At 46.2% G+C, this 57,671-nt stretch carries 43 protein-coding genes and 1 rRNA gene (1 of these 44 running past the window's edge); 38 read left to right on the top strand and 6 right to left on the bottom strand.

Going from position 1 to position 57,671, the window contains the following annotated elements:
* On the bottom strand, positions 1-514 hold the 5' portion of the coding sequence (locus AC58QM_RS13040; RefSeq protein WP_497285289.1) for an immune inhibitor A domain-containing protein. 1,838 nt of this gene lie to the left of the window's left edge; only the first 514 of its 2,352 coding nucleotides appear in the window; the start codon lies at positions 512-514; its stop codon lies off the left edge, out of view.
* A gap of 399 nt (positions 515-913) precedes the next feature.
* Here AC58QM_RS13040 and AC58QM_RS13035 point away from each other — a divergent pair, with 399 nt between their 5' ends.
* Together AC58QM_RS13035 and AC58QM_RS13030 are read left to right on the top strand one after the other, a co-directional pair.
* Entirely contained in the window at positions 914-1,399 is a 486-nt protein-coding gene (locus tag AC58QM_RS13035; protein WP_497284561.1) for a GNAT family N-acetyltransferase, read from the top strand.
* A gap of 12 nt (positions 1,400-1,411) precedes the next feature.
* Entirely contained in the window at positions 1,412-1,897 is a 486-nt protein-coding gene (locus AC58QM_RS13030) for a dihydrofolate reductase (RefSeq protein WP_497284559.1), read from the top strand.
* A gap of 98 nt (positions 1,898-1,995) precedes the next feature.
* On the opposite strand, the gene AC58QM_RS13025 is transcribed toward AC58QM_RS13030, so the two are convergent.
* Both AC58QM_RS13025 and AC58QM_RS13020 read right to left on the bottom strand, forming a co-directional pair.
* The gene (locus AC58QM_RS13025; protein WP_497284557.1) at positions 1,996-2,301 is read right to left on the bottom strand and encodes a magnetosome magnetite crystal formation protein family; all 306 of its coding nucleotides are present in this window, start codon (positions 2,299-2,301) and stop codon (positions 1,996-1,998) included.
* Positions 2,302-2,490: 189 nt separating this feature from the next.
* On the bottom strand, positions 2,491-3,465 hold the full coding sequence (locus AC58QM_RS13020; protein WP_497284555.1) for an aldo/keto reductase family protein: 975 nt from the start codon (positions 3,463-3,465) through the stop codon (positions 2,491-2,493).
* Between the two features lie 703 nt (positions 3,466-4,168).
* Between AC58QM_RS13020 and AC58QM_RS13015 the strand changes: the two genes are divergently transcribed.
* The 10 genes from AC58QM_RS13015 (at position 4,169) to AC58QM_RS12970 (ending at position 16,014) form a co-directional block, all read left to right on the top strand.
* Positions 4,169-5,131, top strand: a complete 963-nt coding sequence (locus tag AC58QM_RS13015) for an ABC transporter permease (protein WP_497284553.1) — start codon at positions 4,169-4,171, stop codon at positions 5,129-5,131.
* A gap of 28 nt (positions 5,132-5,159) precedes the next feature.
* Complete coding sequence (locus tag AC58QM_RS13010; protein WP_497284551.1) at positions 5,160-6,038, top strand: carbohydrate ABC transporter permease; 879 nt, start codon at positions 5,160-5,162, stop codon at positions 6,036-6,038.
* Positions 6,039-6,146: 108 nt separating this feature from the next.
* The gene (locus AC58QM_RS13005; protein WP_497284550.1) at positions 6,147-7,736 is read left to right on the top strand and encodes an extracellular solute-binding protein; all 1,590 of its coding nucleotides are present in this window, start codon (positions 6,147-6,149) and stop codon (positions 7,734-7,736) included.
* An 81-nt stretch (positions 7,737-7,817) separates the two neighbouring features.
* Complete coding sequence (locus AC58QM_RS13000; RefSeq protein WP_497284548.1) at positions 7,818-8,831, top strand: response regulator transcription factor; 1,014 nt, start codon at positions 7,818-7,820, stop codon at positions 8,829-8,831.
* Positions 8,828-10,636 (top strand): sensor histidine kinase, encoded by a 1,809-nt coding sequence (locus tag AC58QM_RS12995; protein WP_497284547.1) that lies wholly within the window; start codon positions 8,828-8,830, stop codon positions 10,634-10,636. The genes AC58QM_RS13000 and AC58QM_RS12995 overlap by 4 nt, the downstream gene beginning before the upstream one ends.
* Positions 10,637-10,856: 220 nt before the next feature.
* The gene (locus tag AC58QM_RS12990; protein ID WP_497285288.1) at positions 10,857-11,132 is read left to right on the top strand and encodes a DNRLRE domain-containing protein; all 276 of its coding nucleotides are present in this window, start codon (positions 10,857-10,859) and stop codon (positions 11,130-11,132) included.
* A 32-nt stretch (positions 11,133-11,164) separates the two neighbouring features.
* Complete coding sequence (locus AC58QM_RS12985) at positions 11,165-12,202, top strand: SGNH/GDSL hydrolase family protein (protein WP_497284545.1); 1,038 nt, start codon at positions 11,165-11,167, stop codon at positions 12,200-12,202.
* A 40-nt stretch (positions 12,203-12,242) separates the two neighbouring features.
* Positions 12,243-13,013 (top strand): SDR family NAD(P)-dependent oxidoreductase, encoded by a 771-nt coding sequence (locus AC58QM_RS12980; protein WP_497284543.1) that lies wholly within the window; start codon positions 12,243-12,245, stop codon positions 13,011-13,013.
* Complete coding sequence (locus tag AC58QM_RS12975) at positions 13,010-15,061, top strand: heparinase II/III domain-containing protein (RefSeq protein ID WP_497284542.1); 2,052 nt, start codon at positions 13,010-13,012, stop codon at positions 15,059-15,061. The genes AC58QM_RS12980 and AC58QM_RS12975 overlap by 4 nt, the downstream gene beginning before the upstream one ends.
* Positions 15,062-15,135: 74 nt before the next feature.
* A complete protein-coding gene (locus AC58QM_RS12970; protein ID WP_497284540.1) occupies positions 15,136-16,014 on the top strand; it encodes a TolB family protein in 879 nt (292 codons plus the stop codon).
* Positions 16,015-16,026: 12 nt separating this feature from the next.
* Here AC58QM_RS12970 and AC58QM_RS12965 read toward each other — a convergent pair whose 3' ends face one another.
* Positions 16,027-16,797, bottom strand: coding sequence for a helix-turn-helix domain-containing protein (locus AC58QM_RS12965; protein WP_497284538.1), 771 nt, complete (start codon positions 16,795-16,797; stop codon positions 16,027-16,029).
* Positions 16,798-16,936: 139 nt separating this feature from the next.
* Between AC58QM_RS12965 and AC58QM_RS12960 the strand changes: the two genes are divergently transcribed.
* Together AC58QM_RS12960 and AC58QM_RS12955 are read left to right on the top strand one after the other, a co-directional pair.
* The gene (locus AC58QM_RS12960; RefSeq protein WP_497284536.1) at positions 16,937-17,707 is read left to right on the top strand and encodes a phytanoyl-CoA dioxygenase family protein; all 771 of its coding nucleotides are present in this window, start codon (positions 16,937-16,939) and stop codon (positions 17,705-17,707) included.
* 481 nt (positions 17,708-18,188) lie between these two features.
* Positions 18,189-18,863 carry a DUF559 domain-containing protein gene (locus tag AC58QM_RS12955; RefSeq protein WP_497284534.1) on the top strand — a complete coding sequence of 225 codons (675 nt, stop codon included), beginning with the start codon at positions 18,189-18,191 and terminating at the stop codon, positions 18,861-18,863.
* Between the two features lie 464 nt (positions 18,864-19,327).
* Here the strand turns inward: AC58QM_RS12955 and AC58QM_RS12950 are convergent, their stop codons facing one another.
* Together AC58QM_RS12950 and AC58QM_RS12945 are read right to left on the bottom strand one after the other, a co-directional pair.
* Positions 19,328-19,939, bottom strand: a complete 612-nt coding sequence (locus AC58QM_RS12950) for an SGNH/GDSL hydrolase family protein (protein ID WP_497284532.1) — start codon at positions 19,937-19,939, stop codon at positions 19,328-19,330.
* Positions 19,940-19,959: 20 nt separating this feature from the next.
* Positions 19,960-21,372: an FAD-dependent oxidoreductase gene (locus AC58QM_RS12945; RefSeq protein WP_497284530.1), complete on the bottom strand. Its 1,413-nt coding sequence runs from the start codon at positions 21,370-21,372 to the stop codon at positions 19,960-19,962.
* A gap of 169 nt (positions 21,373-21,541) precedes the next feature.
* Here AC58QM_RS12945 and AC58QM_RS12940 point away from each other — a divergent pair, with 169 nt between their 5' ends.
* The 24 genes from AC58QM_RS12940 to AC58QM_RS12825 all read left to right on the top strand — a co-directional run.
* Positions 21,542-22,612, top strand: coding sequence for a LacI family DNA-binding transcriptional regulator (locus tag AC58QM_RS12940; RefSeq protein ID WP_497284528.1), 1,071 nt, complete (start codon positions 21,542-21,544; stop codon positions 22,610-22,612).
* A 71-nt stretch (positions 22,613-22,683) separates the two neighbouring features.
* Positions 22,684-24,300, top strand: coding sequence for a response regulator (locus AC58QM_RS12935; RefSeq protein ID WP_497284526.1), 1,617 nt, complete (start codon positions 22,684-22,686; stop codon positions 24,298-24,300).
* A gap of 17 nt (positions 24,301-24,317) precedes the next feature.
* Positions 24,318-26,201 carry a cache domain-containing sensor histidine kinase gene (locus AC58QM_RS12930; RefSeq protein ID WP_497284524.1) on the top strand — a complete coding sequence of 628 codons (1,884 nt, stop codon included), beginning with the start codon at positions 24,318-24,320 and terminating at the stop codon, positions 26,199-26,201.
* Between the two features lie 215 nt (positions 26,202-26,416).
* Entirely contained in the window at positions 26,417-27,907 is a 1,491-nt protein-coding gene (locus AC58QM_RS12925) for a carbohydrate-binding protein (RefSeq protein WP_497284522.1), read from the top strand.
* A 96-nt stretch (positions 27,908-28,003) separates the two neighbouring features.
* Complete coding sequence (locus AC58QM_RS12920) at positions 28,004-28,870, top strand: helix-turn-helix domain-containing protein (RefSeq protein WP_497284520.1); 867 nt, start codon at positions 28,004-28,006, stop codon at positions 28,868-28,870.
* A gap of 111 nt (positions 28,871-28,981) precedes the next feature.
* A complete protein-coding gene (locus AC58QM_RS12915) occupies positions 28,982-30,241 on the top strand; it encodes a hypothetical protein (RefSeq protein WP_497284518.1) in 1,260 nt (419 codons plus the stop codon).
* Between the two features lie 51 nt (positions 30,242-30,292).
* Positions 30,293-31,573, top strand: coding sequence for an FAD-dependent oxidoreductase (locus AC58QM_RS12910; protein ID WP_497284516.1), 1,281 nt, complete (start codon positions 30,293-30,295; stop codon positions 31,571-31,573).
* 162 nt (positions 31,574-31,735) lie between these two features.
* Positions 31,736-32,701, top strand: coding sequence for an ABC transporter permease (locus AC58QM_RS12905; RefSeq protein ID WP_310502628.1), 966 nt, complete (start codon positions 31,736-31,738; stop codon positions 32,699-32,701).
* Positions 32,702-32,711: 10 nt separating this feature from the next.
* A complete protein-coding gene (locus tag AC58QM_RS12900) occupies positions 32,712-33,587 on the top strand; it encodes a carbohydrate ABC transporter permease (RefSeq protein ID WP_310502627.1) in 876 nt (291 codons plus the stop codon).
* Between the two features lie 78 nt (positions 33,588-33,665).
* A complete protein-coding gene (locus tag AC58QM_RS12895; protein WP_497284513.1) occupies positions 33,666-35,222 on the top strand; it encodes an extracellular solute-binding protein in 1,557 nt (518 codons plus the stop codon).
* A gap of 142 nt (positions 35,223-35,364) precedes the next feature.
* Positions 35,365-37,149: a cache domain-containing sensor histidine kinase gene (locus tag AC58QM_RS12890; protein WP_497284511.1), complete on the top strand. Its 1,785-nt coding sequence runs from the start codon at positions 35,365-35,367 to the stop codon at positions 37,147-37,149.
* Positions 37,146-38,642 (top strand): response regulator transcription factor, encoded by a 1,497-nt coding sequence (locus tag AC58QM_RS12885; RefSeq protein ID WP_497284509.1) that lies wholly within the window; start codon positions 37,146-37,148, stop codon positions 38,640-38,642. Before AC58QM_RS12890 ends, AC58QM_RS12885 begins: the two co-directional genes overlap by 4 nt.
* 153 nt (positions 38,643-38,795) lie before the next feature.
* Positions 38,796-39,755: an ABC transporter permease gene (locus tag AC58QM_RS12880; RefSeq protein WP_497284507.1), complete on the top strand. Its 960-nt coding sequence runs from the start codon at positions 38,796-38,798 to the stop codon at positions 39,753-39,755.
* Positions 39,756-39,776: 21 nt separating this feature from the next.
* Entirely contained in the window at positions 39,777-40,646 is an 870-nt protein-coding gene (locus AC58QM_RS12875) for a carbohydrate ABC transporter permease (RefSeq protein WP_497284505.1), read from the top strand.
* Between the two features lie 64 nt (positions 40,647-40,710).
* A complete protein-coding gene (locus AC58QM_RS12870; protein WP_497284503.1) occupies positions 40,711-42,429 on the top strand; it encodes a type 2 periplasmic-binding domain-containing protein in 1,719 nt (572 codons plus the stop codon).
* Positions 42,430-42,482: 53 nt separating this feature from the next.
* On the top strand, positions 42,483-44,747 hold the full coding sequence (locus tag AC58QM_RS12865) for a hypothetical protein (protein ID WP_497284501.1): 2,265 nt from the start codon (positions 42,483-42,485) through the stop codon (positions 44,745-44,747).
* Between the two features lie 590 nt (positions 44,748-45,337).
* Positions 45,338-47,623 (top strand): helix-turn-helix domain-containing protein, encoded by a 2,286-nt coding sequence (locus AC58QM_RS12860; RefSeq protein ID WP_497284499.1) that lies wholly within the window; start codon positions 45,338-45,340, stop codon positions 47,621-47,623.
* Between the two features lie 267 nt (positions 47,624-47,890).
* Complete coding sequence (locus AC58QM_RS12855) at positions 47,891-48,859, top strand: ABC transporter permease (RefSeq protein ID WP_310502619.1); 969 nt, start codon at positions 47,891-47,893, stop codon at positions 48,857-48,859.
* 14 nt (positions 48,860-48,873) lie between these two features.
* Complete coding sequence (locus AC58QM_RS12850) at positions 48,874-49,761, top strand: carbohydrate ABC transporter permease (protein ID WP_497284497.1); 888 nt, start codon at positions 48,874-48,876, stop codon at positions 49,759-49,761.
* Between the two features lie 57 nt (positions 49,762-49,818).
* A complete protein-coding gene (locus tag AC58QM_RS12845; RefSeq protein WP_497284495.1) occupies positions 49,819-51,459 on the top strand; it encodes a type 2 periplasmic-binding domain-containing protein in 1,641 nt (546 codons plus the stop codon).
* A 105-nt stretch (positions 51,460-51,564) separates the two neighbouring features.
* Positions 51,565-53,454 (top strand): heparinase II/III domain-containing protein, encoded by a 1,890-nt coding sequence (locus AC58QM_RS12840; protein WP_497284493.1) that lies wholly within the window; start codon positions 51,565-51,567, stop codon positions 53,452-53,454.
* A gap of 31 nt (positions 53,455-53,485) precedes the next feature.
* Complete coding sequence (locus AC58QM_RS12835) at positions 53,486-54,157, top strand: hypothetical protein (protein WP_497284491.1); 672 nt, start codon at positions 53,486-53,488, stop codon at positions 54,155-54,157.
* Positions 54,158-54,224: 67 nt separating this feature from the next.
* Complete coding sequence (locus tag AC58QM_RS12830) at positions 54,225-56,276, top strand: CBM96 family carbohydrate-binding protein (RefSeq protein WP_497284489.1); 2,052 nt, start codon at positions 54,225-54,227, stop codon at positions 56,274-56,276.
* A gap of 389 nt (positions 56,277-56,665) precedes the next feature.
* Positions 56,666-57,671 (top strand): 16S ribosomal RNA (locus tag AC58QM_RS12825); the annotation flags it as partial.

The raw sequence follows: 57,671 nt of genomic DNA, 5'->3' as shown, positions 1-57,671 counted from the left end.
ACATGAAACCAGGTTCTTGTTTGACATTGTTATGTTTGAAATCGGAGAATTCGGTCAAAAGAACGAGAACTTTATCCTCGCGCACGGGACCGTTGTAGTCATCTTCTTTGGCTGTTGGAATGGGGATGCCATTGGGGAGACCATTCTTCAAATCTAGATGGCCTTTGTTCAGCTGTGTCGTCAGCTTGTTCTTTTGCTTAGTAATGAACTCCTTCGATCTGCGGTCGATCTCATTATTGTGCCTATCTGCCTTGGATTGAACGGGTTTATTGTTCTTTGTTGTAACATAGGATTTGACTGCTTTGGCGATCTGTTCTGGCGTAGCGCTTTTACTTAATAGACCTCGATCCATTAAGCCCTTTGCCAATCGGTCATCATCAACGATATTGAAATCGACTGGCGGTGCTTCAAGTGCCTCTGTGTTGTCAGATCCTGCTGCAAAGGCAGATGTTGTGAAAGTTGCTGTTGAAAATAGTCCTGCGGTTAAACTCGTTGCTAGTAAAACTCTAGTCATCTTCGAGGTGTAATTTTTCAATAGGAAACCTCCTGCAAAATAGAGTATGAAACCAACCTATGTATTTAACCAATGGTTATTTTAATTAAATACTAGATTCAGCAACTCTAGTAAGTGCTTATGGTCCTGCTTAAATATACCCATATATTTCCTTGTTCGACATGGGGTATCTTATTTTGTCGTTTAATAGCGTCGTTGATGATAAAAAAGGAAACGCGAGCTTCCTCTCGAAATTGTATGGCTATGGGCAAGAAGAGGGACGGGGCCGGGGCGCAGCGAGGAAAGGGCACTTTAACGCCCTTTTTGGGCGTTAAAGCTAGTGCTCCTGCGACCGCTCTTTCCTCAAACCGGATGCATTCGCTTTTCATTTTCCACTTTTCCATACTAGGAGGGGTTCCAATGTTCACATGTAGATCAGCAACTATCGCGGATTTCGAGACAATTATCACCTTTCCGCGCAATGCGGAAGAGCTGTATTTCATGTCACCGTTATTTCAATTCCCTCTCACGTCTGAGCAACTCATAGCGTCTACCAAAAATCGGCTGAAACAAACGGTCGTGGTAGATGAGCATGGACAGGTGCTCGGATATGCCAATATTTATGGTTATGAAGAGGGAAATCGCTGCTGGCTCGGCAATGTGATTGTATCTCCAGAGGCCAGAGGTAAGGGAGCGGCGGAATCGTTGATTCGAACGATGATGGCTCAAGCGAAAGAGGAGCTCCAAGTGAAAGAGCTGCATCTTGTTTGTCACAATGTGAACACAAGAGGATTGATTTTTTATACCAAATTAGGATTTAAGCCCTATCAGATTGAGAAGAAAAAGAATCATTTAGATCAAACCATAGCAGGCATTATGATGAAAATAGTATTTTCAGAGGGATAAGGGTGTGATTGTGTGACGATTTCTTTTATCGTGGCCATGGACAAGAATCGCGTGATTGGAAAAAATAATGATTTACCGTGGAGACTGCCCAAAGAGTGGCAGTACGTGAAGAAAACGACGATGGGGCATGCTATTATTTTGGGGAGAAAGAATTTCGAATCTATCGGCAAGGCTCTTCCTGGTAGAAGAAATATTATCTTAACTCGAGATACAAGTTTTTCAGCGCAGGGGTGTGAGGTCGCTCATTCCGTTGCAGAGGTATTAGCGATGTGCCAAGGTGAAGAGGAGATCTTCATTTTTGGAGGCGAAGAGATTTATCGTTTATTTTTACCCTATGCAGACAAGCTTTACATGACCAAAATCGATCATGAATTTGAAGGGGATACCTACTTTCCAGAGGTTGACTATGGGGAGTGGGAGGAGGTTTCGGTGGAGCAAGGAATCACAGATGAAGCTAATCCTTATACGTATTATTTCTATGTGTATGCAAGGAAATAGAGTGTCTTGTGAATGATAAGTAAGCCGTCCAGCAGGTCTTATGACGTTGCCGAGACGGCTTTTTATTTTGATAAACGAAGAAGTGTTGGGCGCTCTTTTTAACGAGCTAACACCTTGATGCCCATCACAATATTCCAAACAAAGACGACCAAATAGGCAATCCCGGTTAAGATCAACGGAATAATGAACTGTGACATGTGACCGCCATTAACGATACTGTTTAAACCCAATAGCCAGGTAAGAATGAAGCCTGCAATGGGTAAGCAATGGGAGAGGAACGCCCATTTTGCATGATGTTTAACCTCACGATCCGTAACAACGAAATAAATAACAATAGGCAAAAGAAATGGAGCAAAAAATACGCTGAAATAGCTTAAAGCGGATAATATTTGCCGGTTATCCATAAAAGCCTCCCATTTTCTGATTTGTTAGATATGAAGTAATACGCCTCTTTTTGGTTATTTATTACAAGACTTCTACTGGGAAATAACACCTATTCTATCATAAAAAGCCGTTCCTATGGTCTTTTGACCTTAGGAACGGCATCTTTTGGGCTCTGTGGACAACCTTGTCAAGCCGTGATTCTCTAAGTATTATCGTGCAGGAGAGAAGTCCGCTACTTTCTTCAAAATAGTCTCAATCTGCTCCAATGCCTCTGCTCCGAGCGTAACGTCCACAGCCTTCACGTTTTCCTCAATCTGCTCCGGCTTGGTCGCGCCAATCAGCGCGGTGCTTACGCCGGGTTGACGAAGTACCCATGCGATCGCGAGCTGAGCGATAGAGATATCCAATCCTTGGGCAACTTGCTCAAGTTCATGAACGGTCTGCAGTACACGGTCATTGAGATAGCTGTTGATGATCCAATTCACGGAATCGTTCGCAGCACGACTATCGGTGGGAAGTGGCTGTCCCAGCTTATATTTGCCAGTCAGAATGCCCTGCGCAAGCGGCGAAAAGACGACCTGACCGAGCCCCTTAAGCTCGGATACGGGAAGTACCTCGCGCTCGATATAGCGCTCGAACATATTATAGATCGGCTGATTCGAAATCAGCGGACGTAGACGGAGACGCTCAGCGATGCCGGCAGCTTCGGTAATTTGAGCGCCGTTCCACTCGCTGACAGCGGGGTAAATGATTTTGCCCTGCGTGACCAAATCGTCTAGCGCGCGAAGCGTTTCCTCCAGCGGCGTGTTAACGTCATACCGATGGCAGAAATAGATGTCGATGTAGTCGACACCAAGTCTTTTCAAGCTGGCATCGCATTGCTCGAAGATGTGCTTGCGGGATAAACCGCGATCATTCGGGCCATCGCCCATCGGGAAATAGACCTTCGTCGAGAGCACATAGCTCGAGCGATCGTACCCTTTCAGCGCGGCTCCCATCGCTTTTTCGCCTTCGCCACGATTATAAGCATTCGCGGTATCGAAGAAATTAATGCCGCTTTCAAAAGCTTTCGCGATGCAAGCATCCGCGGCTTTTTGCTCGGCGGCTGTTCCATATGTAAGCCAGCTTCCTAAGGCGATTTCACTTACTTGTAACCCGCTGCGTCCCATATTTCTATACTTCATCTGCTAGAATCATCCTCTCATCAACCCTTGTTGCTGTAAGTATAAGGGAGGCAGGGTTGGCCGACAAGAAGGCACTATTAGTTCACTTAGTTACGTGGAGTTAAGTAGTGGGGATGGCCCTCTTGCTCAAATAGTAGCTAGCTGCCTGCTGAGTACGGCTTCGAGTGCCAATCTGAGTAACGCTCTTCAATAACTCCACCATCAAGCCACCGTTCAGCCCTCAAGTGCCGCTCCAGAGTAACTCCCACCATCAATCCAGCTTCCAGCACCCCCAGCAATAAATAACTGGAAAACCTACAGCTAATTTCGCCGTTCCCCCGCCATTTTACCAATTAAATGTAAAACATGTAGTTAATTCGGCTGAATTTGCTCGATACGGCACGAATGGCCGAATTTAGATGTACTTTATCCAGTTAATCCTGATTACCCGGCGAAATGAGCAAAATTAGATGGAGAAAATCCAGTTAATGGGCGGTAGAAGGTAGAACGTTGATGTGCGGCATTTTGGGAGGAGAGGGAAGGTAGCGCGGTATCAGAGCAGTGGAAAAGGATCGGCAGAGGAAGTTGCAAGCTAGCAGCAAGTGGGCTTTAAAGTTTCCACAAATATTAAAAAAAGATAAGTGTCATTAATTCACGGTATCCCTCTTTCGACTCGCCTACGGTACACTTCATACATAACAACGATGATAGGGTGATGGAGAATATGAGCTATTCAGAGGTCAAGCGGACGATGAGCAAGCCTCAAGGGCAAATGGCGAGAAAACCAGGATTTCTGACGTATTACAATCGCTACAAGGTGCTGTACCTGCTGTCGATTCCGGGCATTGTTTACTTTTTAATCTTCAAATATATCCCGCTGACGGGGTCTGTTATGGCCTTTCAGGATTACAGTATTTTCACGGGGATATGGAAAAGTGATTGGGTAGGCTTGGCCAATTTCCGGCGCATGTTGGAGTACGCGGATTTCTGGCGCATTTTAAAAAACACGATGGCTATCGGCTTCTACACCTTGTTCTTCGCCTTCCCGATCCCGATCCTATTGGCGCTTATGATGAACGAACTGCGCAACCAGATTTTCAAACGTTTCGTCCAGACGGCTGTCTACTTACCGCACTTTCTGTCATGGGTGGTGGTTGGAGGCATTGTGATCGAAATCTTAAATCCGACAAGCGGGGTTATTAACTATATCGTGTCGCTGTTCGGACATGAACCCATTTATTTCATGGGTGAGGATTCCTTCATCCGGACCATTATCGTCAGTTCAAGCGTTTGGCGCGATGCGGGCTGGAGTACCATTATTTATTTGGCAGCGATGAGCGGGATTAATCCAGACTTGTACGAAGCAGCGCAAATTGACGGAGCATCACGTTGGAAACAAACGTGGGCCATTACGATTCCGAGTATATTAACGACGATAACGATTCTCTTTCTTCTGCAAATTGGTAATTTTCTGGATTTAGGTTTTGAGCGCGTGTTCGTGTTCTTGAATCCTTTGAATAATTCGCAGGGGGATATTTTGGATACGTACATTTATCGGGTGGGGCTCATTCAGCGTGAATATAGCTACACGACAGCCATTGGCCTATTTAAGTCGGTAATTGGTTTCGTTCTTATCGTAACCGCCAACATGTTCAGCAAAAAAGCAACCGGCGAGGGCTTATATTAACCCTATCGAAGAAAGGAGGTACCTAAATATGTCTAGCAGTAAGTCTGCGTTAAATAAACCAAGCCCTATATCCATACTGAATCCGATCGGGCTCATTCTGATCAGCTTAATCATGGTGCTGCCGATTTTAAATATTATCGCCCAGTCCTTCAGCGGACCTGTTGCACTCAGTGCGGGGAAGGTCGTGTTATGGCCTGTTCAATTCACGCTGGATAACTACGTAACCGTTCTGAAGCAAATCGCGATATGGCGCGCATTTAGTGTAAGCGTAATTATTACTGTTTTCGGTACACTGATTAGTCTTGTCATGACGGCAAGCTTAGCGTATCCGCTATCCCGAAATGAATATCGAGAGCGCAAATACATTTTGCTGCTTGTGCTGATTACGATGATTTTTCATGCTCCGCTAATCCCGAATTACTTGCTAGTTCGTAATCTGGGGCTGCTCGATAGTTTATGGGCGCTAATGCTACCCGGGGCGATCAGTGCGTTTAACTTGTTCGTGATGCGCTCCTTCTTCCTCTCCATCCCAGGTGAGCTAATTGAGTCCGCACGGATTGACGGCGCTGGGGAGATTCGCACGATTTGGAGCATTATTTTGCCGCTTTCGAAGCCAGCGATGGCAACGATGAGTATCATTTATTCGGTGGCGTTGTGGAACAACTATTCGAACGCGCTCTATTTTATCAATAATCGTGCGCTGTTCCCGCTTCAAGTGAAATTACGTGAATTTGTCGTGACAGATTCCTCCGATTTAGCCAATACAGCAGGGGATATTGCCAATTTATCGCCGGAAGGACTGAAGATGGCCGTTATCGTCATTGCGACGATTCCGATCATGCTTGTGTACCCTTTCCTGCAAAAGCATTTCATCAAAGGAATGTTAATCGGTTCGATAAAATCGTAAAAACTGTATAATAAAGATCAACTGAGCTTAAAAAACACAATGTTCCAAGTTTTTCTTTCACGATAAGATGATCACGAATCAACAACATATCGATTAGGGGGATATACAATGAAAGCTTGGTTGAAAACGGGTCTCGTCTCAACGCTCATGGTGGCGGTTATCGCGGGTTGCTCCAATTCTTCAACGAGTACGACTGGAACTAGTGCAAGCTCAGCAAGCCCTGCAAGTTCCGCGAAAGCGCAAGCATCGGTGAAAATCTCGATTTCCTTAAGCGACTCCTTAAATAAATACGCACTCAGCAGCACAGACATCAACAATGATAAATGGGTGAAAAAGCTTGGTGAATTAACGAATACGCAGCTTGATCTTCGCCTTGTACCGCATGCGGAATTTAAACCAAAGACAGCGTTGATGTTTGCCAGCACAGATCTTCCGGATGTTATGAACACGATTCAAGGGATGTTCCCACAGGGGCCCGATATGAGCGGAGCGATCAAGGGCGGATTGTTCATGCCGCTTGATGATCTACTCAAAGAATATGGCAAAGATTTATTGAAAGCGATTCCCGAGCAAGCGTGGAACGAAGTGAAGTACAACGGCAAAATTTATGCCATTCCTGAATATTTGTCCAATGCAAGCCGTCGCTCTACCTTTATCCGGAAAGATTTGCTGGATCAAACGGGGCTGCCAGTTCCTAAGACGGTAGACGATTTCCTCAACGTCCTACGGGCCATGAAGAAGAATGGAGTTGCTGAACCGTATGCATTCCGGAAAGATTTCGTCTATTCCGATGTGATTTTCGGAGCGTATGACGTTATGCCGTACAGCACGATGTTCGAGAAGATTGGCGATCAGGTTGTTCCGAAGTTTTTCAAAGTGGAAGCGATGCAGAAAGCACTGACTGTCTACAAAACGATGTACGATGAAGGCTTAATGGCAAAGGATTTCGCAAGTCTTGACGGCAACAAATGGACGAACAACATCAATGCGGGTAAATCCGGTGTATGGAATCACAACGCAAACTTGTTGATGAACTGGATTAGTACAACGAAACCTGCCAATGCCAAATCGGAAGTAATCATTATTCCGTCCCCAGTCGGTGATGATGGCAAGGGCGGGATGATGAAATACAGCTACACAGGCGGATTGTCCTACATCAATAGTAAGGTTAGCAAGGAGAAAGCCATCGCGATTGTAAAAATGATGAACTACATGGTGACTGAATCAGGCGACCGATTCTTTAACTTCGGTATTGAAGGCGACACGTACACGATGCAAGATAATAAAGTCGTTTACAAACAACCGACGACACCAGAAGGCTCGCTTGAAGAACAGTTCCGTTCCGTTATGCTGAGACTTGTAGAAGACACAGCGCTGAACAGAACACTTTTGAACACAACAGAAGATGGTAAAAAGCTAATTACTCAATTTGACACCATCGTTACAAAAGAAGGAAGAAACGGAATCTCCTTCGCACCGGAGCTTTCAACGACAGCGAAGTTCACGGATGCGGGTCTGAAGTTCTCCGATATGCCACCGGTGATTCTAGATCATATGCTGAAAATGGTGTACGGCAAGGAGCCGATCTCCGATTGGCCGAAAGCGCTGGAAGATTGGAAAGCCAAAGGCGGGAATGAAATCATTAAAGAAGCAACGGAGCGTTATAACAAAAAAGACGGCATCGTGATGGGTGACTAAAAAATAGCTTGTGGATTGGGTGGAAAGCATTTATTCTCGGGTTGAGGATAAATGTTTTTTGCCATAGGGGAGGGCGGCTGGATGAAGCAAATTCTGATTGTAGACGACGAACCGCTTATTCTAAAAGGTATGGTTATCATGCTGAAGCAGCATGCGCATAAATTTGATTCAATACGCACGGCTAGTAACGGTGTGAAGGCGCTGCAAATGATCGAGGAATCGATGCCGCAGCTGCTTTTTACAGATATTCGGATGCCGAAGATGGATGGGCTGGAACTGTGTAAGCAGGTACATGAGAAATATCCGTTGATCCAGAAGGTCATTATTTCGGGTTATGGCGATTTCCAATATGCCCAGGCGGGTATGTCTTATGGGGTCAAAGAATATTTATTGAAACCGTTTACGCCGGTCAAAATCCACGATCTGCTGAACAAACTGATTTCACAGAGCGGTCATGCGATGTTATCCATTTCCAAGTATGAGGATTGGATTGAGAAGATTGTAGAGGCGATCTGGACGCTGCGAATTGATGCGGTAGAGGCGCATTTGGAGGAATTGCGGTTGTATTGTATGTCGGCTTCCTCCTCGGATTCCGACTTCATACAGCTGCTGCAGGATTGCTTACCCATGCTCAAGAAGCGCTTATCCCTTCGCAGCTTTCAGCCCAAAACGGAAGAAATAACCGATACAATGGATATGATGGCCTACTTCCAGCAGCTTCAGGAGCAAATCATGAAGATCATTGATGAACTGGCACTGCAGCGAGGTGGTCAGGATCTCATGCAGAAAGCAAAGATTTACATGGATGCCAACATCACGAATAGTCTCTCCCTAGAGGACGTTGCTGAATATTTGGGTATAACGCCTCCTTATTTAAGCTTGTTGTTCAAGAAGGTGTTCAAGGAAACATTTGTGCAATACCGCATCACGAAACGAATTGAGTTGGCGAAGCGAATGCTGGAAATGCCGCACTACCGCACGAACGATATTGCTTATGAGATCGGCTATGAGAACTACCCGCATTTTTCCCGGATGTTCAAAAAAGTCACAGGTCTCTCACCGCTTGAATATCGGCATATGATGGGGATCAAATGATGAAGCCATCGTTAGCTCGCAGCATTTTCGCGTATGTGGCTGCCATTGTTCTAATTACCGTCATGTCGATCGGTTTCTCCTCCTACTATATTTCGTCGAACAAGCTGAAGGAGCAAACGGAGCAGCATTTGACGGAAATTGTATCGAATGCGGTCAACCATACAGATTTATATTTGAAAAATTATGAGCGCGCGCATCTATCGCTTTTTACCAATAGCTCGGTCAAAAAGTTCGTCGACGACCCGCCAACGGGCGATTATGAGTATTACCAGTTCACGGATAGTTTGATAGATAACGTCATCAATCCGCTTTTTATAAAGTCGCCGGAGATTATGACCGTCTATTTGGCTGATTATTTCGATCACTATGTGTACTATGAGAATCCTGCGCTGAAGCCGATTGTAGATCCGGTACCTGCTTTTACGATGGAGGAGCTGGACAAAGAAACGGATGCACAGGGCAATATGACGATTATTAGCAATAGTGTGTTCTCTGAAAGTAGTAATCAGTTCATCACGTTGGCGCGCAAAATTCATGGTGAAGTGTTCAATGAGTTCAAAGGCATCCTTGCCATCGAGATTAAAGCGGATGAGTTCGCAACCTTGTGGAAGGGAATTAATCTGGGGCCGAGCGGATTTTTTGCCATTGTCGATAATGAGGGGCGCATTGTGTATCATCCCGACAAGCAGCGAATCGGTACTACCGTGAACCAGACGCTTATGGCGAAAATAGAAGGGAATGACTTGAAATCCTTCAAGGATTCCTCGTTTGGGGAAGAACGCCTGGTCGTTAGCTCGAAGTCGGCTTATACAGGCTGGAACCTTATGGTTTCCATTCCGACGGCGGATATTAATCGCCCACTGTCGAGCATTCGCTACTCCGCCTTCTGGGTAGGGGGCATTACACTGCTGTTAGCGCTATTGCTATCCTATCGATTTGGCCGAAATATTACGAAGCCGATTCAAATTTTGAAAAATGGCATGCGCCAAACGGAGAAAGGAAACTGGGTGAAAATCCCCCAGCTGCAAACGAATAATGAGCTGGATGAATTGATTCAGCGCTATAATCTGATGGTCGTTTCCCTGTCTGAATTAATGGACACCTTGTACCGAACAGAGCTCAGCAAGAAAGACGCTGAATTGGAGCGACAGAAGGCCGAGCTGCAATCGTTGCAGCTGCAAATCAACCCGCATTTTCTATATAATACGTTGGAAAATATTATCGTCTACGCCGTCATTCAGCAATCCACTGAAATTACGGAGATTGTGGATGCCATCGCCACGATGTTCCGCTACTCAGTGCAGACACATATTGAAGAGACGGCTATCGTTAATGAGCTCAAGCATGTGCTGAACTACATGACGATCATGAAGCACAGGGTGGGGCGGGAGTTCGAACTCGACGTCAGAATTCCGCCGGAATTCTTCTTGAAGAAGACGGCCCGGTTGACGTTGCAGCCGCTCATAGAGAATATATTCCAGCACGGGTTCGCTGATGGAATTGAAGAGCATCACTATATTCGGCTGGATGCGTGGGAGCAGGACGATGATCTGATTATCGTCCTCGAGGACAACGGCGTCGGGATGACGCCGGACCATCTCGCTTCGCTGAACAAGCAGCTAAGCGCCAATCAATTGGCGGAAGCGAAGCTGCATAAGGGCGCCGGCAACAGTGGTGGCATCGGCATGATGAACGTGCACCGACGCATCCAGCTGGTGTTCGGCGAGCAGTACGGCCTGAGCATCGCGAGCGAGCTCGGCGTTGGGACGCGGATCTATATTCGGTTTCCGAATATAGGGACGTGAGGGTGCTGGGGCATTAGGCTCAGCATCCCAACACCCCAGCACCCCCAAAGCCTTGCCCCCACACAGGGGCGGGGCTTTTTGCTGCGTCCTTCCACCAACGTTCCCTCACCTGTTTAAAAAAACACAATGCTGCTTAAATTCGATCATGTGTTTCAGCGTCACACCTTACTATAATGGGTCTTAGCTCCATATAAAGGATTAGGAAAAGAAAGCTTGTGAACTGGGGATTGCTTCAGATAGCTGGGATCCAACGCTCATCACTGCGACGAATCAGCCAGTTAGAGCATTTACCGATGTGGATGCAGGTGATATACCAGTAACCGCTGGCAGCTACGTGACATTTGACGTGACGAAGTATGTCCAAACCCAAAGTGACGGCACACTTAGCTTTCGGTTAACCATGGTGTCAGATGATAATCCAGCGACGGTTTATACCAGAGAATATACGGATATGAACAAAGCACCAACTTTAATTTTTACAACCATTACCCCGTAATTAAACATAGAGAGAAAGCGTGGAGAGAAGCGATGCTGGACAATGTGGCGTTTCATAATACAGCGGAGTTGGAATCGAGTCTGTATCTACCTGGTCTTAAGCTACAACGGTTTCCCAAACATGTTCGCGAATCGCTAACCGAAAAAGGCCGAACCAAAGCTGCCGAGTCGAGCGGCTGTGAGATTCGATTTGTGACAGAGGCTACGAACATTAGAGTGACGATGGCTGCACAAGAAAAGGATGGACGTGTGCTCGTTTTCAGAGGTGACTTTTTCCATGCTGCGTATGACTTGAAGGCTGGTGTCGTCACGACTTTACAATTGGAAGCACCAGAAAGATTTGCTGAGGTACCGCCTGCGTTACTGGATAATATTGCATTCACCTCCAAAGTGTGGCGTATCTATTGCGACCGATTTACAGCGATCTTTTATGACATAGATGCTTATGGCTTTGCGATTAGGCCTCCTCTTCGTCAGGAAGTACCGCAATTGACCATGCTTGCCTATGGTTCGTCGATTACACAAGGGGCTGGCGCGTTGAGTCATTATAACGGGTATGTCCAGCAGACGGGACGCCGACTGGGTACGGATGTTTTGAACCTAGGACTCAGCGGTTCCTGCTATTGTGAGCCGGAGTTGGCGGACCATTTGGCGGAGCGGGAGGATTGGGATTTGGCCTATCTGGAACTGGGCGTCAATATGAGGGGGACTGTGAGCACCGAGGAGTTTCAGCATCGCACGGCTTATTTATTGGATGGGATTATCCGTAAGCACCCTACAAAACCAATCTTTGTGACAACGATCTATCCAAATCGGGCAACGTATTTTCACGATACGGTGCATCCGTTTAGCGTGGCTGAAAAGCAATTTAATGAGGTGTTAAAACGTTATGTTGAGAGTCGTCAGCATGCGAATGTGACCCTTTTAGATGGAGCGCAGCTCATGAGTGATTTTACTTTTTTGACAAGTGATTTGATTCATCCCTCGGATTATGGACATAGTCGGATGGCGGAGCAATTGGCTGGTTTTTTACGACCTTCTGTGGATAAGTTACGGGCTGCACAAGGTTGATCAACATATAAAAAGGTATTCAATAGGAGGCAGAAATCATATGAATGGCTTACAACTTACTGGGAAAATTGCGCTTGTTACAGGATCAAATGCGGGGATTGGACGGGCGATTGCTCAGGCGTTGGCTGCAAATGGAGCGAAGGTTGGCGTAAATTGCCTTTCTAACATAGCTCAGGGAGAAGAAACGGTAGCGGCCATTCGTGCGGCAGGCGGAGAGGCTATACTTGTGCAAGCGGATGTGACGGATCCCGAGCAAATTAATCGGCTAGTGAACGAGGTTGAGCAGGCTTTTGGCGGCTCCATTGATATTCTGGTGAATAACGCAGGTCATTTGGTACAGCGAGTGCCGAACGCAGAGATGACCGAGGACATGTATGAACGCATCATGAATGTGAATTTGAAAAGCACGGTATTTATTTGCAAAAGAGTGCTGCCCGGCATGAAAGCCAAAGGCGCCGGCCGGATTATTAATATGTCATCGGTTGCTGCCTATAATGGCGGTGGGCCAGGTTCTAGCATTTATGCGGCTAGTAAAGCTGCTGTGATGGCGTATTCGAAGGGGCTGGCGAAAGAAGTGGCGGCGAGTGGCATCACTGTAAATAACGTGTCGCCAGGGTTCATTGGTAACACGATGTTCCACGCCACGTTTACGAGTGACGCTGCGCGTCAATCGACCATCAGTGGCATTCCACTGGGCCGTGAAGGCACACCAGAGGATGTGGCTGGTGCAGTTCTGTATTTGGCATCAGAGCTTGCAAGCTATGTGACGGGGGAAACGATTGAGGTTAACGGTGGGATGATGATGCGATGAACGATGCCGTTAACGAGAAGATTGGCGCGAAGGTGCAGCGCCTAGCGTGGGCGAGTGAGGTGGCGAACTCGCTGAGGGAAGAGATCGATGGGCTGCAGGCTAGCGGCAGCCTGACCATTCCACTGGAGCCAGGCGGCTGGTGGCACCAGTATGTGTGTCCGCAGCACCATACGGAGCTGCTGTTCGATCCTTCCGTAGCCGATGCGAAGCAGTTTCATTGTCCGCACGGCTGTGTGGTGGAAGGCGCCGAGTATCGAGGCGCCTGGCTGGTGTATAAGCATCAGCTGCTAGCGCGAATCGCGCTGCAAGCAGCTGCGGTGTATGCGGCGCAGCACGATTACGCCTATGCCGAGCTGAGCAAGCGGCTGATCGTGGACTATGCAGCGCAGTTCCCGATGTATCCTGTGCATCCAGATGCACAGCCTTGGATGCTGAAGGGGCGCGCGTTTCATCAAGCGCTGACGGAATCGATCTGGTCCACGACGCTGATTCGTGCGTATGTCTTGCTGTTGGATGAAGGGGTTGTGTTCAGCGCTGCTGAGCAGCAAAAGGTAGATGTGTTCCTTCATCTAGTTGAAGAAAGCATGCGCGCGTATCGTGGGATTTTGATCCACGAGCGGAACAATGCGGAGAACAATTATACCGCTTGGTTGAACGCAGCGCTCGCTTGTGTGTATGCCGCTCGCGGGGAGGGGCATGAGCTTGAGGCGTTAGTGGAAGCCGAGGGTGGCTTCCGGCATCATCTCTCGATCGGCGTGAAACCCGATCAGCTGGAGTTCGAAGGCAGCACGTATTATCATGTATTCGTGCTGCGAGCTTATTTGATCTTCGCTGAGATGGCGAAGCGATGCGGGAGAGATCTCTACGCGTGCGAGGGCTCGCAGGGGCAATCCATGCGCGGCATGGTAGAAGCGCTAGCCGAGCTCGCCGATGACCAAGGCGTGCTGCCGGCGCTGCACGACGGGCCGATGGCTCGGCTGCCTTATGCTCGCGAAATCGCGGAGGTAGCTGAGCTGGGGCTGAGCCACTATGCGGTGGAAGGCCTCGTGCCGGTTCTGCGCGAGGCATATCGGCAGATGGGCTCGGCAGATGGCTCGCGCTGTGGGCTTGAAGCGCTGTTGTATGGCGCGACGGCATCCACAGCGATTCCCTTAGAGGCTTTTGCGAAGCCTCGTGGGTCAAAGCTTTGGCCAGCATCCGGTTTTGTTGTCGGGAGACAGGCGGATAACCCACTCTCTTTTCTAGTGGATTTCGGCGAACACGGTGGTGCTCATGGACACCTTGATAAGCTGCATATGACGTTGATGCATAAGAATCAAACACTTACCCCGGATTTTGGCGTAGTTCCGTACGGATCCACGTTGCGTCCGTGGTTCGGTGAGACCGCCAGTCATAACACGGTTTCACTAGGCGGTAAATCGCAAGCTGAGCACACGGGACGGTGTCTGCGGTTTGAACAAACGGAAGCAAGCACCTATGCGTGGCTGCAAAGTGATGCGGCCTATGCTGACTGCAAGCTGGACCGTCATCTTCTTTTAACAGGTGACTGGCTGTTGGATTGGTTTGAAGTTACGCTCTCAAGTGAAGATCCTCAGTCGATCGAGTGGTGGATGCATCCCGTAGTTGCGCTACAATCGAAGCAACTGGTAGAGCTTTCTTTTGCGGACGATGCCATCTATCCACCAATTCACATTCAACCCAACTTACCCGAGTTGCCTATAGTGGGGCGCTTCTCTCATGAGGATTTGAATGTTCGTATGGCGTGTGTGCTTAAGGAAGGTGCCCAGATTCATCAAACGGTACTGATGCTTCCAGACCAAGAGATGCTGATGGTTCGAACGTCAGGCCATTCCATTGATCCTAGCGTACCGCTGACTGCGTTGCTGCATCGCCAGATCGGTACACATGCAAGTTTTATTCATGTGTATCGTGTTGGAACGGGAGCTACGCTAGGAAGCTACCTTGCGGAGAATCGTTTAGCTATCACCGCAGAAGGTCGCACGACGACCGTTCAACTTTTACCAGAGCAAGGGCTGCTGATTGATTAGCGGCTCTTTTTTTTTGGATTTGACAGTGCTTTTGAGTAGTGAGTATGATGGGACTACAAAGGACGGTGGCACTCATGAATACGTTGCAGAAGCCTCGCACGCGAGAAGAACGGCACGTCATCAGTTTTCTTGAAATAGTGAATGTGGGCACAGGTGAGCGTCAAGTATTGGCTGAATTCGATGACTTAATTGAAGCGCCGAACTGGACGAGTGATGGCAGATGTCTCATTTATAATCGGAGAGGGTTGCTCTATGCCTATGAAATCACGACAGGTGAGAGTGTCGTAATCGATTCGGGGTATGCGAATTGGTGTAATAATGACCATGTGCTATCGCCCGATAATAAGCAGATTGCGGTTAGTCATCACACGGAGGAGGATGGACAGTCACGTATTTATGTCTTTCCGTTAGCTGGTGGACAACCTACTTTGATTACAGCGATGGCCCCAAGCTATCTGCATGGGTGGTCTCCGGATGGCCGTGAATTATCCTATTGTGCAGAAAGGAATGGCGTGTACAATATTTATACGATTCCCGTTCAGGGTGGTGTGGAGCGACAGCTGACTGATGTTCCCGGACTTGATGATGGTCCTGAGTATTCACCGGATGGCCAGCATATTTGGTTTAATTCCACACGATCCGGCTTAATGCAAGTATGGCGAATGAATGTGGATGGCAGCGAGCAGACCCAAATGACTGTGGATGAGAGTAACAATTGGTTTCCGCACGTAGCTCCGGATGGGAATACGGTTGCGTTCATTGCTTATCGCAAAGGAGATGTGGAGCCGAATGCGCATCCTCCGAATAAAGAGGTGGAAATCCGCTTAATGTCTAGCGCAGGCGGCCCCACTCGGACTTTGGTTTCGTTGTTTGGTGGGCAAGGGACGATTAACGTCAACTCCTGGTCACCGGATAGTCAACAATTAGCGTTTGTTAGCTACAAATTGAAGTAGCAGTTAGAGCTGTTAGAACCGGTAAGTCCTTCGATAGGTCGAGGGGCTTATTTTTATTTTGCTTTTAAACATGCGGCTCATGTAAAAAGCGTTCTGATACCCGCATTGCTCGGCAATATCCTCGAGTGTTAGATCGGTATCGACGAGTAGGGTGCGAACCTTTTGAAGTCGCAGTGTAGTGGCGTAGGCAATGGGAGATAGCTGATAAACTTGCTGAAATCTTCGGGTTAGTTGTGATGAGCTTAGACCAAGCTCCTTTGCAAGGTCTTGCAATTGAAAATGTGAACCGAACGCATGCTGTTCGATATAGGCGAGGGCCCGATAGGTGATGGGGTCTGTTTTGTGCTGTTGGTACGTTGGGATATGGTCTTTTTCTTTCTCTATTTGGAAAAGAAGATCGGCTATTAAATGATTTGTGTAGGCTGCGTTTTTGTCGGAAGGCTTATCAGATAGATTTCGCAAATAAGTGAAGGTAGAGGTTAAACGCTGAATATCTCGAATCATAATTTTGCCATGGGGATAGGTGCTCTCCGAGCTGAATTCTATGAAAATAAAGGAAAGAGGCGCCGTCACTTTACGCTTAAGCAGTGTACCTGGCGGGCAGATGACAAGCTCCCCAACAGATACATTTTGAAAGTCTTCATCCAGATCTGAGCTTAATTTGTAACGAAACTGACCAGATTGCGGTGCTAAAATCACCCAGTCCTTATAAATATCTTCTTCCATCATGAAGCTTTCCCGGATTCCGCTGCAATAGTAACGCACCATTTGGATAGGAGGCATTGGGCATCACCTTTCCTTGTGGATTATAACTGCAAAAAAGTATATGAATTATCATAAACCAATGCATGTGCAAAGTAAATAACTTGGCGTACTATTAGGTCATGGAAGCTAATAAGAGCAACAAACAAAGGAGATTACAATGATGGAGAAAATTAATATTCTTACCACAGAACAGATCCAAAGCTATAACGAAAAAGGATATCTAGTTCTTCGAAATGTGTTCAGTGAGCAAGAAGCTACTGTCCTTCAAGCGGAGTGTGACAAGTTACTTACGTTAGATCAATACACAGCACCGAATAATGTTCGAGCTGGCCATAAGGGGTATGCGAACGGCGAAGTGAAGATCGAGCGTTTGGATCCAGTACATGATATCTCGGCGATATTTGCTGATCTGGTCAAAGATGAGCGTATCTTGACACCACTCCGGGATATTTATTTGGATGAGCCGCAGCTATTCAAAGATAAATTGATCTTTAAACTGCCTGGCGCAAATGGCTACAGCATGCATCAGGATGCTGCGTGGTGGCAGGGCTTCCCGATCGAGGGTCTTATCAGCGTGATGGTTGCGATTGATGGAGCTACCGTCGTGAATGGTGGATTGGAGCTATTCCCAGGCTATCACGAGCGACTTCGTTCAACGCGAGGCGAGCTTCGGAACATGAATGCAGAGGAAATCGCAGAAATTGATCCACGCAGCGGTGAAATCGTTGAGACGAAACCAGGCGATGTTATCATTTTCCACTCGTTTACACCGCACCAAAGTGGAGCGAATACATCAGACAGAAGCCGCAAACAGCTGTTCCTGACATACACGCCAGCTAAGAATGGCGACTTGTATAAGGCGCATTACCAGCACTACAAGCGCTATGCGTTGAAGGGGAAGGATTTGAGTCAGTATTATTTCTTGTAGTCCTTGAACAATTCACCGGGGATACACGCACGCACATACAAGTGTGCGATCCAAACGTACGCGCCCCACACGTACACCATCTATAGGTATGCCGGTATACGTACGACCCCCTACGAGCAATAGATGGAAAAAGTACAGTTAATTATCGAGAAAATCGAATTTATATCCATTTAAATGGAAAATATACAGTTAATTCTCTTGTTTGCGTGCGATATTCGAGTTTCTGTCGATTTTACATGTAGGTTTTCCAGTTATTTCAATAAAACGAGAGAATGGTGCTGAATTAGCTACAGGAAATCCAGTTATTTCAAAATTTGTAGCGGCGACCACTAACTACAATTGCGCAGTATCAAGCTAATCAGCACTAGTCATTCACCAATATTTCCCTTATAATGACAAATAAGTGACGAAGAACGTCCCGTTCCATTCTATTGAGTGGCTGCGGGGCGTTTTTCTATTTTTTTAGAGGGGAATGAGCAAAATGAATGTTATTGAAGAACATGACATATTTATTCGAAAACATTTGGACAAACGTAGTGGGGAGCGTCGCGGTAGATTGGAAAGAGGACATGGGCATGGGGAGGCGCTATTTGCCAAACAAATTTGGTGGATTTTACGTGGGGACTTCGAGAATCTTCACCCTGAATATGAGGTGCTTGATTGGCGCGGGCGTTCTTACTTTGCGGATTTTGCGTGGTTGCCGGGCTTTGTGAAACTGATTATAGAAATAAAAGGCTATGCCTCGCATGTTCGTGATCTAGACAGGCAGAAATTTTGCAATGAATTAAATCGTGAAACGTTTCTTCATGCGATGGGGTATCAAGTCATTTCTTTCAGTTATGATGATGTTGAGCAAAGGCCCGAGCTGTGCATAACCTTACTCCGAATGGTGATAGCGAGATATCAAGCAATTTCAACGCCAGTTCCACGGGCCCACATGGCAGAAAAAGAAGTTCTTCGTCTCGCCGTTCAGCGTGCAAAGCCGATTCGGCCGAAGGATGTGGAGCAGCATTTTGATATTGATCATCGGACGGCGGTCATGATGCTTAAGAGGCTTTGCTCAAGAGGCTTGCTCACGCCTGCTTATAGTGGTAAGGGTAAGCGCATCGTTAAGTACGCGTTAGCTGGAAGTGGCTTGCTCGCAAACATAGATTAATGGAAAATATACAGTTAATTTATCGGGAAATCATTGATTTATCCAATTAAATGGAAAATATGTAGTTAATTTTAGGGGAAACAACTTCTAGTGGCAAAAAGGCTGAGAATAGCTGGACTTTATCCATTTATTCGCAATAAACAGAATAAAGTAGCTGAAATAGCTGGATAAAATCCAGCTATTTCGCATCTTAGCCTAATCTAGCTACTCTCTCACCAATCCCCCCGCGCCACAGCACTTCCACAAGTCACCACTCCCCGCCACCGCACCTCAGCACTCCCAGTAGTCACCAATCCCCGCCCGCGCTCCATCACTCCTAGCAGTCACCAATCCCTGCCCGCATCCCCAGCACTCCCAGCAGTCATCAATCCCCGCCACGCCCCAGCACTCCCATTCCCATCATCAGTCCACACAAAAACAGCCATCGCAGGTAGCTAACCCCACGACGGCTGTTTCCTTGTCGATTATAATCCCAACAAAAATGGCACAACCATATCAGCAATCCGCCGATGCCCAGCCTCATTCGGATGCAAGCCATCCGAAGTGAAGTGAGGCAGTGTCAGCTTGTTTAGTCCGCTTTCGGCATACAGATTAAGCACAGGCAGCCCATACAGCAAGCCAATCTGCTGAATCGCTTCTACATAATCAATGAGACGATGTCCGGCCGCGTTGACATAGAAGATATCATACTGATCTTTATCCCGTTGTAGCGGCGTCCACAAGCTCAACCGACAGGTTGGATTTTTCGTCAAAATGTTTTCGATCAATGTGGCGTACGCTCCGTGAAACGTAAACACGTCCTTACTCCCTAACTCCCCAATCGGCTTATCCAGACGAAAATCATTCACACCTGCGAAGATAGTTACGCAATCTAAGGTTGTGTCAATCGTCCGGCCAACATGTGTCGTCGCACCGTAATCACGATCGCCTCCGGCTGTCATAGAACAGCCGCTTTTGCCATAGTTGATCACGCTTGCGAAACCTAGCGCTTCCAGCACTAACGGTTGATACCCGCCTGCTTCGGTAATGCTGTCCCCGAGGGTACCCCAGGATTTTCCAGACCATTTGTTAAGCAAGTTGGTGAGTCTCCTTTCAATTAATTCTCTTCTTCGTAGTGAACAGAACCGACAGCAACTTCACGATCTGCATAAGCAAGCCCTGGATTGTCTCCCAGATAGGCACCTTGCTCGATCAATTTACGCTGCAACTCAGGGATGGACACCTCACGGAAGCCAACTCCATCAACGCTCGCCATCGAAGCCGCAACACCTGCCGCTTCTCCCATTGCAAAGCAGTTCGGCATAACGCGAAGCGAACCTTGCACTGGACGATCAGATGAAACGGAGCGTCCTGCGACGATGAGATTCGATTTACCTTGCGGAAGCATACAGCGATAAGGCACGCCGTGAGATTTTCCTTTTGGCAAATGCTTAATCGTCATCGTAGAGCCGGCATTCGCCAAATGAATATCAATAAAGTAGGAATTACGGGCAATATCATCCTCGAAAGTACGCATCGTGAGGAAATCATCCACGACAAGGGTGTAGTCGCCTTGAATACGACGGGTTTCGCGAATACCGATTTGATCACCAGAATGTACAAGGAAAATATTCTCAAAGCCAGGCACATATTTCTTCAAGAATCGGATCTGTGTATCAATTAACTGACGTCCTTCGATCGCGGCGCGAGTCAAATCTTCTGCTTTTGTACCGTCAATATTGAAGACGTGGCCAAAGTTAAAACCAACTACGGAGTTCGATATCCAAGCCATCCCTGAAATGCGCTTGCGTCCTTCTGGCAGTTCACCATTTTGCTGTGCTTGGGTCACGAGCTCTTCAAGCTGCGGGTGCTGACCCGTTTCAGCGAGAAATTGAGAGAAACGTTCTTTATCTGCACCAGTCACGACGTAACACATCGTACCAGGTTGAAGTTCACCATTTTCCCCGCCTACTTGGAAAGGAACTCCGGCTAATGCAGCAAGATCCGCGTCACCGGATGCATCGATGTACAGCTTCGCTTGCACAACGGAACGCCCGGATTTATTACTAATGACCAACCCGCTAATGCGATCGCCATCGAGCAGCACTTGATCTGCAACGGTATGGAACAGCACTTGTGCACCACTAGCTAAAACTTCGGCATCATAGACGCGTTTGAGCGTTTCTACATCAATAGGTACCCAGTCCAATTGCTTTTCATAACGGTTCAGAAAGTCTGAACCTGCGGCATGCTTCATTTTCTCAAGTAAATCTAGTCCAATCCCGCGAATGACAGGTTTCTCACCATCTGTATAGGGACAAAATGCAGGTACTAAAGCAGCAGTTCCCATGCCGCCAAGATAGCCGCGTTGCTCAATTAATAGTGTACTAGCGCCATTGCGAGCGGCAGCGATAGCAGCTGCGATCCCCGTAGCACCGCCGCCAATGACGACGATATCAGGTGTGTGACTCACGGTAAGTTTTTGAGCAGGTATCGTAACGGTTAAGTTGTTAGTTGTTGTATTTGTCATTCGAATAGGCCTCCTAGTGTCTTTGCTTTCATTATAGATCGCTGCTTTTTAGGGGCTAGTTTAATTTTTGTTTCATCTAAAAAGTAAGCATGATATAGTGAGTGTGAATCCAGTTATACCTGTAACGGTCTAACCTTTCTCGTCATACTCAGGAGGTGATCCCTTTCCTATGCCAACCCGTAAAGCAGTCACCTTGAAAACCATCGCTATAGAGCTTGGCTTAACGGTGCAAACTGTGAATAAAGCTTTGAAAGGCAAACATGGCATGTCGGAAGCAACCCGTCAGCTCATTGTCCAGACAGCAGAGAAGCTCGGCTATTACACGATGGATCAGATACGCAGCTTAAGGCTCGACCATATCGCACCATACCCGAATGAACGACTGCGGTTTCTGCTCGTACAGACAGCGGAATCCGTGTCTTATAACCGCCTGCTGCTGCAAGGACTGCAAGAACGTTTCTTCTCCTTTGGTCATCGGATTGAGTTACTCATGCTGCCGCAGCGTGTAAAGCAAGAGAAGATGGACAAATGGTTGGAGGAAGCAGGCGTCCAATATGCGGATGGTGTTTTCATTGCACCGAGCATTTTGCCGCAGGCGTGGGAAGCCGCACTTTTTAACCTGCCTATACCTCGAATTTTACTGAGTTTTCCACCAACTGGTGTGAAAATAGATAGTGTGATCTGGGATGTTTATGAAGCGACTTGTCAAGCGGTAGCCTATATGCGAGGTCAAGGACATGAGCGCATCATGTATGTAGGTGATATTCAGATGCAGCGAGGATCTATTCTACGTTGGCAGGCTTTCAACTATGCGATGCAAGCATCCGGCATGACAATCATACCTACTGAGCACAGCATCGGATTGCGCGATGTAGATATGCAGTGGTGTAAGCAGCTCGCCAGTCAAATCGCACACCATAAACCCAGCGCCATTATTTGTGGAATTGATCATGAAGTTGCTATCGTGCATGATATTTGTAAGGAACTCAACTTACGAGTCCCCGATGACATTTCCTTAGTTGGATTTTTAAATGAGCAGCTCGATACGCTGCCGGAATTTACACGACCGCTTCTACCGATTGCACAAACGGGATATCGTGCAGCGGATCGCATGCTGTGGCGGATTGCTAATCCGACGTTACCTTTTGAACATATTCGTATTCAAGGTGAGTTTCATGTAGGTCTTACAACAGCTCCTGTCCTTCGCAAGGGTCCCATAATATCTCACCAGAAATCATAAGATCTTCCTATGTCCTATGGCTTTGTCCAAGTTATAATGAAGAGAACTGCTAGTAGGGAGGCCGACATCAGATGTATAAACTTGTCATTGTAGACGATGAACCGACCGTTCGTTTCGGATTGAGTAATTATGTTGACTGGAAGGCCTACGGGATTGAGGTTGTGGGCGAAGCGGATGATGGGGACGTCGGACTAGAGGTCATTGAGCGTGAGAAGCCGGATATCGTGCTCACGGATGTGCGAATGCCTAATATGGATGGGATTCAGATGTCCAACCAATTAAGTGGCAAGTTTCCTCATATCAAAATTGTGTTCGTCAGCGGTCACGATGATGCTGAATATTTGAAATCCGCGCTGAAGGTTAAAGCGGTTGATTATATGTTTAAGCCCGTAAATTTGGGGGAGTTAGAGATTGTGATCGAACGATTAGTAAGCGCGCTTAATGCTGAGCATCAAGAGCGTAAGCTTATTGAGGACATGCAGGTCAAACTGATTCAAAGCATGCCATTGCTGCGGGAAAAATTTCTGATGTCCCTGATTCGTGGAGGGGTTATTTATCCTACCCGTGTGCAGGATAGGATCGATTTTCTTGGATTAAACCTGCCAATGGAGGGAGCCTATTGGGTCATCGCCATTCGGATTGATGATGCAACCGAGGTAGCGCAAACCCGCTCCGAGAGAGATCAACAGTTGCTTTCGTATTCCGTCTTAAATATTGTGCAGGAGCTGATTGAACGAGATATTGGTGGCTATGTGTTTGAAAATCAGATCGGTGAATTCGTAGGCATTCTGCGCTTGACCCAGGAAGAAGATCAGGAAAGCCAGTTGTTCAACTTGGCGGAGGAAGTGCGTGAAAGTCTTCATAATTATTTGAAAATCAGCGTGACGATTGGTGTAGGGGAACGGATTTACAAGCTTGCGAGCTTGCCCCAATCGTACTTACAAGCGAAGGAAGCATCTGACCAGCGTTGGTTTCTTGGCAAAAATCAGATTATTTCCATGGATAATTTGGAACAAGATCAAGAAAGCGTCTATCGATTCGATGCTGCGCAGCAAGAGCGGATCGTGTCTTCCCTGAGGTCAGCAGATAACCTAAAAGTACAGGAGGATTTGCTCGAAATTTACATTGCGCTGTCACGTAATCGGACTGATGGTATTGCTTATGGACGCAACATCAGTCTGCAACTGCTGCTTCTAGCCAGTCGGATCCTGTTGGAGCTGCATGTCCAAAAAGGGGATCTCGAAAGCAAAGAGAATGAACTGCTGTCTAAAGTATTTCAACAAGAAACTTTAGGCGCATTACGCAGCCTTGTGGAAGCGTATTTGCTTGAGGTCTGTGAGCGAATTAGTGAGAAGCGTAATGGCAAATCTAAGAATGTGATCGAGCGTACACGAGCGATTATTGATAAACGTTATGCAGAGAACCTGCAAGTGGGGGATATTGCGACGGAAGTATTCTTATCTACGACATATTTGTGCCTGCTTTTTAAACAAGAGACTGGGGAAACGATTAATGAATATATGACGAAGGTTCGCATCGAGCAGGCGAAAGCACTGTTGAAGGATCCCGCCAATAAGTTCTATGAAGTGTGCTATGCGGTGGGGTATTCGGATCCTAGTTATTTTAGCAAGATTTTCAAAAAATATACGGGATACACGCCGAGCACCTTCCGCGATCAAGTTATGTAAAGAGAGTAGGGGCAAGCATGCACTTCAAGAACAGAAGCTGGGCGTTTATTACGATGATTTTCAAAAGTGTTCTTGCAGCGAGGCTGTGGCTGATAGCTTATGTAGTGTTGATTATAATTCCAGCTTCGATTTTTCTATATGCCTATTCCCAGCGATACTCGCACATTCTGGAAGAAGAAGTGACGCGTTCGATGCTTCAAACGTTGAAACAGGCTGAAATTAATTTGGATCATCAGTTCGATAACTTGCGGGATACGTCCAATTCGTTGTTTACGAATGTTAAGCTGGTGGAGTATTTAAATAACTCATCCTCTTACAGCGAACAAATTGATGCTTTAAAAGAAATGCGATTATTAATTGATAATATCCAGATCAATACGAATGTGTTTCGTGTTCGACTGTATGTAGATGAGCAAAAGCTATTCTCACATGAGAAAGTAAATTTTTTCACCATCGAAACGCTTATGACACGTCCTTGGTATGAGAAAGTCAAATCTGCTAGCGGTCGTCTCGTTTGGACAGGTGTTTATGATGAGAAATTTATTGAAAATCCAGAGGATACCAAATTTATTTTTTCGGGCATTCGCCTCCTAAGAGACCCGAATCATTATGACAATGTATCAGGTTTCTTATCCCTAGACGTAGAAGCGAAGACGCTTGAAAATATTGTGGCAGGTATCTCGCTGAACAATGACCAGCGTGTCTTTATCGTAGCTCCGGATGGTTCCATTGTGTTTCACAGCGATAAATCCTTATTAGGGACAAAGCTAGAATCGAAAGCGGTTTTACAAGCTATTGAAGCAAATAAGGAAGGTGTATCGCCAATTGTTGAAAATGATACGCAACAATATGTCGTTTACACCACGATCGATGCTACAGGTTGGAAACTGGTTGCCGAGGTTCCCAAGAAGGGGATTAACTCAAGGGCTGCCTCATTAAATCAATTTTCGAGTGTTGCTACGTTAACAGGGGTGACGATACTATTCCTGATCCTCGTTTTCATTTTATTAGCCTTTATCGTTCGTGGCATGAATCGCAGGGTCCAGACGGTTATAAGAGCCATTAAACGTGAGGGTGTGGCTGGCCTGGAGGAAAGGACGGTCACATCAGATGGCGATTTTAATCTACTAGAAAAAAGTGTGGATCATCTCATCCATCGTGTGAAGGATTTAATGGAGGAAACCTACAGATCGAAGGTACAAGAGCGAGAAGCGCAACTGCGTGCCCTGCAAGCGCAAATTAATCCGCATTTTCTCTACAATACATTAGATACGATTAATTGGATTGCCATCGGACATAAAGTGCACGATATTAGTCATATGATTGACGGGCTTGCTCGTTATTTTAGGTTGAGCTTAAATAAAGGGAAAGATGTCGTAACCGTTACGGATGAGTTGGAGCTTGCAAAGGTATACCTAGAAATTCAACAGACGCGTTTTCCCAAAAGCTTCGAATTCGTCTTTGAGCTAGCAGGGAAAGATGAAGCTGAGGAAGAAACAAGAGGAGGACATACATTAGAAACATGTCTCATTCCTAAACTTACTTTGCAGCCAATTGTAGAAAATGCCTTACTTCACGGCATACGTAAATCCAAAGGGAAGACAGGTAAAATTACGATTCGTGCCTACATCGAAGAGGATAATTTATTCTTATCTGTTACCGATGATGGGATTGGTATGGATCCTGATTTTGCCCAAACCTTGCTTACAGAACCTAGGCCGGCTATGCGAACAGATGGTTCTGGCAGCTCGTATGGTTTATACAATGTCAATGAGCGAATTCGTTTGTTCTCCGGGGAAGCCTATGGGCTAAGCATTCAATCTCAGCTTGGAGAAGGAACCACGATTACAGCGAGATTTCAATTACAGCAGCAAATTATCGAACCTAATAGCAACAGCTAGCACCAAGAGCATTCCTAGAGCATTCCTCAATCGATGGAGAATGCTCTTTTGGTTTAGTGATATACTCACGAAAACCTTAGGATTGTACCAGAAACAGGAATATTACCTTCTACCTAACATTTTACGACCTCGATATAATTGTTCTCAAAGAGGTGGTGTAAGCGGTTTCTACTTAGATTTACGCTTGAATGAGTGAAAATTAGGAGGTAGGATTGATGATAAAAATACGAAAGTTTACGATCGGCTTAGCGGTGGCGTTATCCTCTATGATGGTTTTCTCAAGTGCTGCGATGGCATACACACATACTGGAGGTATTACGACCGAATATGATATCGCTTTCACGAGTAGTAAAGTGACAGCGAATCAACCGCCTTGGAATATTGCTTATACGAGTATGTTGGCGGACGCCAATGCGGGGCTACTCGTTACTAGTCATGCCACAGCAACCTGGAATATACCTAATGCCTATTCCGATCCAACGGGACACCAGACTGGCAAGCTGCCAATGGAAATTGACGCCAAAGCAGCGTACTCGACGGCACTTGCTTACCGCTACACAGGTAACACAGCTTATGCTAATAAAGCTAGAGATTTAATTAATAGCTGGGCAACGACCAATACCAACATTACGGGATCAGATGCTCCATTGGTAACGGCTTACTTGGCTGTTGGCTTAATTAAAGCCGCTGAATTAATCAAGGGCTACTCTGGCTGGAGCAGCACAGACCAAAATCAATTTATTGCCTGGGTAACCAATGAATGCTTGAACAAATGGGATGCGATTGGTCAACGAAACAACTGGTGGGACTGGAGTCTGTATGCGCAGTTGTCATTTTATCATTTCACAGATAACAGCACAGCCTTTGCAGCAGAAGTTGCTAACCTGAAAACCCAGATTGATACGTCGATAGATTCACAAGGTTTTATTACAGATGAAACAACAAGAGGCGCTAATGCCATGTGGTATCACTATTTCGCACTTGCCCCAATAACTGCGGCAGCCGAAATTGTGTACAATGATACCGGTGAAGATTTGTATAACTGGACCTCACCAAACGGCAAAAGCATTAAGCTGGCATTAGACAAATATTTCTATTATGTCAATGGACATGTGGCAGAATGGCCATATGGCGGAACGCAAAATTTCGCGAATCCGATGGTAGCCAATAAATGGCCAGTAGATCTTTTTGAAGCAATGGCTGAAGTGTATCAAGATCCGAATTACGAAAGCTACGTTGCTCCTTATCGTCCCATTACAGCCAATGTTAATAGCAACAGCGGTTATTACTTGTCCTACTCGTGGCTGTATCCGACTTTGCTGAAGTCCACGACCAAAGTGGAAGCAGAAAACTATAGCGGACAGTCTGGTATCGTCGTAGCTGCGACTGCAGATGTTGGTGGAGGTAGCAAAGTCGGTCAAACCACGAATAACGATTACGTGTACTACAATAACGTCAATTTCGGAAGCGGTGTCTCCAATATTCGTTTCAGATACGCAACGGCGAATACGAATGCTATTTTGGAACTGCGCAGTGGAAGTACGACGGGTACATTATTGGGCTCAGTCTCCTTAGCAGGTACGGGGAGCTGGACATCCTACAAGACAGCGACAGTACCTGTAACAGGAGCGAGTGGAATGAAGAACCTGTACATTGTATTCAAGGGCGGAACTTCCGTCGCTGATTTAAATTGGTTTACCTATTAAATATCCTCCTAAGCATGGAAAACCTTATTCTCTGTTTTTTAACAGTGGTTAAGGTTTTTCCATCTCATACTGGAGGGTTGAAAGGAAGCAAAAGAATTGGTTGCAGAATCCATCTTAAATCAAGATGTAATACCACACATTCGATACGCTGATCAATTGTATTTTAAACAGTGGAATACGCACGCGAGAATCATTACGGATTATTTGCTACTTTACGTACAAGACGGTTCAGCAGAATTAACAATTGATGCGAATACACATATTCTGAAGCCTGGGTATTTCAGTTTTATTCAACCTGGTATTCTGCATCAACTCGAATCGGAGTCGCCTCTGACCGTTTTGGCGCTCCATTTTGGGCTGCTTCCGTCCGGAGGTGGGGAACGGCCGCCAATGATTGTACCCGTCGAGCTTGTCACTCCCCCTGTTATGACGAATATGCAGCCCAACCTCACGACTTTTGCAGACATTGCTGTGCCTGTCGTATTTAAGTCAACCAGAAACGAATGGATGGCAGATGTCTTTCAGCAAATTATTGAGCATTGGAACCGAAAAAATGTTCTCGATCTCCTTCAAGCGCATGTACATGCTGCAGAAATCATCTTGGAATTATTTAAAGAATATACGCCATTAGATAGCTCAGAACACAAAAGCTCATCCTCTTTACATTGGGTACCTGCTTACATGCAGTATCGGTTGTCTGAGCCCCTTTCTGTGGAGGAAATGGCCCGTAAAGCGCTTATGTCCCGCTCTTATTTCTCAATGATATTTAGAAATCAATTCGGAGTTGCTCCCCATCAATATTTGTTGAAGCTGAGGCTTAATTACGCGACTGACTTGTTGCGTGGCACCTCCATGTCGCTGCAAAGCATCGCTGACAGTTGTGGATTTTCGAGCGTGCATCATTTTTCAAAAATGTATAAACTTCGATTTGGATGTCCCCCAAGCCAATTGAGACGCGAATAAATGAAAAAGACGTTTTGATAAATCAAAAGCGTGTTTTGATAAAGCCAAATGAGGCTTTCTCCACCTATAATGGTGCCATACACCCTATACTTCAAACTCAGGGAGGCCAATATGATCTCGTATGCAGGTATTACAAATCCTTTCGGTACTGGCGCTTATAGTGTAGAGCAGAACTCGAAGGTGTTGCGAAGATACAGGTATATCCATGAGCAATTGTTCCGTCTAGCAGCGGGGCAGCTTCCAGCGAGAGCCCATTGGCATTTGAAGGCAGCGCTAGGCAAGCATCTTTATGAGGACGCAGAGGCGGCAGGTTCACTCCGTCGGCGCATTCTAGAGCTGAGAACTTCTCCGATGCTGTTGCAAAAAGATCCTAATATAACACTTACCTTGCTTTTTGAAGAGTTAATTCACGCGGAGAGCGACCTAGAACTGCTTGTCGGTGTGTACAGGGTAATGAAACCGGCTTTACTGAAAGCATATACACAACATATGACAGATACCCAGCCCCTTGTCGATTATCCGACGGTGCGTCTGCTAAAGGCACTTTCCTCCGATTTGCGAGAACAGATCGAGTGGGGAGAGGGCATGATTGAGGCCTTACAGCGAGAAGGGGAATCGTTAGAGCAAGCCGCGGAATTCGAAAGCAGAATTCTAGGTTATTTAGAAGCAGCCGGAGGCATTAGCGGCGAGCACGGTACTTCCACGCATGTTCCTGCCAGATGGCGGTCGGGCAACGTGTATGAAATGCCGAAACAGGCTGTACGGGATGCGAAAAGAATGGGGTCACCCGCAATGGGACGTACGGCTATACCGAATCTGCCGGATGATCCTGTGCAAATCCGATTGATCCAAATGATGAAGGCCAGACAAGAGGAAATGTCCGCAGTAGAGAATCTGGCGAGCGTCATTTATGACCTGAAGCTTATGCCTTGGGAGTTTTATCAGGATTTGGCCCGGCATCTGTGGGATGAAGTGAGACATGCGTTGTTTGGTCAGGCGGCGCTTGAGGCAGAAGGAATCGATTGGATGGCGTTGCGGCAATACGTCGGCGGCTATGATCCAATTATCGGAAAGCTTCCCGCTCAGCGATATGCGCTCTTGAGCATTGGTTTTGAGGAGAAGGCGATGAGGCGTCCTGGCAAAATTGCCGAGTACGAATTCTGCCGTGACGATGCCAAACACCCGTTGATGGAGCGGTTCCAAGATTACGACTGGGCCGACGAAGTGACGCATGCTGCTTTCGGCCGCAAGTGGACGCCAGAGATGTTCGGCGAGGACTTGGATTATGTCAGGCAGGTTGCGGATATAGAGATGGAAGAGCGAGAGAAGTTTTTCCAAATGTGGGCCAAACTGCAAGAGGCTGAAGGGTAACCATGCAGGGGACATTCAAAACTAACTTCATTTAATGAAAGAAGGATGACGATGAGCAACCAACCAACCCAAACTTATGATTTTCAAAGAAAGATTGAAACGTATGATTCAGCTGATGTCGTTGTTATTGGCGGTGGACCTGCTGGAACAGCGGCAGCCATTAGCGCTGCGAGACTAGGAAAGAAAGTTACTTTGTTGGAAAAATCGGGCCAATTGGGCGGTATGGGTACGCTTGGAAACGTCAGTGTTTTCATGCCGATCGGCAACGTAACCGGTATTTATCGCGAGATGATTGCCGAAGCACTGGCTGATCATTTGCCTAAGGATCACGATGTGTCCATCGCCCCGCAATATTCGCCTTTCATATTGAGACAATATTTAAATGAGAAAATGAAGAAAGAAGGCGTACAAGTCATCTATCATGCTGAGTTTATCGGCACGGTGAAGGAAGATCGAAGCGTGAAGGCTGTCATCGTATCAACGCGTGAGGGTTTGAAAGCTTTTGAAGGCAAGCAGTTCATCGATTGTACGGGAGATGCAAGAGCAGCATTGGATGCAGGTGTACCTTACACGTCCGGACGAGATGAAGATGGCATGACCCAACCCATGACATTGATGTTTATGATGCAAAACACAGGTAAGCCAGTAGCGCAAGTTTTGCCTGAAGGCTGCTATCTATATAATGAAATATCGGATCTACCTCAGGGCCGCCGCTTATACTGGGAACGAAACAATGACGGTACATTGTTGGTAAATATGACGCGTGTCAAAGGCAATGGGGCGAAAATTGAAGATGTCAATTACGCGGAAACTGAGGCGTTGAGACAAGTGTTTTCTGTCGTCAATTACTTACAGCGCAATGGATTTGAAACTTACACACTTTCGCATATCGCGAATCAAGTGGGTGTCCGGGAAACTAATCAGATTCAAGGTCTATACACATTAACGGAGCAAGATGTTGTCCGCGGGACACGCTTTGCGGATGTGGTCGCACAAACGAACTATGAGATCGATATCCATAGCCCTGATGGTCAAAAAACGACGGATGAGCGAAAGGTCGATGGTTATGATATCCCTTACCGATGCATGGTGACAGAGCAGCTGGATAACCTGCTCGTAGCGGGACGCTCGATTTCAGCTACGCATGTAGCGATGTCCTCCATGAGGGTACAGGCTACTTGTTACGCGCTAGGGCAAGCTGCAGGGATTGCGGCATCCATCGCGACGGACGATTCCTGCCCCGTTCAGGATGTATCGATCGACACGCTTCACAATGTGCTGAGCAGTCAGAATGTAATCTTTTATAAGCAAGGGCAAGTGTCGCATCAATAATAATAATAATAACAGTTATGAGAAAAGCCGCCTCTGGTAAAGAGGTCGGCTTTTTTTTGCGAAATACCATAAGATTGCACCAGAAACAAAAATATTACCTTCTACAAGTCCACTCTGGCGACCTATATAATTGACCTATAAGAACACGGAGGTGAGCCATTCATGAGTGTTACCCTAACAGAGATTGAACAAAAAACAGCTCACGCCAAGCCGAAAACTAAAGGCAGTGGACGTTGGAAGCTTATTGTAACTAATTATGATTTATACCTATTATTAGTGCCAGGGTTACTATTTCTTTTTCTATTCAAGTATGCGCCTATGTATGGGATTATCATTGCTTTTCAAGACTTTAATATTTTCGATGGCTTTGCCGGAAGTAAATGGGTAGGGCTGGATCAATTCGAGAAGCTCATTCATTCCGAAGAGTTTTATCAGGTTTTCATCAATACCTTGTTAATCAGTCTCTACAAAATCGTACTTCTATTTCCGTTACCGATCATCATTGCACTTTTCCTGAATGAGGTTCGGAAAGCTTTCTTCAAGAAGACGATTCAAACGATTATATTCCTTCCGCATTTCTTATCATGGGTTATCATATCAGGGCTATTTATTAATATCCTGTCCCCATCAGGCGGTCTAGTAAACAATGTTATTGCTTGGTTCGGAGGGACACCGATCTCCTTCTTCCTGGACAACCACTTCTTCCGAAGTGTGGTCGTATTTACAGCAGGTTGGAAGGAATCGGGCTGGAATGCCATTATTTTTATCGCAGCTATTGCAGGTATTGAGCAAGAACAGTATGAGGCTGCTTCCATTGATGGTGCAGGCCGCATCAGACAAATGATCCACATTACGTTACCAGGTATTGTTCCAACGATTATTCTGATCTTAATTTTACGCATGGGGTATCTGCTTGAAGCAGGAACGGAACAGATTCTGACCATGTATAACTCTGTCGTCTATCAATCCGGAGATGTCATCGGTACTTTCGTTTATCGACAAGGGCTTGGACAACAGGATTATAGCTTTAGTACAGCAGTAGGGTTATTCAACTCTCTTGTTGGTTTTATCCTGATTATAGCAGGGAATGAACTCAGCAAAAAACTAATCAAACGAAGTATATGGTAGGGGGGAAAGTATGCATAAGAAAACGCTTGGTGATTGGATTTTTGACTGCTGTATTTATCTAGTGTTACTGCTGTGCGGCTTAGCTACTTTGCTGCCACTAGCCAATATTTTGTCCAAAGCGATCAGTGATGAATCGGCTGTTGTATCGGGTAAAGTAGGGATTTTCCCAGTTGGCTTCCAGCTGGATACGATGAAGTATGTTGTGTCCTCCAGCCAGTTCCTTAGCTCGATTTGGATTTCACTCTTGATCACGGTTGTAGGTACAGTGCTTGCGATTGTAGTAACGGCACTAACAGCTTATCCTTTGTCCAAAAGACATCTTCCCGGTATTTCCATCATTATGGTGTTGTTTATTTTCACGATGATGTTTAACGGCGGTATTATTCCAAATTACTTGCTAATGAAACAGTTGCATCTCATCGATAGCTTATGGTCACTGATGCTTCCAGCACTGATTAGTGTATTCAATATGCTAGTTATCAAAAGTTATTATGAATCCTTGCCAGAGGCACTTGAAGAATCAGCCAAAATGGATGGCGCTCGAAATTTCACGATTCTATGGCGGATCATTATTCCTTTAAGCGTACCGGTAATCGCAACGATTGCACTTTTCTATGCGGTTTATTTCTGGAATGACTATTTCCATCCAATGCTTTACATCAATGACTCAAGTATTAAGCCACTGCAACTCTACTTGCGTGATATCGTCATGGATGCTGACAGCTCCAGTGCGGCGCTCAAAAGTGTCGACGATATGATGAACGTATCACCGGAAGGCATTCGAGCTGCAACCGTAATCGCTTCGATTATCCCGATGTTGCTCGTGTATCCATATTTGCAAAAGCATTTTGTCAAAGGTGTACTTATTGGGTCCGTAAAAGGGTGAATTTGCATTAACGCCCTTGATGTTATCATCAAGGGTTTAATGATATATTAAACACAAGACTAGGGAGGGTTTACACACATGTTAAAAAACAAAAAGAAAATGATGCTTCTAGCTGTAGCAGCGAGCTTATCTGTAACATCTCTTGTCGGTTGTGCTTCCAAAAGCACGGATACAGGTAGCAGCACACCAGCACCTGCTGGCACAGCAGCCGCAAGTACTGCTCCAGCTGGACCAAAGCCAGAATTGAAATCGCTTCAAATTTGGCAAAAGGATGATTATAACACATATCCAGTAGCTAAATACCTAGAACAAGCAACAGGTTATAAAGTGCAATATGATATGTTGCCACAAGATAAGCCACAAGACAAACTTAACATTTTGATTGCATCTGGTGAGCCGTATGATGCAATTACAACTGTCGGATCAACTGACTTCAAAGCCCTATATGCGGATTATGCTAAAAAAGGTGCTCTAACAGACTTAGGCCCGCTAATCGACAAATTCGGACCGAACATTAAAGCAGCCATTGATCCTACTGCCTTAGAAGCTGCCAAAATAGATGGAAAACTGTATGCAGTCCCAACAAAAACAACGCCATTTGCTGGTGAAAGTTTGTACATTCGTCAAGATTGGCTTGACAAAGTAGGTATGAAAGCGCCTACAACAACAGACGAACTTGTTGCTGTTCTTAAAGCGTTCAAAGAAAAAGATCCTGGCGGAAACGGTGATAAAAATATCCCTTTAACCGTCAAAGGTGAAGCTCCAATTATCCCTAACATCGCTGGTGCATTTGGCATCGCGAACTTCTGGAATGATGTGAACGGCAAGCTAACACCGCGCGTGTTGGATCCTGCTTATAAAGATTACGTGAACTTTGTTGGTGATCTGTTCAAACAAGGCTTGCTCGATAAAGAGTTCGCTGCTAATAAAGATGCAACAGCCAAAGAGAAATTCTCAAGCGGTAAAGCAGGTGTTATCATGCTTCACTGGGCTGATGTACCTACCATTAATGATGCCTTGATCAAAAATATCCCTACAGCTAAAGCAACTTATATTCCAACGTTAAAAGGTAAAGATGGAAAAATGGGTTTAAGTGCTTCTGCAGGCTTCGATCGTATTACGTTCATTCCTAAATCTTCGAAACATGCGGAAGATGCGATCAAGTGGATGAACGCTAAGCTTGAAAAAGATACGTTCAGAACAATGGCGATTGGCGAAGAAAATAAACATTTCACGTTAAAAGATGGCGCTTATACACCAATTCTTCCAATCTTCACAGATGAGCGCAATCAAGCTAACAACTTCTTGACGGGTACAGACGATAGAATCTATCCGACTTATTGGCAAGCACGTGTTCGTAAAGATATGCGTTTGTTCGATGCATGGAACTTCATGAACACAATCCAACCAGCAAATTCGAGAATCATAGATCCATTAGGCTTTGCTCCTTACTTACCTGAATTCTCGAAAAATTTCCAACAGCTGAACACAATGGTTAACGACTACACAACGAAACTAATCTTTGGTGCTGAAGCGATTACAGGTCTTGAAGCATTCCAAGCGAAATTCAAAACTTCAGGCGGAGATGCAAGCTTCAAAGAAGTAAACGATTGGTACGCAACTGCGAAGAAATAATTCGTGCAAATGAATGGGTAACATATGATAACCTCTGGTACTTGTACCAGAGGTTTTTCTATATAATTTTCGAGAGAAAACGTATGATTTTCGAGGCGTTAGAATCTCCTGTAAGCTATAATACGTGTACGGGGGTGTGCACATGTTCAAGAAGAATTTATCGTTTAAACTCATCGCCTCGTTATCCGTGTTGATCATGGTGATCTTCCTCATTTCTGGGTATGCCACCTATACCGTTTATCTCAAACTTTTTACGACGGAAATTAGCAAACAGTTCGCTAAGGCCAATGAGCAAGCAACTGCTCGTGTCGAAACACAAATTCAGAATCTATATAAAGCGACGAATTATATCGTATTCCATCCCTACATCGAAGATATTCTTAGGCGCTCAGCAGAGCGTGCCGATGATACTTTCTACAACCGATTACTCGATCAGGACGAGCTGACGAAGCTGCTGAATCAGATCTCGATTGATGAACCCAAGCTTTCCAGCATGTATGTGTACAATACGAAAGGCTCCGGCTATTTTTTTGAAAATAATGCAGGTACCGTCATCCCCCTCAGTGATGCCAACTATGCAGCAGTTCTTCGCTCCTTAGAGGGATCTAACGGTGAGCTGGTGTGGCAGCCTCTGAAAATATCGAGCATCGAAAGCTCCGGCTATCGCAACGTGATCTCGGCGGCACGCTATATGAAGAACAAGAAGCAAGAGCTCTACGGCAACCTGATTTTATTTTACGATCAATCCATCTTTGGTTCGATTCTCGATGAATTAGCCAAAGGTGAGAATGCGCAGGTGATCTTGCTCGATAGTAATGATAAAGTCGTGTATACAAATGTGAAGCCTAATAGCAACTTTACGTTAGAGGACCTGTTACACGTACCAGACTCCCAAATTGTGAAGTCGAATGGAGAGTCGATCCTCGTTAGTCGCAATAAGACGCAAGACTCCGGGATGACACTCATCAGCACCTTATCACTGAAGTCCATTAACGAGAAGAGTCAGGTTATTTTCCAAATCGCCCTCTATTCAGGTCTTGTCAGTATATTACTAGCTTCTTTACTCATTTTCTTCACGGGCAAAAGATTGCTCAAACCCCTTCACACGTTAGTTACGGGGATGAAAAAGCTCCGCAGCGGCCGCTTCGATACGCGGATTCGCATCTCGACCCAAGACGAGCTCGCGTTTCTAGGCCATAGCTTTAATGAAATGGCAGCGAATATTGAGTCGCTTGTTGAGGAAGTGTATGAACGTAAGTTGAATGAGCGGGAAGCTGAGCTTACAGCGCTGCAAGCGCAACTGAATCCTCATTTCCTTTATAACACTTTGGATACGATTCATATGAAGCTGTACCTGGGTGAGAATGACGAACAGGCGGCTCAGTTGGTGCTTTCCTTGTCTGGGCTGCTGCGCTATGCACTACAGAATCCAAATGCACATACAACCGTAAAAGATGAGATCGAACATATTACAAAATATATCCATATTCAAAGTGTACGGATTGGCGGCAGGCTCGAGACGTTCATTCAAGTAGACGAGGAAGCGGAGCAGCTTCCAGTGATTCGGCTCATTTTGCAGCCGCTGGTGGAGAACGCTTTCGTGCACGCTTTTGCCCAAATGTCCAAAATCTGCATTCTGCGCATCAAGGTCTACATTGATCAATTCTTATTATGTATTGAAATTAGTGATAATGGTCGAGGCATGACACAGGAGCAGATAGAGACAATCATGCAGCTGCAGCATCGCAGGCTAGAGGAGCCAAACAGTGCCACTGGTGGAATTGGACTGAAAACCGTGATCAGACGTGTCAGTCTTATGTATGGTTCTCCGTATGGATTAGTTATCCACAGTGAACCTAATGCGGGCACGACGATGAAACTAATACTCCCCGTTCAAACCCAGATGGAAGGAAGTCGGCAGCGATGAAAGGGAAACTGTTACTTGTAGACGATGAGCATCTCATACGCAGGGGCTTGTCTAAAATGATCGAAGCAAGCCATGCCGGTTGGACTGTCATTGGTGAGGCTGAGAACGGTGTGCAAGCTTTATCTCTCATCGAAGAGCTTGAGCCGGATCTGGTCATTACAGATATTCGCATGCCCGAAATGGACGGCGTCGAGCTTTGCCAGCGCATTTCTGAGTTAGACCGCTCAATCGACGTGATGGTGCTGACAGCGCATAAGGATTTTGAATTTGCACAAGCGGCGCTACGCTATGGGGCCATTGATTTCCTGCTGAAGCCAATCTCCGCTCAAGAATTGGTACCTCCACTGGAGAAAGCTTATCGTTTGTATGCGGAGCGCCAAGAGCAGGCTGAACGCAGTCAACTAGAGCAAAATCGCTTGTTCGAGCATCAAATTCAGTCATGGCTGGTAGGCCTCCCGATGGATGAAGATGCAGTGGCACGTCTGCAAATGACCTGTGAGAGTAGACAGCTATTGGTATTTACAGTCGACACTTACACACCGTCATCCAAAAGCTATCGGCGCGAAGATGCGAGACTGCTGCAATTTGCCTTACTGAATATGATGAAGGAATGGCTCACCATCTCGCAGTTATCTGGCAGCATTACGAATGTGAAGCATGATGTTTTCGCTGTGCTGACCGATAAATCTTACTCGCTCACCTCCTTCGAGCTTGGGTTGGTGGCATCCACACAAAGCCTGCTCGGCTTAACACTCCAGTCAGAAGCTTATGAGAGCATACGCCCTTTATATGGTCATTTCGCTTCTTATGAGGGGAGCGGCAAAGCGGAACTGCAGATCCCTGATCATGTTGCTCGGAGCAAAAGTATCCAAACCGAAGTGATGTCCTTCATCGTACAGGGAAAAACAGAGCAGCTGCGTGAATACTTGGAGATGCATCTCCGGCAAGTGACCGAGATGAATGTGAACGATGCTAAAATCGAGGGACTCAGCACGGCCTTGGCACTTGCCGCAGCAAGTAAGCGGGCCTTGGATGGAGAGGACGCCGAAGAGAAGGGGCTCGGGGAGTGGATTGAGGCGCTGCAGCCCATTCGATTATCCACCGAAGTCGCGGAGTGGTTATCCAAACAGATACAGGCCTTTATGTGGCAGTTGAATTCGTGGCTAGCCGGTAAAAATGTCAATTTACTGGATAAAGCCATCGCCTATATGGAGCGAAATTACGAGGGAGCTTGCTCCATTCATGATGTCGCCCAGCATGTACATCTCAGTGTGAGCTACTTTAGCAACCTTTTCAAAAAAGAAACGGGCGAAAGCTATACCAACTACTTAACGAAGTTCCGTTTGGAGAAGGCGAAAATTCTGTTAAGCAATACGAATATGAAAATATCCGAAATTGCCGAATCGGTCGGCTACGAGGATCCGAACTATTTTACCACCGTATTTCGAACGTGGGTGCATTGCTCGCCGAGTGAATATCGGAAGATGGGCTAGTTCAGCAGTAAGTCAAAGGCATGTAGCGCAATTCGCTGCGTGCCTTCTCTTTTTACTCCTTAATCTCCGTATAATTTTCGAGGTATTGCTTATCAGATTCAAGGTAGGTTTGAAACTTTCCTTCTATAATAAGAAGTAGAAAGGAGAGATACAATGAACCCAAATTCGGAGATACATACCACAGTCTTGCCGAATCAGCTGCGTAAAGTGAAAGCCAAATCTAGTCTTCGCTGGAAAGAAAGTTTACCGCTTATTCTCATGTTGATTCCCGGCATATTGTTCTATGTGCTGTTTAAATATTTGCCGATGGGAGGGCTTGTCATTGCCTTCAAAGACTACAATTTCACGGACGGTATTCTTCACAGCCCTTGGATCGGGACGAACAATTTCGAAACCTTGTTTAAACAAGACCAGACGTTGGACATTATCCGCAACACACTTGTACTAAGCGGTTTAACGATTATTTGTGGGTTTCCCATTCCAATTGCGCTTGCGATCATGTTGAATGAAGCTCGTCGAATGTGGTTCAAACGGATCGTGCAGACGATTCTCTATTTGCCTCACTTTTTCTCATGGGTCATTGTGGGTGGCTTGATCATCTCAATCCTATCGATTGAATCAGGCACCCTAAACAACTGGATCAAGCTTTCGGGCGGAGAGCCCTTCGCATTCTTATACAATACGAAGAGTTGGATCGCTGTGTTTATCTCTTCAGGTGTATGGAAGGAAATGGGGTTTAACGCCATTATCTACTTGGCAGCATTGACGGCCATCGATCCTTCTCTGTATGAGTCAGCCAATATCGACGGTGCGAACAAATGGCAGCAGATTCGTTATGTGACGATTCCGGGGATTAGCACAACGATCGTCCTTCTGCTCATTTTACAGTTAGGTAAGGTAATGGAGATTGGTTTCGATCATGTGTATGTGTTGCAAAATTCATTAAACGCCAATGTCTCCGAGGTCATCTCGACCTACATGTATCGCGTGGGACTTCAAGGCGGGCAATTTAGCTTGACGGCAGCAATGGGGTTTTTCGAATCCGTTGTAGGCTTTGTACTTGTCTATTCTGCTAATGCGCTGGCCCGGCGTTTCGGACATGGATTATTTTAAAAGTGGAGGTGACATAAAAACATGAGAACGTCCTTCGGAGACCGCCTCTTTTTCGGACTTAATTATGGTTTACTAGCGCTGATCGCCTTGACGTGTTTGCTCCCTTTGCTGCATATAGCTTCGTTATCACTTAGTCATACGCAGGAAATCCTTTCAGGCAGAGTCACGTTCTGGCCGGTTGGCTGGAATACGGATGCCTTTACGTCGATGATTGAAGGGACACGGATGCTATCTGCCTTTAGAAATAGTGTTGTGATCACTGTCGTGGGTGTTGCGCTAAGTATGCTAGTAACCATACTGACGGCTTACCCGTTGTCACGCAAATTATTTCCCGGAAGACGCTATGTGACCTTGGCTTTGATTTTTACCATGATGTTTACCGGTGGAATGATTCCCACTTATCTCATTGTGAAAACATTCGGACTTGTGAACAGTTACTGGGCACTATGGATTCCCGCTCTCGTGAATACATACAATATGCTCGTCATGAAAACGTACTTCGAGAACATTCCAGATGAGCTGGAAGAAGCGGGGAAAATGGATGGATGCGGGCAATGGCGTCAGCTGCTGCAAATCATTTTGCCATTATCTAAGCCTGTACTGGCGACGATCACGCTATTTTATGCGGTCAGCTATTGGAACTCATTTTTCAATGTGATGCTTTATATCAATGAATCCGCGAAATATAATTTGGCGGTCCTTGTCCAAAATATGATTCAAAATCAGCAGCTTCTGCAGGAGATTGTTTTAACAGGCGCCCAAGTGGAAGTTGTGCCGGAATCCTTGAAGGCGGCAAGTGTCATGATTATGATGCTGCCGATGATCGTGATCTATCCTTTTTTGCAAAAGTATTTCGTGAAAGGTGTTATGCTCGGCGCTGTAAAAGGTTAGATTCATCCAGTATCGGATTCACCATGCTTATCAAGCGTTTCATATATGAAAGGGGTATGTAGACATGAGAAATATGAAAGTGAAGCTTGCTTTAGCGGGAACGGCTGTACTTGCTTTAACGGTTATCGGCTGTTCCAAGGATGAGGGAAGCACTTCTACTGCATCACCAGCGGCATCGTCATCAGTGTCAGCAGCACCAACCAAAGCGCCAGAGGTTCGCAAAGACATTACCGTAACCGCTTACGACACCGGACGTGTTTCCCAAGATGAAGGAACCAATGAGTCCAATCGCTGGACCAAATGGATCAACGAAAAAGGGCCTGAGAATGTGAAATTCACAGCGGTTTCTTTTGCCCAAATTAAAGAAAAAACGAATGTCATGTTCGCCTCCGGCTCTGCTCCAGACCTCCTGATGGTATTTGATCCAACGATCAGAAACCCCTTGTACGAGCAGAAGCAACTGCTGCCTCTGGATGATTTGATTGCTAAGAGTTCCACAGATTACAAAAAGCTGCTTGAGCAAAATCCACTGCTCCGTAAAGCTGGCACCAAGCCAGACGGCAAGCTCTATGAAGTTGGCCATATTCAATGGGTGAATCCGCTTCGTGGCGTCATTATCCGTACAGACTGGTTGAAGAAGCTCGGTCTCGACATGCCGAAAACAACGGATGATTTATATAAGGTTGCGAAGGCTTTTGCGGAACAGGATCCAGATGGCAATGGTAAAAAGGATACGTTTGGTATCGCCTTGGCTGGCTCCATGGAATACACAATCAACCAAATGTTCTATGCGATTAAGCCTTGGGTTGTCAAAGACGGCAAGTTGACGTACAGCTGGGAAAACATTAAGGTTGCGACAGATTTTAAGAAAAAGCTGTACAGTGAAGGCATTGTAGATAAGGACTTTTTCAACGATAAAAATATGGCGAAGGCCAAACAAGACTTTATCACAGGTAAAGTTGGCATCATTTCACCGAACTTTAATACACCGCAGGATATCGTGTCACAGTTTCTAGATCCGCTTCAAAAGAACGTGCCGACTGCAACGATGACGCTGATGCCGTTCCCGACAAGTCCATTCGGACGCTATACGCCTTCGTTGGAAAATCCGGTGCAAATGACAGGTGCCGTTGCGGCCTCCACGAAAAATGCAGACGCTGTGATGAAATATATTGATTTCATGGCGAAAGATTCTACAGCTGATGTTCTCGATAATGGAACGGAAGGCGTTCATACGAAAACAGTTGACGGTTGCGCACAAATTATCGATGCCGACAAATTTAAGAAAGAAGTTAGCGATATCACGGTTTATATGAAAATGCTGACGAATACAGGCTTGCGCTTTAATAAATGTTCCACAGCAGCGGTTCAGTATAAGAGTGACCCGCGTGTGCAGGATTACTACCAATTGCTGCGTGATACTTACCTAACGTTCGATCTGCCTTACGCAGAATTGACGCACTCGGAGCATATGCCGCAGCTGCCGAAAGACCTTGCAACGATTGTGACGAACACAGATAAACAAGTGAATAGCATGGTTGGTGCTGGGAATGGAACGGTTTGGGCCAAATCCATCGTGGAAGGCGATAAATACTCCACCGAAGATGCGATGAAAGAAGCGATCAGCATTTGGGAAAAAGCAGATGGTAAGAAAGTCGAAGAGTGGATGGCCAACTGGTACGCAACGCAGAAAGATAGTGCTTTCTTAGCGAAGGACATGTATGAAATCGCGAAGCAGCAGGATCAGAAGTATAAACAAATTATGAGTGAAATTAAAAAATAATCCTTAGGGGGGCAGACGCATCAGAGCGATCTGCCCAGTAAAGGGGAACTACGATGGAAAATCAGACGCGAGTCATTAAGTGCGTGGATGCCAAGCAGGGCCGAGTGTTTGAAGGCATTGGCGGCATTACGAGCAACGGCATGTCAAAGCTGCTTATGGATTATCCGGAGCAGCAGCGTAACGAAATTATGGATTTATTGTTTAAGCCGATGTATGGGGTTAGCTTACAGCATTTGAAGGTGGAGCTGGGTTCCGATGTGAACACTTCGGCGGGTACCGAGCCTTCGCATATGCGGAGTCGAACGGACTTTGACATTACGCGAGGCTACGGGCTGCCGATCGCTAAGCTGGCTAAGGCGATTAACCCAGCGCTGCTGCTAGACGCGTTGCGCTGGGGGACGCCGCTCTGGATTCAGAACGATGAGGATAAGCTGGCGTATTACTTGAACTTTTTGCGCGGAGCAAGGGATGAATACGGACTCGAATTCGATTTCCTCGGTCCGGATATCAATGAGGGCGCATTCAGTCGCGACTGGACGGTGAATACGCTGGTCCCTGGCCTCAAGCGGGAAGGCTTCGGCCATATCAAGCTGGTCGCTGACGATAGCGACCATGGCTGGGATATAGCCGACCATGCGGCCGAGGATCCGGAGCTGTTCGATGCGGTGCACGCTTATGGCGTGCATTATCGCCAGGACAGCACGGAGACGGCCAAGGTCAGCGGGAAATCGCTATGGCTAAGCGAGGATCTCGCGCCATTCCGCCACAGCTTTAGCCGAGGTGCTCTGCATATCGGCAAGCGCATCATCGACATGTATGTCGATGGCAAGATGGTGAAATACGAGCTGCATCCATTATTGGAGGCCGAGTACGAGAACACGCCATTCAATTACAAAGGCATCTTAGTTGCCACTTGGCCATGGTCCGGGCATTACCGGATCGACCCTGGTTTCTGGGTGATTGCGCATTTCACGCAGTTCATGCAGCATGGCTGGATCTATCTCGATGACGCATGTGGACAATTGGAGACAGGCGGCTATGTGACACTGACCGATCCCAACACGAAGGATATCTCTATCGTCGTGCTTAACAATGGACCAGCGTCATGTAGTTACCAATTCGACACCGGAAATACCGATCGGAAGCTGTATATCTGGAAGACAACCGAACATGCTCATTTTCAACTGGTTGCTACACATCTGGAGTCGGATGGCCCGTATCAATTCACAGCCGAGCCATATGCCATCTATACGATCACAACGACAACTGGGCAGCGTAAAGGCGATGAAGAACTCAGCATAACAGCGGAAACGACATTCCCACTTCCGTATCGTGATGACTTCACGGATGGTCGTCCCAGTGGCAATCCGAAGTACTTGTCCGATCAAGGAGGCGCATTTGAATTCGAGCCGAATTCTGATGACGGGGGCCTAATCCTTCGGCAGCAAGTGAAGGAAGAGCAAATCCCGATTGACTGGACGTATCGTCGAACACCCGAACCCTATACGCTCTTCGGCAGCCTAGAATGGACTAACTATCGTTTGTCGGTAGAGGTCCAGCTGGAGCAGCAGGCAGGCTATATCGGATTAGGCGGCCGCATCAGCTATACATCCAAAAGCAATGAGCCGCCGGAAGGCTATTGGCTGCGCATGCGACATACAGGGCGGTATGAGCTGATGAAAGGGAAATATCCCCTTTTGCAGGGAGACACATCCGCCTTGGATCCGCAAGCCTGGTACGCCTTGGAGCTGGCATTTGAAGGCAAAACCATCAAAGCCTATTGGAACGGTGAGCAATTGTTTGAGTATACAGATAGCGAGATTCCGAGCGGCCATGCTGCGCTCCTAAGCAGCTATCATCGTCACGCCTTCCGTGGATTGCGGATCGAACCCATTAGGGAATCTTCTCCTGTGTCGTGTACGCGCTACCTAAACACAAATCTAGCCATTCATTATTCAGGTGAGTGGGATCGTGCTGATGGTGATTGGAACGTCTACGCTCGAACACTGGCCAAATCAGGTGCAGCTGGAGCTGAATTATCATTCCGATTCAAGGGTGAAGCTGCCAGCATTATTGGGAAGAAATGCGCAGACGGTGGATTCTTCGATGTTTACCTGAATGGCACTTATCAAGGTACAGTTGATACGTATAGACAACAAACTGGATTCCGCAAATCAGTTTATAGTGTGTCTAGTTTAGATCCTGAGACAGAGACGGAGATTCGATTAGTTGTCAAAGGGATGAAGCATCCAGAATCCGTAGATTCGCATGTTTACATTAACGCCGTGGAAGTAGTTGCAGGACAGCTGCTGTCTTAAATGTGTATTAAATATTGAGGGCCAAGAGTCATTCTTGGCTCTTTTTTGCGTGGCAGTCTTCAAAAGCTCCCCCCATAAATTAGAAAGCCGTATTCTAGGCTGGACTTTGCTCAGATTACTCCTCTTCGAGACTCATTAGTCCGACATTATCGAATTAATTTCACTGTCTGCGCCAACATATCTTCATTAGTCCTAAATAGCCTAACTAAATAGACCCAAACGCACTCTTCTTAACCAAACTGGGTAAATAGTTCAGCAGATTCTGACTATTTGTGCTTTTGTGAGAGGTATCCTCGTTTTAATTCGGAAATATCGGACTAACACTTACTCCGATGCTCAATGCACAGCACATAGCTGACCCAGTCCTGGATTCACCTCAATAAGACCTCAAAAGGGTCTTATATCCCAACATTTCTCCATGCCTCCATCAACTCCACGCTCTAACGCGCCAGTAACTCCCCGTCCGACCATTAATCACTCATGACAAGCCTCAAATTTATGATATAGTAGAATTAATGTTTGAAAACGCTTTATCACGCTCCCGATCTGCCATCATTCATCCCACCTTGCAAGGAGGTGCTCCATCTTACATGTTTAACATCCGAGCTAGGATGAGCACTATCTACTCACGAATCCTCTTGTTCAACATCTTGCTTGTGATCATTCTTTCCTTAGCGCCTCAGCTCTTTTATATCCACTATTTCTCTACCGCCTATAATCAAGAAATCAATAGACAAAGCACACAAGATGTCAGCAAGCTGAAATATGCTGTGGACGAAACAATCTTAGATCGTGTCATCCGGTTGGTGAATATTTATTTCTCCGATATTCCAAGTAATGAAGTACTCGCTTATCCGCTCACACACGATATTAGCGGCAATGGCTACAAGATTGCTGAGGTTAGCAACTTTTTGACGGACATCCCTTACAAGTTGAACTTCTTGCAATCCGTTGAAGTGTGGTATACAGCGGGAAACGTGTACATTAATGATAAATATAGTTCGTACTTGGATTCGGCAGGCTCACTCAAAAGCTTAGATGAAACATGGATTAATTTCCTGCGTACGATGAATACTCCCAATCGGTGGTTGCCCCCTCGTGTAACCACGCCATCGAATACGACAGTGATCACCTATCTATCCAATATTCCGTTGATCGATAGCCTCGCGAATCGGCAAGCTGTCGTTGCCATTAACATCAAAGAGAGTGCGATTCACAATCTCATTCAATCCTCTCCGACAGATGGAGAAGTATTATTCATTGTAGATGAAACAGGAAAAGTACTCGTCCATAGCGATAGCCAACTCGTTGGTCAGAATTTGAATCAGAAGGATTACATAACGACGCTCCTTCAGCAACCAGAATCAGGTACATTCGAAGCTTCCGTCGACGGCGTTCAAAGCGTCGTATCCTACGCCAAATCCAAGTATAACAATTGGAAATACGTATCCGTCATTTCGATAGATACCCTGTATCAGAAATCCAAGCAGCTCAAGAACTATTTGCTGATCACAACGATCGGCCTGCTCACGGTAAGCTTGCTTTTCTCGATATACATGACCCACTGGGCGAATAAACCATTGCGCAGCATCATTCAAACCATTCGCAATTTAGGAAGTTCAGATGGCGAAGAGAAGCATGCGAAGAACGAGTACACGATGCTTCATCAGGTGATCGACCGCGTATCCCATACGATTACTGATTTGAATCATCAAATGGAGACGAATAAACCAATTATTCGCGATAAGTTCATCATGCGGCTGCTGCAAGGGGATCTCGATCAGACCGATCCACAAGTAGCGAATATGGAGAAAACGCTTCAGCTTCATTTTGACGGTGAGAAAACAGCCTGTATGGCTCTTAAGGTTTTCGGTACAGAGGGAATTGGCCTGAAGAACGAGATGATGATTCAATACAGTATGCTGCAGCATGTTGAAGAACTTGGTAACTATAAACTAAATTCGACCATGGATAACGCTGGGCATATTATTGTGATACTCAATTATTCGCACCAATTGGATAAGGAGCAAATTCACAGCAGTATCAGCCAGCAGATGATAGGGAGATTTGTACTCGGCTTCGGACGTGAGTACGACCATGCCTACGCCAACATCGCACAATCCTACACAGAAGCATGCGAGTGTTTGAACTATGCCTTCATCATGCCAACGGAATCATGCATCGCTTATGAAGACCTCGCCATCGCACAACGCAAAGAGCACGGAAGTGGCCTGCAAATTATCGAGCAGCTGTCTGTCGCAGTACGTAATCGGAATCAGGAGATGGTGACTTCGATTCTGGATATATTACGGAAAGCGCTAGTTTCGGGCAGGTATCATATTGATTACTGCCGCAATACGGTGTTTGATGCGATTTCAATTATCCGGACAACCGCGATTTCAATGGATATTGATTTAGAGCGATTCCTTGGTTATGACATTCGGGATTATGGCCGAAAAATGGACAATGTTGCTGATTTAACGGACTGGCTCACTGGTGTGGCTGTGCAAATTATGGAGTACAACACTACCACTGCGACCAATGATGACCCAGGTACCGCGCTAGAACGTCAGATCCTTGCCTACATTGAGCAGAACATTTATAACGAGATCTCCCTTTCTTCATTAAGCGAAGGCATTCATATGAACTCGAGCTATGTGAGTCGGATCTATAAATCCGTTATGGGGTCGAATTTCTCCGAGCATGTGGCTGGTATCAAAATGAAACACGCAGAAAGCCTCCTCAGAGAAACGGACTTATCGATTAAAGAGATCGCTGCGAAGCTCGGTTATACGAGTCCTCGTTATTTTGCAAATGTGTTTAAAGAGAACTTCGGGTGTACGCCCAAAAGCTATCGAGATAGCCTCGAAAGCTAGTCCTCCCTACGAGAGCTGCGATGCACTATGCATGGCAGTTTTTTCTTTGCCCTAGAAAGCAAAAAAACAACACAGGTAAAAATATCTGTCATCCCACAGCAGAAACACGCCACGAATCCATGATTCTCACGAAGACGTAAAAAAAACAGCACTTCCGTAAAGTTATTGGGCGTTGTCGATCTCCGTGCATAGGCCGTACGATAAGGGCATCAAAACAAAACAAATCAAATTGCACAGCACACAAGACTTCGGAACAGGAGGCATGGCATGGAAAGCAACGCAATCATCGCAGCACGGGAAGCAAAGCAGCGCGTGCAACCGCAGATCAATAAAGAACGTGCTATCAAGCTGTATTGGAAACAAAAATATTTTTTCTTCATGTTAATACCCGTCATTGCCTACTATCTCATCTTCCACTACGCCCCCTTATATGGAATTGTTATTGCCTTTCAGAATTACTATCCACTTAAGGGCGTCGCAGGGAGCGAATGGGTAGGGTTAGATCATTTTAAGGAGCTATTCACGGGTCTGTATTTCTTACCGGTACTGAAGAATACCCTTATCATCTCTACGTATAAATTGATTTTTGGCTTTCCAGCACCGATTATTCTCTGTCTCATATTGAATGAGGTACGCCTAGTTTTCTTCAAGAAAGCCGTTCAGACCATCACCTATTTACCGCATTTCATTTCCTGGGTAATTCTTGGTGGTATTGTGATCGAATTTCTGTCACCGACACGAGGTTTGATCAATGCGATCATCATGGAATTTGGCCATAAACCGATCCTCTTCGTAACGAGTGAGACCTACTTTCGGTCGATCCTAGTTCTCTCCTCCATATGGAAGGAAGTCGGTTGGTCAACGATCATCTATCTTGCTGCAATCACAAGTGTTGATCCAGAGCTATATGATGCGGCAGATATGGATGGGGCGGGACGTCTCCGGAAAATATGGAACATCACGATGCCATCCATCATGCCAGTCGTAACCATCATGTTCATTTTTGCAGTAGGCGGCATCATTAATGATGATTTTGATCAAATTTACAACTTGCTCAATGCCTCCGTACTCTCCGTTGGTGATGTGATTTCCACCTATACGTATCAGATAGGGCTTGTGAAAGGCGATTACAGTTTCGCAACAACTGTCGGTTTATTCAAAAACATCATTGCCTTTTTCCTCATCTTGCTCACCAATTATGTCGCAAAGAAAACCAATGACTATTCCTTATGGTAGGTGATTTCAAAAAAATGGTAACGACACGCAAGAAAAAGAAACGAACCTTTGAAGATCTCTTAATTGATACGATTGTCTATACAACGCTCATTCTGCTAAGTGTGCTGACCATTATCCCCTTCATGCAGGTCGTCACAGTGTCGATGAGTCCACCAGAAGTGGTGAGCAGTTACGGTATTCATCTGATTCCGCTCAAATTTGATTGGGATGGCTATCGCAAAATTCTGGCCTATCAGCAAATCTGGACGGGGTACCAGAATACATTCGTTCGCGTGATTCTAGGTATTATCGTCTCCATGACCCTAATGATTCTAGCAGCGTATCCCTTGTCCAAAAAGAATTTGGTGCATCGCAAGTTTTGGACGATTTTCATGGTATTCACGATGTTTTTCAGCGGTGGCTTGATCCCGACTTACTTGATTGTCAAAGGCGTCGGTCTCTATAACAGCGTATGGGCGCTTGTGCTGCCTGTCGCAATTAATACTTTTACCATGCTGATTATCCGCAATTACTTTATGTCCTTACCCGAGGAGATTCAAGAGTCAGCCCGTATCGATGGGGCGAATGAGTTCGTTATTCTAACGCGCATCATCTTGCCGATTTCCATCCCGATCCTTGCTACAGTAGGTCTGTGGACGATGGTCTACCATTGGAATGAATGGTTTAACGCCATGATTTATCTCAAGGATTCGAAGAAAGCGGTCCTGCAGCTTGTGTTGCGCAAAATTATGTTTGAAGGCTCTGAGCCACAGGCTGTTGAGGCAGCGAATACGATTTATGCGAACACCGACACGATGAAAATGGCTGCACTCATGGTATCCCTGATTCCACTGCTTGTTGTTTACCCTTTCCTGCAAAAGTATTTCGTCAAAGGCGTCATGATTGGCTCATTAAAAGGTTAATCCCAGCCCCCTCACAGGGGATGGTTCACTAACATACATGTCTAGGAGGGTCTAAAAATGAAGCGTAAAGCAATTCGTCATGTAGGCAGCTTGGTGAGCGCAGCTTTATTAGTAGGGAGTTTGGCAGCATGCAGCAGCGGCACAGAGAGCAGTACGACAAGTACCACCCCAGCACCCGCAGCAACAGGTACAACAGCAACAGCAGCAGCGAAGAATGAAGCACCAGTAACAATTGAATGGGCAGGCTATAACATCAACGATGTAGCACCAGATGCGAATTCAGAGATCATACAGGAAGTGTCCAAACGTTTTAATGCAAAAATCAATGTCTGGACCGCGGATTCGCAGAAATACAGTGAAGTGTTCAACGTCCGCATGGCATCGGGAGAAATTCCGGATATTTTGAGGCTGAAAGGCTTCGAATTATCCAAACTCGTGGACAGTGGGGTAGCCGCTGAAATTCCAGTAGATACGATCAAGCAGAAAGCACCGAACTACTACAAATTAATCATGGACAATGACACTTCAGGGTCAGCTTTCCGTTCCAGCATGTACAAAGGCAAAAACTATGGCCTGTCCGCTTTCCAACTAGACGGCACCTATCCAACCAGCCTTGTATGGCGCACCGATTGGCTCAAAAACGTCGGCATCACCAAAGTACCTGAAACATTGTCTGAGTTTGAAGATGCCATTTACAAATTTACGAATAATGACCCTGATAAAAATGGCAAAAAAGACACCTATGGCTTGTCCAGTACAGCCATGCAAACGGTGCTGGGCGCATTTGGACCGATTCCGACAGACGTCATTAAAGGGACAACGCCTTACTCCGCACTCTGGTATACCGTCAAGGATAACAAAGTGACGATGGATGCGATCCAACCAGAGATGAAAGAAGGCCTGAAGCTGCTGGCCAAATGGTACAAAGACGGCGTCATCGATCCTGAGTTCGTTACGGGTGAGAATAAAGGCGGTTATTGGGCGACTTCCCATGCCTTCATTAACAACCGTGTCGGTGTGACGGGCAACGTGATGTATTATCACTGGACACCGCCGCTTACAGAAGGGGATAAAGGCGGCCCGGTTTATCAAGAATTCATGAAAGTGAAGCCGGATGCCAAATTCGACGAAACGTGGTCACTCGGGAAAGCGATTAAAGGTCCAGATGGCAAAGCCTACGGCGCGAACATTTGGGGCTACAACAACGAAACCCTTGTAATTACGAAGAATGCAGCGAAAGATCCGAGAAAGTTAGATACGATTTTGAAAATGCTAGATACACTGGTCACCGACAAGGACTATTACATGTTGGCTAACTACGGTGTCAAAGGCAAAGACTACGTCATTAACGCAGACGGATCTGTCGCTTCCAATCTCAAGAATCCAACTGAAACAGCACAACGCGCTGTCTCCACTTTCGGCATGTACACGAACAATCCGGATGTAGTGAAGCAGATATTCAAAGCGAAGTATGTCGTCGCGGATAAAGTGAAAGGAACAGGCACACCGCCATCTTATCTGCCAAGCGTAGAAGCTTCCGGCAAGTACACAGCGGATTTACAGAAGCTGACGACGGAAAATTACATCAAGATCATTACAGGCGAGCAAACCGTTGATTCCTTTGATGATTATGTCAAAAAGGCACGATCAGCTGGAGCAAACGAGATTGAAAAGCAGTACACCGAAGTCATTAAATAGTTTGCAAATGAATTCATTTCTCTAAATTAGAAGACTGTCACATTCGTAGCCAAACTGCAAATGAGGCAGTCTTTTCTTTACCCCAACAAGGAGGAACTTAGCGACATGAAGCTGACAGATTTCATCACCATTTCCGATGTGAGAACTCATATTTTAGGCAAAAGCATGGAGGGACGCATTTTCCCAGCACGCGATGATCGCGAGGCTTGGGCTGGCGTGTCCATCGACTTACAGCAAGCTTGGGTGACACAAGCAGAGTCGTACCTGGGTTACGAATGGCCATCTTTGCGTGCGACCTCCTTTATGGCCTATTTCGAAGAGGGAAGCCGTAAGCCTTACGATTCGGTTGAAACAGAAAGACGCAATGGGCTTTGCACACTCCTGATCGCAGAATGCATCGAAGCCAAGGGGCGGTTCCTGCGGGAAATTATGAACGTAGTTTGGCTCCTCTGTGAGCAGACGACGTGGTGCGCTCCGGCGCATCATTATTTATCCCTTCGGCCTGGAGATGTTCTTTCTAACTCAGAAGAACATTTGTTCGATTTATCCGCAGGTGAAACCGCAGCGCTACTCGCTTGGACATCTCACTTGCTGAAGTTGCAGCTAGATGAGATCTCTCCCCTCATTAGAGCACGCATCGGTGTAGAACTGGAACGCCGTATTATTGCTCCTTACACGGCTCGAAATGATTTCTGGTGGATGGGCTTTGGGGAACGAGAGGTAAACAACTGGAACCCGTGGTGCAATGCGAATATGTTAACAGTCTTGCTCTTGCTGGAAATGGAGCCAGAGCGGAAAGCAGCGCTCTACGATAAGGTGTTGCGCAGCTTAGATCGGTACGTAGAGGTACAGTTCGAGGATGGCGGGTGCGATGAAGGTTCAACGTACTGGGCTAGAGCGGCCGGGATGCTGTTAGTCAATCTTGAACTATTGTATCGTGCTTCGGACGGTGTGCTGTCGGTCTACGATCAACCTTTGATTAAGAAGCTAGGACAATTCGTCTACAACATGAATATTGACGGTCATTACTATGTTAATTTCGCAGATGGCTCCGCGATTGCTTCACAGGATTACGGCATGATCCATTTGTACGGTTCACGTATTCAGGATGATCAGCTACGTGCTTTGGGGCAGATTGGGTTCCGCACGTATCAAGTACCTGAGCGCAGAGGGAAGGGCATTTCCTTTTTTCAAGAAATGATCAGCTTGCATAGCTTTGCCAATATTCAGAAGGAGACAGCGCTCGCGCCCCCTCTTAATCAAGATGTATGGCTTCCGAATCTGCAAGTAATGGCCTCCAGGGAATTGGAAGGCTCATCACAAGGCCTATTTGTGGCAATCAAAGGCGGTCACAATGATGAAAGCCATAACCATAATGACATCGGTCATTTTGTGGTTTATGTGAATGGGAAGCCGTTTTTGATTGATATCGGGGTAGAGACGTATACCCAGAAGACGTTTAGCCCACAGCGATTTGAGATATGGACGATGCAGTCTGGCTATCATAGTGTTCCGGTCATCAACGGTTTTGAGCAAAAGGAAGGCCGTTCCTTCCGCGCGGAGGACGTCACCTATGAGAACAGCGTGGACACTGTCCGTTTCGGGGTAGAGCTAGCGAGTGCTTATCCAACTGAAGCGGGTGTGCAGAGTTGGCACCGCAGTCTAACGCTGCATAGAGGGCTGAACCCAGTCATTGAACTGAGGGAATCGTGCTTGCTTACAGAGGCTACTGATCAAGTGCTTCTCCACATGATGTCGAGCCAACTTCCCCAGCATCATGAGCAGGGCCAGATACGTTTGCAAGATCAGGCGAACAATCAGCTCGTTCTTTTTTATGAGCATGAACAATGGGAGGCCGTATTTGAGCACATCACGATAACAGACGAAAGCTTGACGCGCGTGTGGGGCGACAGCCTGTATCGCATCCAATTTCAACTTCGTCATGCCGTGCAACAAGGCAATTGGGTGTTTCGAATGGCTGAAAGGCTGGAATAAACAACTAACCTGTCTATGGAGGAGGGGAATTATGAAGCCTATCGTGATCTTATTTCTTCTGTCTATCTTTGTGACAACTGGCTGCACGGAATGGCAGAATCCATCATTTGCAGGTCCTTCTTATGCCACAGTCGCCTATATCAATGATGTACCGATCGATGAGCGCGAGTTTCAGCTTTTTTTGAATGATGCGAAGGCGCAGACTGCAGGCTATTTCAAGAAAACATATAACGCCGATGACTCAGCCTCCTTCTGGACGACGAGCTTTCAGGGGGAGGTGCCTATCGAGAGAGCCAAGCAGCTGGCCCTAGACCGTTTGAAAGAGGTCAAAGTGCAACAGCTTTTAGCCCAGCAATACGACCTCGTGAATGATCTTAGCTATACAACCTTTCTTGCGAATTGGTCTCAGGAAAATCAGCGTAGGGAGAAAGCGATTAAGAATAACCAAGTCATCTACGGTCCTAGAAGATATGAGGAACGCGGTTATTACACCTATGTGTTTTCCAATTTGGTATTGAAAGTCAAAGCAATCTTTCAAGAGGAGACAGTATTGAAGGGAGGTGACACCGCCAGCAGCGGCTTAAGTGATGATCAAAAGCAACGCGCGCTGGACACTAGTTACGCAGACAAAGTGAAGCAATTGATGGATGCTGCACAAGTGAGGCTTGTGGACCACGTTTTTCAAGAAATGAAGGTACAGTAAGCAAGTGTACTTCTTGTTGGTCTAGTTCCTGTAAACGCTTATATTTCATGGTAGAGGAGAAAGATTGATGAAAATTTCAAAGGCATTTCGTTTATGCCTGTCGGTCGGCCTAATTTTCACACTCTTATTGACGATCGTTTTATCGATACCAGCACTAACAACCACGACGTATGCGAACAATACGACATACTATATTGACTCCGCAGGAGGCAGTGATAGCAACAATGGTTTGAGTACAGGGACTGCCTGGCAAACGTTAACCAAAGTCAACAGCACGACATTTTTACCTGGTGATAAAATCCTTTTTAAATCGGGCTCCGTTTGGACTGGGCAGTTGCACCCGCTTGGGTCTGGAGCTTCAGGGTCACCTATTATCATAGATAAATACGGCACAGGCAATAAGCCGATTATTAATGGGAATGGACTAACCGGAGGCACGGTCTATTTTTACAATCAGCAGTATTGGGAATTGAATAACTTAGAGGTCACGAATACATCAGCTTCTGCAGGTGACCGTTACGGGGTCAAGGTTGAGGCACATGATGTGGGAACATACAACCATTTCTATATTCGAAATATGTATATCCACGATGTTACGGGAACGAATACCGATGCGTTGAAAGTAACTGGAGGTATCTATGTCCTTGTATCTGGCACCGCGGTAAGAACCAAATGGAACGACGTACTTATTGATGGTAATACAATAGAGCGCACGGATCGTACGGGAATTAGCAATGGCAGCTCCTGGGGGAACAATGACGGGGCAGGCAACTTCGAGCCTTACACGAATCTCGTTATCAGCAACAACACACTGAATGATATTGGCGGAGACGGCATTGTCATGAGGGCATCCATTAATGGATTGGTTCAATATAACGTTGTGAATACAGCGCATGCGCGGGATACTCATTACAATGTGGCGATCTGGGCGATCAATAGTACGAATCCTGTAATGCAATATAATGAAGCCTACAATACCAAAACAACGAACGACGGCCAAGGCTTTGACTGTGACTTTAACTTGACTGGCTGTACGGTTCAGTACAATTATAGCCATGATAATGAGGGTGGCTTTCTGCTCGTCATGGGGAATGGATCGATTCGTAACGATAATATGATTGTTCGCTATAATATTTCTCAGAATGACCGAGCGCGTATTTTCCAATTCAATAGCGGCTACACACCGTTGAATAGCCAAATCTATAATAATACCTTCTATATAGGTTCTGGTTTAAGCACGAGCATTACTACAGGGCTGGCAGGAAGCAATCCAATTTATTTTAAAAATAACATCGTATATAACGCAGGTAGCGGCGGCTATTCCGTCAAAGCGAATGACGTGTATGATTACAACGTTTTCTATGGTAACCATCCTGCTAGCGAGCCTAGTGATGCTCATAAATTAACGAGTGATCCACTTTTGGCAGGAGCGGGCAGCGGCGGCACTGGTTTAAGCACAGTCAATGGCTATAAGCTGGGAACAGGTTCACCAGCCTTATCCTCTGGTGTTTTAATCAGCAGTAATGGAGGGAAAGATTACTGGGGCAACACCGTCTCATCGTCGACTGCACCGAATCGCGGCGCTTATAATGGAGCGGGTATCGTCCTCACGACGCCGAATACATGGATAGCCGTGGATGATGCGAATGTAAGAGACGGCACTTACGCTACAGCGAATCAAGCTGGAACAACGGCTGTTACCGTTGATACGAAGAACGATTTAACTAGCTACAAACGTGATGGTTATTTTAAATTTGATTTTAACAGCTATAGTGGGACTGTCTCTAACGCAACGATTACATTGAAGCCAATCACAGCTGCAATGAGCGGCATTCAAAATGAGGTCGCACTCGTTAGCGACAACACCTGGACAGAAGGTGCCATCACATGGGATACGAAGCCTTCCTCCAGCACCGTGCTTGGCACGTATACAATTGTAGCGGGTACGCCAATTACCATAAATGTAACATCTCAAGTGCAAGCGGCGATGTCCACCGGCAAGAAGCTTTCCATTCGGGTGTACAGCACGACACCTGTGCATTCTAATGGGAATGTGTCCTTTGCTTCAAGCGAGAGTATCACGACCACGGATCGGCCTAAGTTAACTATTACACCGTAAGCATGTAGAAGAGCTGAATGCTTAGACGCGCATAACGACAGTCCATGTCGAGGCGCCGGGCATTTGGCTCTTGTTTTGATCGAATAATTAATTTTTTAATTGGAAAATTAAAACATTGCTATCTGATTGTCATCCATGCTATATTACAAATCCGGCCAAGAGATAGACAAGAAACAGACAGGCTGGTAACGAAAAAAAAGAATTAAAAAAAAGCTTGCAATTAAAAAATGAACATGGTATATTACTCCTCGCTGCTTCGGTAACACGGCAGTGAACGAAAGAAATTGATCTTTGAAAACTGAACAACGAGTGAGTAAGCACAGTCGAGTAATCGACTATAAAAGAGATTGCAAAATCTCGCTAGCTTCAAATGAGCAAGTCATCTTTCTATTATGGAGAGTTTGATCCTGGCTCAGGACGAACGCTGGCGGCGTGCCTAATACATGCAAGTCGAGCGGGTTTAACCTTCGGGTTAAGCTAGCGGCGGACGGGTGAGTAACACGTAGGCAACCTGCCTTTAAGACTGGGATAACTATCGGAAACGATAGCTAAGACCGGATAACTGGTTTTCTCGCATGAGAGAATCATGAAACACGGAGCAATCTGTGGCTTAAAGATGGGCCTGCGGCGCATTAGCTTGTTGGTGAGGTAACGGCTCACCAAGGCGACGATGCGTAGCCGACCTGAGAGGGTGAACGGCCACACTGGGACTGAGACACGGCCCAGACTCCTACGGGAGGCAGCAGTAGGGAATCTTCCGCAATGGACGCAAGTCTGACGGAGCAACGCCGCGTGAGTGATGAAGGTTTTCGGATCGTAAAGCTCTGTTGCCCTAGACGAACAGCAAGGAGAGTAACTGCTCTTTGTGTGACGGTATAGGAGAAGAAAGCCCCGGCTAACTACGTGCCAGCAGCCGCGGTAATACGTAGGGGGCAAGCGTTGTCCGGAATTATTGGGCGTAAAGCGCGCGCAGGCGGTCATTTAAGTCTGGTGTTTAATCCTGGGGCTCAACCCCAGTTCGCATCGGAAACTGGATGACTTGAGTGTAAGAGAGGAAAGTGGAATTCCACGTGTAGCGGTGAAATGCGTAGAGATGTGGAGGAACACCAGTGGCGAAGGCGACTTTCTGGCTTATAACTGACGCTGAGGCGCGAAAGCGTGGGGAGCAAACAGGATTAGATACCCTGGTAGTCCACGCCGTAAACGATGCATACTAGGTGTCGGGGATTCGATTTCTCGGTGCCGAAGTTAACACAGTAAGTATGCCGCCTGGGGAGTACGCTCGCAAGAGTGAAACTCAAAGGAATTGACGGGGACCCGCACAAGCAGTGGAGTATGTGGTTTAATTCGAAGCAACGCGAAGAACCTTACCAGGTCTTGACATCCCGATGTAAC

Source organism: Paenibacillus sp. J22P165, assembly GCF_059692015.1.
The sequence above is the reverse complement of the archived record's forward strand: the minus strand, read 5'-3'. Positions and strand labels throughout refer to the sequence as shown.

Bases quoted from the DNA above. Each gene is read 5' to 3' on its own strand.
- AC58QM_RS13035 (WP_497284561.1), top strand. From the start codon at position 914: ATGTTCACATGTAGATCAGCAACTATCGCGGATTTCGAGACAATTATC.
- AC58QM_RS13025 (WP_497284557.1), bottom strand. From the start codon at position 2,301: ATGGATAACCGGCAAATATTATCCGCTTTAAGCTATTTCAGCGTATTT.
- AC58QM_RS13020 (WP_497284555.1), bottom strand. From the start codon at position 3,465: ATGAAGTATAGAAATATGGGACGCAGCGGGTTACAAGTAAGTGAAATC.
- AC58QM_RS13015 (WP_497284553.1), top strand. From the start codon at position 4,169: ATGAGCTATTCAGAGGTCAAGCGGACGATGAGCAAGCCTCAAGGGCAA.
- AC58QM_RS13010 (WP_497284551.1), top strand. From the start codon at position 5,160: ATGTCTAGCAGTAAGTCTGCGTTAAATAAACCAAGCCCTATATCCATA.
- AC58QM_RS13005 (WP_497284550.1), top strand. From the start codon at position 6,147: ATGAAAGCTTGGTTGAAAACGGGTCTCGTCTCAACGCTCATGGTGGCG.
- AC58QM_RS13000 (WP_497284548.1), top strand. From the start codon at position 7,818: ATGAAGCAAATTCTGATTGTAGACGACGAACCGCTTATTCTAAAAGGT.
- AC58QM_RS12995 (WP_497284547.1), top strand. From the start codon at position 8,828: ATGATGAAGCCATCGTTAGCTCGCAGCATTTTCGCGTATGTGGCTGCC.
- AC58QM_RS12985 (WP_497284545.1), top strand. From the start codon at position 11,165: ATGCTGGACAATGTGGCGTTTCATAATACAGCGGAGTTGGAATCGAGT.
- AC58QM_RS12980 (WP_497284543.1), top strand. From the start codon at position 12,243: ATGAATGGCTTACAACTTACTGGGAAAATTGCGCTTGTTACAGGATCA.
- AC58QM_RS12975 (WP_497284542.1), top strand. From the start codon at position 13,010: ATGAACGATGCCGTTAACGAGAAGATTGGCGCGAAGGTGCAGCGCCTA.
- AC58QM_RS12970 (WP_497284540.1), top strand. From the start codon at position 15,136: ATGAATACGTTGCAGAAGCCTCGCACGCGAGAAGAACGGCACGTCATC.
- AC58QM_RS12965 (WP_497284538.1), bottom strand. From the start codon at position 16,797: ATGCCTCCTATCCAAATGGTGCGTTACTATTGCAGCGGAATCCGGGAA.
- AC58QM_RS12960 (WP_497284536.1), top strand. From the start codon at position 16,937: ATGATGGAGAAAATTAATATTCTTACCACAGAACAGATCCAAAGCTAT.
- AC58QM_RS12955 (WP_497284534.1), top strand. From the start codon at position 18,189: ATGAATGTTATTGAAGAACATGACATATTTATTCGAAAACATTTGGAC.
- AC58QM_RS12945 (WP_497284530.1), bottom strand. From the start codon at position 21,372: ATGACAAATACAACAACTAACAACTTAACCGTTACGATACCTGCTCAA.
- AC58QM_RS12940 (WP_497284528.1), top strand. From the start codon at position 21,542: ATGCCAACCCGTAAAGCAGTCACCTTGAAAACCATCGCTATAGAGCTT.
- AC58QM_RS12935 (WP_497284526.1), top strand. From the start codon at position 22,684: ATGTATAAACTTGTCATTGTAGACGATGAACCGACCGTTCGTTTCGGA.
- AC58QM_RS12930 (WP_497284524.1), top strand. From the start codon at position 24,318: ATGCACTTCAAGAACAGAAGCTGGGCGTTTATTACGATGATTTTCAAA.
- AC58QM_RS12925 (WP_497284522.1), top strand. From the start codon at position 26,417: ATGATAAAAATACGAAAGTTTACGATCGGCTTAGCGGTGGCGTTATCC.
- AC58QM_RS12915 (WP_497284518.1), top strand. From the start codon at position 28,982: ATGATCTCGTATGCAGGTATTACAAATCCTTTCGGTACTGGCGCTTAT.
- AC58QM_RS12910 (WP_497284516.1), top strand. From the start codon at position 30,293: ATGAGCAACCAACCAACCCAAACTTATGATTTTCAAAGAAAGATTGAA.
- AC58QM_RS12905 (WP_310502628.1), top strand. From the start codon at position 31,736: ATGAGTGTTACCCTAACAGAGATTGAACAAAAAACAGCTCACGCCAAG.
- AC58QM_RS12900 (WP_310502627.1), top strand. From the start codon at position 32,712: ATGCATAAGAAAACGCTTGGTGATTGGATTTTTGACTGCTGTATTTAT.
- AC58QM_RS12895 (WP_497284513.1), top strand. From the start codon at position 33,666: ATGTTAAAAAACAAAAAGAAAATGATGCTTCTAGCTGTAGCAGCGAGC.
- AC58QM_RS12890 (WP_497284511.1), top strand. From the start codon at position 35,365: ATGTTCAAGAAGAATTTATCGTTTAAACTCATCGCCTCGTTATCCGTG.
- AC58QM_RS12885 (WP_497284509.1), top strand. From the start codon at position 37,146: ATGAAAGGGAAACTGTTACTTGTAGACGATGAGCATCTCATACGCAGG.
- AC58QM_RS12880 (WP_497284507.1), top strand. From the start codon at position 38,796: ATGAACCCAAATTCGGAGATACATACCACAGTCTTGCCGAATCAGCTG.
- AC58QM_RS12875 (WP_497284505.1), top strand. From the start codon at position 39,777: ATGAGAACGTCCTTCGGAGACCGCCTCTTTTTCGGACTTAATTATGGT.
- AC58QM_RS12870 (WP_497284503.1), top strand. From the start codon at position 40,711: ATGAGAAATATGAAAGTGAAGCTTGCTTTAGCGGGAACGGCTGTACTT.
- AC58QM_RS12865 (WP_497284501.1), top strand. From the start codon at position 42,483: ATGGAAAATCAGACGCGAGTCATTAAGTGCGTGGATGCCAAGCAGGGC.
- AC58QM_RS12860 (WP_497284499.1), top strand. From the start codon at position 45,338: ATGTTTAACATCCGAGCTAGGATGAGCACTATCTACTCACGAATCCTC.
- AC58QM_RS12855 (WP_310502619.1), top strand. From the start codon at position 47,891: ATGGAAAGCAACGCAATCATCGCAGCACGGGAAGCAAAGCAGCGCGTG.
- AC58QM_RS12850 (WP_497284497.1), top strand. From the start codon at position 48,874: ATGGTAACGACACGCAAGAAAAAGAAACGAACCTTTGAAGATCTCTTA.
- AC58QM_RS12845 (WP_497284495.1), top strand. From the start codon at position 49,819: ATGAAGCGTAAAGCAATTCGTCATGTAGGCAGCTTGGTGAGCGCAGCT.
- AC58QM_RS12840 (WP_497284493.1), top strand. From the start codon at position 51,565: ATGAAGCTGACAGATTTCATCACCATTTCCGATGTGAGAACTCATATT.
- AC58QM_RS12835 (WP_497284491.1), top strand. From the start codon at position 53,486: ATGAAGCCTATCGTGATCTTATTTCTTCTGTCTATCTTTGTGACAACT.
- AC58QM_RS12830 (WP_497284489.1), top strand. From the start codon at position 54,225: ATGAAAATTTCAAAGGCATTTCGTTTATGCCTGTCGGTCGGCCTAATT.